Source organism: Paenibacillus chibensis (assembly GCF_004001045.1).
GTDB lineage: Bacteria > Bacillota > Bacilli > Paenibacillales > Paenibacillaceae > Paenibacillus_AQ > Paenibacillus_AQ chibensis.
In genome coordinates, this window is record NZ_BIMK01000003.1 from 57,672 (window position 1) to 115,342 (window position 57,671).

Annotated in this window: 45 protein-coding genes (2 of these 45 cut by a window edge); 9 read left to right on the forward strand and 36 right to left on the reverse strand. The window is 51.3% G+C overall.

All coding sequences use genetic code 11. The features are described 5' to 3' along the window. From PCH05_RS02700 to PCH05_RS02715, 4 genes are all read right to left on the reverse strand, one after another. A protein-coding gene (locus PCH05_RS02700) for an ABC transporter permease (protein ID WP_127600414.1) crosses the window boundary here: on the reverse strand, positions 1–181 show its beginning. It extends 755 nt beyond the left edge of the window; 181 of the gene's 936 nt are visible here — the first part of the coding sequence; its start codon is at positions 179–181; its stop codon lies off the left edge, out of view. 106 nt (positions 182–287) lie between these two features. Then, complete coding sequence (locus PCH05_RS02705) at positions 288–1,937, reverse strand: peptide ABC transporter substrate-binding protein (protein ID WP_127600416.1); 1,650 nt, start codon at positions 1,935–1,937, stop codon at positions 288–290. Between the two features lie 112 nt (positions 1,938–2,049). Continuing rightward, a complete protein-coding gene (locus PCH05_RS02710; RefSeq protein ID WP_127600418.1) occupies positions 2,050–3,048 on the reverse strand; it encodes an asparaginase in 999 nt (332 codons plus the stop codon). A 41-nt stretch (positions 3,049–3,089) separates the two neighbouring features. Then, positions 3,090–4,274: an ROK family transcriptional regulator gene (locus tag PCH05_RS02715; protein ID WP_127600420.1), complete on the reverse strand. Its 1,185-nt coding sequence runs from the start codon at positions 4,272–4,274 to the stop codon at positions 3,090–3,092. A 287-nt stretch (positions 4,275–4,561) separates the two neighbouring features. Here PCH05_RS02715 and PCH05_RS02720 point away from each other — a divergent pair, with 287 nt between their 5' ends. Continuing rightward, the gene (locus PCH05_RS02720; protein WP_127600422.1) at positions 4,562–5,803 is read left to right on the forward strand and encodes an MFS transporter; all 1,242 of its coding nucleotides are present in this window, start codon (positions 4,562–4,564) and stop codon (positions 5,801–5,803) included. 98 nt (positions 5,804–5,901) lie between these two features. Here PCH05_RS02720 and PCH05_RS02725 read toward each other — a convergent pair whose 3' ends face one another. The 7 genes from PCH05_RS02725 to PCH05_RS02755 all read right to left on the reverse strand — a co-directional run bounded on the left by PCH05_RS02725 (position 5,902) and on the right by PCH05_RS02755 (position 15,780). After that, on the reverse strand, positions 5,902–6,912 hold the full coding sequence (locus PCH05_RS02725) for an endo-1,4-beta-xylanase (protein ID WP_127600424.1): 1,011 nt from the start codon (positions 6,910–6,912) through the stop codon (positions 5,902–5,904). A 71-nt stretch (positions 6,913–6,983) separates the two neighbouring features. Then, complete coding sequence (locus PCH05_RS02730; RefSeq protein WP_164766530.1) at positions 6,984–7,898, reverse strand: carbohydrate ABC transporter permease; 915 nt, start codon at positions 7,896–7,898, stop codon at positions 6,984–6,986. A gap of 47 nt (positions 7,899–7,945) precedes the next feature. Beyond that, the gene (locus PCH05_RS02735) at positions 7,946–8,911 is read right to left on the reverse strand and encodes an ABC transporter permease (protein WP_127600428.1); all 966 of its coding nucleotides are present in this window, start codon (positions 8,909–8,911) and stop codon (positions 7,946–7,948) included. 109 nt (positions 8,912–9,020) lie between these two features. Next, positions 9,021–10,736, reverse strand: a complete 1,716-nt coding sequence (locus PCH05_RS02740; RefSeq protein WP_127600430.1) for an ABC transporter substrate-binding protein — start codon at positions 10,734–10,736, stop codon at positions 9,021–9,023. A gap of 121 nt (positions 10,737–10,857) precedes the next feature. After that, positions 10,858–12,393, reverse strand: a complete 1,536-nt coding sequence (locus PCH05_RS02745; protein WP_127600432.1) for a response regulator transcription factor — start codon at positions 12,391–12,393, stop codon at positions 10,858–10,860. 19 nt (positions 12,394–12,412) lie between these two features. After that, the gene (locus PCH05_RS02750; protein WP_174806216.1) at positions 12,413–14,215 is read right to left on the reverse strand and encodes a sensor histidine kinase; all 1,803 of its coding nucleotides are present in this window, start codon (positions 14,213–14,215) and stop codon (positions 12,413–12,415) included. Next, complete coding sequence (locus PCH05_RS02755; protein ID WP_127600434.1) at positions 14,209–15,780, reverse strand: response regulator transcription factor; 1,572 nt, start codon at positions 15,778–15,780, stop codon at positions 14,209–14,211. Before PCH05_RS02755 ends, PCH05_RS02750 begins: the two co-directional genes overlap by 7 nt. Positions 15,781–16,058: 278 nt before the next feature. Between PCH05_RS02755 and PCH05_RS02760 the strand changes: the two genes are divergently transcribed. The 3 genes from PCH05_RS02760 to PCH05_RS02770 all read left to right on the forward strand — a co-directional run bounded on the left by PCH05_RS02760 (position 16,059) and on the right by PCH05_RS02770 (position 20,061). Continuing rightward, complete coding sequence (locus tag PCH05_RS02760) at positions 16,059–17,819, forward strand: sensor histidine kinase (protein WP_127600436.1); 1,761 nt, start codon at positions 16,059–16,061, stop codon at positions 17,817–17,819. 2 nt (positions 17,820–17,821) lie between these two features. Then, on the forward strand, positions 17,822–18,613 hold the full coding sequence (locus tag PCH05_RS02765) for a response regulator transcription factor (protein WP_127600439.1): 792 nt from the start codon (positions 17,822–17,824) through the stop codon (positions 18,611–18,613). Between the two features lie 125 nt (positions 18,614–18,738). Continuing rightward, the gene (locus tag PCH05_RS02770) at positions 18,739–20,061 is read left to right on the forward strand and encodes an extracellular solute-binding protein (RefSeq protein WP_127600441.1); all 1,323 of its coding nucleotides are present in this window, start codon (positions 18,739–18,741) and stop codon (positions 20,059–20,061) included. Between the two features lie 170 nt (positions 20,062–20,231). Here PCH05_RS02770 and PCH05_RS02775 read toward each other — a convergent pair whose 3' ends face one another. From PCH05_RS02775 to PCH05_RS02785, 3 genes are all read right to left on the reverse strand, one after another. Further along, on the reverse strand, positions 20,232–20,765 hold the full coding sequence (locus tag PCH05_RS02775) for a YcxB family protein (RefSeq protein WP_127600443.1): 534 nt from the start codon (positions 20,763–20,765) through the stop codon (positions 20,232–20,234). A gap of 310 nt (positions 20,766–21,075) precedes the next feature. After that, positions 21,076–23,772 (reverse strand): DUF5704 domain-containing protein, encoded by a 2,697-nt coding sequence (locus tag PCH05_RS02780; protein WP_246049334.1) that lies wholly within the window; start codon positions 23,770–23,772, stop codon positions 21,076–21,078. A gap of 729 nt (positions 23,773–24,501) precedes the next feature. Then, positions 24,502–25,734 carry an S-layer homology domain-containing protein gene (locus tag PCH05_RS02785; protein WP_127600447.1) on the reverse strand — a complete coding sequence of 411 codons (1,233 nt, stop codon included), beginning with the start codon at positions 25,732–25,734 and terminating at the stop codon, positions 24,502–24,504. A 484-nt stretch (positions 25,735–26,218) separates the two neighbouring features. Here PCH05_RS02785 and yhbH point away from each other — a divergent pair, with 484 nt between their 5' ends. Both yhbH and PCH05_RS02795 read left to right on the forward strand, forming a co-directional pair. Continuing rightward, complete coding sequence (gene yhbH, locus PCH05_RS02790; protein WP_127600448.1) at positions 26,219–27,376, forward strand: sporulation protein YhbH; 1,158 nt, start codon at positions 26,219–26,221, stop codon at positions 27,374–27,376. 187 nt (positions 27,377–27,563) lie between these two features. After that, complete coding sequence (locus tag PCH05_RS02795; protein ID WP_127600450.1) at positions 27,564–29,003, forward strand: SpoVR family protein; 1,440 nt, start codon at positions 27,564–27,566, stop codon at positions 29,001–29,003. A 229-nt stretch (positions 29,004–29,232) separates the two neighbouring features. On the opposite strand, the gene PCH05_RS02800 is transcribed toward PCH05_RS02795, so the two are convergent. From PCH05_RS02800 to PCH05_RS02815, 4 genes are all read right to left on the reverse strand, one after another. Further along, complete coding sequence (locus PCH05_RS02800) at positions 29,233–29,928, reverse strand: response regulator transcription factor (RefSeq protein ID WP_127600452.1); 696 nt, start codon at positions 29,926–29,928, stop codon at positions 29,233–29,235. 131 nt (positions 29,929–30,059) lie between these two features. Further along, on the reverse strand, positions 30,060–31,085 hold the full coding sequence (locus PCH05_RS02805) for a LacI family DNA-binding transcriptional regulator (protein ID WP_127600453.1): 1,026 nt from the start codon (positions 31,083–31,085) through the stop codon (positions 30,060–30,062). A 167-nt stretch (positions 31,086–31,252) separates the two neighbouring features. Further along, positions 31,253–32,260, reverse strand: a complete 1,008-nt coding sequence (locus PCH05_RS02810; protein ID WP_127600455.1) for a globin-coupled sensor protein — start codon at positions 32,258–32,260, stop codon at positions 31,253–31,255. 151 nt (positions 32,261–32,411) lie between these two features. Continuing rightward, on the reverse strand, positions 32,412–34,307 hold the full coding sequence (locus PCH05_RS02815; RefSeq protein WP_127600457.1) for a PrkA family serine protein kinase: 1,896 nt from the start codon (positions 34,305–34,307) through the stop codon (positions 32,412–32,414). Positions 34,308–34,556: 249 nt separating this feature from the next. On the opposite strand from PCH05_RS02815, the gene PCH05_RS02820 reads away from it, so the two are divergent. Beyond that, entirely contained in the window at positions 34,557–35,306 is a 750-nt protein-coding gene (locus PCH05_RS02820) for a DUF2161 domain-containing phosphodiesterase (protein ID WP_127600459.1), read from the forward strand. Here the strand turns inward: PCH05_RS02820 and PCH05_RS02825 are convergent. Together PCH05_RS02825 and PCH05_RS02830 are read right to left on the reverse strand one after the other, a co-directional pair. After that, positions 35,303–36,526: an aminotransferase-like domain-containing protein gene (locus PCH05_RS02825; RefSeq protein WP_127600461.1), complete on the reverse strand. Its 1,224-nt coding sequence runs from the start codon at positions 36,524–36,526 to the stop codon at positions 35,303–35,305. The genes PCH05_RS02820 and PCH05_RS02825 overlap by 4 nt on opposite strands. A gap of 103 nt (positions 36,527–36,629) precedes the next feature. Beyond that, positions 36,630–37,286: a response regulator transcription factor gene (locus PCH05_RS02830; RefSeq protein ID WP_127600463.1), complete on the reverse strand. Its 657-nt coding sequence runs from the start codon at positions 37,284–37,286 to the stop codon at positions 36,630–36,632. A gap of 384 nt (positions 37,287–37,670) precedes the next feature. On the opposite strand from PCH05_RS02830, the gene PCH05_RS02835 reads away from it, so the two are divergent. Continuing rightward, on the forward strand, positions 37,671–38,072 hold the full coding sequence (locus tag PCH05_RS02835) for a hypothetical protein (protein ID WP_127600465.1): 402 nt from the start codon (positions 37,671–37,673) through the stop codon (positions 38,070–38,072). 83 nt (positions 38,073–38,155) lie between these two features. After that, positions 38,156–39,136, forward strand: a complete 981-nt coding sequence (locus tag PCH05_RS02840; RefSeq protein ID WP_371860505.1) for a phosphodiester glycosidase family protein — start codon at positions 38,156–38,158, stop codon at positions 39,134–39,136. Positions 39,137–39,535: 399 nt separating this feature from the next. On the opposite strand, the gene PCH05_RS02845 is transcribed toward PCH05_RS02840, so the two are convergent. The 16 genes from PCH05_RS02845 to thrS form a co-directional block, all read right to left on the reverse strand. Then, on the reverse strand, positions 39,536–39,790 hold the full coding sequence (locus PCH05_RS02845) for an AbrB/MazE/SpoVT family DNA-binding domain-containing protein (protein WP_127600470.1): 255 nt from the start codon (positions 39,788–39,790) through the stop codon (positions 39,536–39,538). Between the two features lie 166 nt (positions 39,791–39,956). Then, on the reverse strand, positions 39,957–40,421 hold the full coding sequence (trmL, locus tag PCH05_RS02850) for a tRNA (uridine(34)/cytosine(34)/5-carboxymethylaminomethyluridine(34)-2'-O)-methyltransferase TrmL (RefSeq protein WP_127600472.1): 465 nt from the start codon (positions 40,419–40,421) through the stop codon (positions 39,957–39,959). Positions 40,422–40,551: 130 nt separating this feature from the next. Beyond that, positions 40,552–41,640: a 3-phosphoserine/phosphohydroxythreonine transaminase gene (serC, locus tag PCH05_RS02855; protein WP_127600474.1), complete on the reverse strand. Its 1,089-nt coding sequence runs from the start codon at positions 41,638–41,640 to the stop codon at positions 40,552–40,554. A gap of 291 nt (positions 41,641–41,931) precedes the next feature. Continuing rightward, a complete protein-coding gene (locus PCH05_RS02860; protein ID WP_127600844.1) occupies positions 41,932–43,503 on the reverse strand; it encodes a catalase in 1,572 nt (523 codons plus the stop codon). A gap of 419 nt (positions 43,504–43,922) precedes the next feature. After that, positions 43,923–45,347: a type I glutamate--ammonia ligase gene (gene glnA, locus PCH05_RS02865; protein WP_127600476.1), complete on the reverse strand. Its 1,425-nt coding sequence runs from the start codon at positions 45,345–45,347 to the stop codon at positions 43,923–43,925. Between the two features lie 251 nt (positions 45,348–45,598). Then, positions 45,599–46,651, reverse strand: a complete 1,053-nt coding sequence (gene aroF / locus PCH05_RS02870) for a 3-deoxy-7-phosphoheptulonate synthase (protein WP_127600478.1) — start codon at positions 46,649–46,651, stop codon at positions 45,599–45,601. Between the two features lie 244 nt (positions 46,652–46,895). Beyond that, the gene (locus PCH05_RS02875; RefSeq protein ID WP_127600480.1) at positions 46,896–47,840 is read right to left on the reverse strand and encodes a 4-hydroxy-3-methylbut-2-enyl diphosphate reductase; all 945 of its coding nucleotides are present in this window, start codon (positions 47,838–47,840) and stop codon (positions 46,896–46,898) included. Positions 47,841–47,894: 54 nt separating this feature from the next. After that, positions 47,895–49,358 (reverse strand): sensor histidine kinase, encoded by a 1,464-nt coding sequence (locus PCH05_RS02880; RefSeq protein WP_127600482.1) that lies wholly within the window; start codon positions 49,356–49,358, stop codon positions 47,895–47,897. Between the two features lie 2 nt (positions 49,359–49,360). Beyond that, on the reverse strand, positions 49,361–50,050 hold the full coding sequence (locus PCH05_RS02885) for a response regulator transcription factor (RefSeq protein ID WP_127600484.1): 690 nt from the start codon (positions 50,048–50,050) through the stop codon (positions 49,361–49,363). A gap of 154 nt (positions 50,051–50,204) precedes the next feature. Further along, entirely contained in the window at positions 50,205–51,860 is a 1,656-nt protein-coding gene (locus PCH05_RS02890) for a S1C family serine protease (protein WP_127600486.1), read from the reverse strand. Between the two features lie 606 nt (positions 51,861–52,466). Continuing rightward, positions 52,467–53,126 (reverse strand): response regulator, encoded by a 660-nt coding sequence (locus PCH05_RS02895; RefSeq protein ID WP_127600488.1) that lies wholly within the window; start codon positions 53,124–53,126, stop codon positions 52,467–52,469. Next, positions 53,126–54,184 (reverse strand): sensor histidine kinase, encoded by a 1,059-nt coding sequence (locus tag PCH05_RS02900; protein ID WP_127600490.1) that lies wholly within the window; start codon positions 54,182–54,184, stop codon positions 53,126–53,128. Before PCH05_RS02900 ends, PCH05_RS02895 begins: the two co-directional genes overlap by 1 nt. Positions 54,185–54,188: 4 nt before the next feature. Further along, on the reverse strand, positions 54,189–55,274 hold the full coding sequence (liaF, locus tag PCH05_RS02905) for a cell wall-active antibiotics response protein LiaF (protein WP_127600492.1): 1,086 nt from the start codon (positions 55,272–55,274) through the stop codon (positions 54,189–54,191). Positions 55,275–55,493: 219 nt separating this feature from the next. After that, positions 55,494–55,658 (reverse strand): hypothetical protein, encoded by a 165-nt coding sequence (locus tag PCH05_RS27135; protein WP_164766516.1) that lies wholly within the window; start codon positions 55,656–55,658, stop codon positions 55,494–55,496. Positions 55,659–55,863: 205 nt separating this feature from the next. Beyond that, positions 55,864–56,388, reverse strand: a complete 525-nt coding sequence (locus PCH05_RS27865; protein WP_127600846.1) for a 3D domain-containing protein — start codon at positions 56,386–56,388, stop codon at positions 55,864–55,866. 413 nt (positions 56,389–56,801) lie between these two features. Continuing rightward, positions 56,802–57,671, reverse strand: the final stretch of a protein-coding gene (gene thrS, locus PCH05_RS02915) for a threonine--tRNA ligase (protein WP_127600494.1). 1,071 nt of this gene lie beyond the right edge of the window; 870 of the gene's 1,941 nt are visible here — the last part of the coding sequence; the start codon falls outside the window, past its right edge; it ends in the stop codon at positions 56,802–56,804.

Sequence of the window (57,671 nt, forward strand, 5' to 3'; positions counted from 1 at the left end):
CCGGTTTATCGAGGCCGTAGCTCGCATAAATCATCTGCTTTTGTTCATCGGGAAGCTGCGCCAGCTTTTCTTCGTCGAAGGGCGTGCCGGGCAGTGCTTTCATCAGGAAGAAGGTTACGGTTGAAATAATGAATAAGGTAATGATCATGTAAATGATTCGGATACCGATATAGCGTTTCAATGCTGCACCTCCCGGAAGCATGGGGATCTATCAACCAATTTGTATGGTGGGAAAGGAAAGAGAGAAGCAGCGCTTCTCTCCTCTCCCGGAACGCCAGAAATCTGCGTTATTTTACATCCGCGTATTTGAAATCGACAGGGTTGCCGTACGGATGGTACTCCAGATTTTGCACCTTGCTGTTCAGCAGGAAGGAATATCCTCCAAAATAGATCGGAACGACGACCACATCATCGCTGAGCAGCGTCTTCTCTGCAGCCAGCATCATGTCCAAACGTTTCTTCTCGTCAGTTTCCTTTTTCGCTTCAGCAATCAGCTTGTCATAGTTGGCATTCTCATAGTTACCGCGGTAAGGCGTATGATTGGCCCACAGATCGAGGTATGTCATGGCGTCGTCGTAATCGGCTCCCCAAGCGGTAATCGCCATCTGATAATTGCTGTTATCCATCAATTGGCTGCGCGCTTTGCTTGTTTTGGTATCGATCACCATGTCAATGCCGAGGTTCTTCTTGTATTCGCTTTGCATAAAAGTCGAAACGTCTTTCACTTCGGACGTATCCGCGACCAGCATCGTGATTTTCGGAGCTTTTCCAAGCTCTTTCACGCCCTGATCCCAATATTCCTTGGCTTTGGCCGCATCGACGCCGACCAGATCCCCTTGCGTTTCACGGAAGGACTTGCCGTCAACCCCGCTCATTTCGTCAGGAATCAAGCCTGTAGCGGCTTTGGAGCCATTGTTCAGGACTTGATCGGCAAGCAGCTTGGAGTCGAAACCGTATTCAAGCGCCTTGCGGATGTTCACGTTGCTTACGCCGTCTGCCTTCAGATTGAACTGCAGGTACGTCGTTCTAAAATTGATACCTGTTCCAAAACCGGGATCCGATTTCGAAGCATTCACATCCGAGGAAGCCAAGAGCACGCGATCCAGCTGGCCTGCCTTGTAAGCATTCAGCGCCGTGCTTTTCTCTTTGATGACTTTCAAGTCGACTTTCTCCACCTTGACGTTGGCCGCGTCCCAGTAGCCCTGGTTCTTGACCAGAACCGCGCCGCTGGCCGCATCGACTGAGCTCAGGGTATAAGGGCCGTTATACAGCATGCTGTCGGCGCCAAGCGCATAGCCTTCACCTTTGGACTTCACGAACTCTTCCTTCATCGGGAAGTACGGAGCAAGCGAAGTCAGACGCAGGAAATAAGGCGTAGGCTGCTTCAGCTTCACGACAAGCGTCTTGTCATCCTTCGCCTCGATGCCCACCTGATCCGCCGGGCCTCCGGCTGCATACTCGGCTGCGCCGACGATGTAATCAGTCATAATAAAGGAATATCCGTTCGTTCCGGTTTTCGGATCGATTTCGCGAAGCCAGGCGTATTTGAAGTCCTGAGCCGTGACGGGCGTGCCGTCACTCCATTTGGCATTGCCCCGAAGCGTGAACGTGTACGTCAGCTTGTCTTCGGATACATCCGTTTTTTCAGCCATGGCAGGCTGCGGTTCATTTTTCAGATCCAGTCGGTACAGGCCTTCGTTAACATTGTTCAGAACGGTGAACGACACGTCATCCGATGCTTTCCACTGGTCCAGATCCTTAATCTCGTTCTCTACGTACAGCTTCAATTCTTTGGCAGATCCTGCCGCGGAAGATCCCGTCTGGCCGGAAGCGCCGCTCGAAGCGTTGCCGCCGTCACTCCCCGAAAACGAACACCCCGTAAACATGGCGGATACGACGAGCAGCGATGCCAACAGGCCCACCTTTTTCTTTTTCATCACATGTCCCACTCCTTTTGTTCCCCTTTGATGTATGATTGCACCGTCACTTCCCTATGGAAACAACGAACGAACCCATGTACAAGAAAGCAAAATCAGAACTTAAATCATGTTAAAAAGTAAAAGCAGCCTTCCGCTCGCCGACAATGATGTGATTGTCATTCTTGATTTCCTTCGGCACGACGGAATACATTCTTTCAATCGTTTCCTTGTTGCTGTAACCGATCTGTTCCAGAATCGAAGCCACGATAATCGGCCACGGCGTTTCCGAACCGTCGATCACTTTAAGCGCAAAGGCAACGCGTTCCCGGATTAAAGAGAAACAATACACGCCTTTGGCCCCGCCCTTCGCGACGATGTTGTCGTCACGCAGCAGCTCGGAACAAATGAAGTTGTGGCTTGCGATGCTGTCAGGTCCGGCGTGCATATATGCTGTCATTCTTTTGACCGCTTCGCGGGTTTCCGCGTCCCGGATCAAATCCGGGCAGGCCAGCTTGAGGTAAGCCTTGGCGATGTGTTGCAGTGGAAGCGCGAAGATCGGAAATCCGCAGCCGTCGACACCGATTTGAATTTGCTCTACCGGAATTTCAGCCATGTTGGCCAGCGTATGCAGGATATCCTGCTGGATCGGATGGGACAGCTGCCAGTAGGTTTCGGTATCGTAGCCCATCTCTCTCGCCGTGGCGATAATCCCCAGATGCTTGCCTGAGCAGTTATGATACAGCCTTCTTGGCGGCTTGCCTTCCCGCATGCAGGCGAACTTCGGCTCGTCGTTCAGCGGATATGTAGGGCAGCAAAGCAGCTGATCCTCCGTCAGGCCGATTTTGGCCATGATCGATTCCAGCGCTTCGATATGATAGGTCTCCCCACGATGCGATGCGGCAAACATGGCTGCCTCCGTATCGGTCAATCCGTATTTTCCGGCAATATTTTGCTTCATCACCGGAATCGCCTGAAAAGGCTTGGCTGCGGACCGCAGGAACGTCACATGCTGCGCGTTTCCGACTTCATGAATCAGTTCGCCTTGATCATTTACGCCGCACAGCACGCCCAGATGAACATTCTCCAGCACGCCTGCGCGGAATTCTTCCACTAATGGTTTGTAATACATCTCTATCCCCCGCTTTACTTGTTGTTCAAGATGCTACTTCCTTAAACTTGCTCCACCTGTTCCATCTGGCTTCCGATATCCAGAAACCGGCTTTGCGCCAGCAGGCCTGATCCGATCACAACGCCGTCGTTCTCGAAAGCCGAGTAAACGATTTGGAAGGTACCGCGCAGCGGCTCCCAAACGAACTGCTGCATGCATTTCTCCGCGATGAATTCCCTCACTTCAGGAAATCTCTCGACCAGCTTGCCGGTCAAAATCACGGTATCCGGATTGTACATGCAGGCAATATTGCTGATCGTCACCGCCACGAAGGTCATCGCCCGGTCAAGAATGCTTGAGGCCCAGAATTCACCGTCGCGTCTTGCCTGAAACAATTCGTCCAGACTGGCGATCGGTTTGATTTTCTGGGATTGTTCGATTAAAGAGGCTTCCGCGATGTAGGTTTGCAAGCATCCGACTTTGCCGCATTCGCATAATATACCGTTCGGATCCACGACGGTATGTCCGATCTCCCCCGCGCTGTTCGACTCGCCCCGATAAATCTCACCGTCGATGATGAGCGATGATCCGACGCCGCTGCCGAAGCCGATCAGCACCGAGCGGCTCGATCCTTTGGCGGAACCATACATGTGCTCGGCCAGGGATTTCACCTTTAGTTCGTTATCGACCGCTACCTCAAGTCCGGTATGCTCCTTCAGCACGCCAGCAATCTCCGTCTGCTTCCAGCCAAGCTGAGCTGATAGCACCGCAGTGCCGCTGGCATAGTCGATAATCCCCGGCAGCCCGACGCCGATACCGACGATTCTGCGGCGGTCAAAGCCTTCCTCGTCAATCAGACCATTGATTCCGCTTGCAATATGTTCAAGTGTTGCTTCTGAAGCTTCGTTCGCCTGCCGGTCCAGGATTCTGCTGCCGATCACCCTGCCATCCAGGTCAATGACGCCGATCCGGATACTCGCTTTATCGATTTCCACGCCGACGGACAAGACGGATTTTGGATTCACCTGGAGAAAAACCGCTTTGCGTCCTACGCTGGTCGTCTCCTGCTCAATTTCATGCATGTAATCCAGATGGTAGAGCTCGGAAACGATTCTGCTAACCGTGGTAGGGCTCATTCCGGTTAATCTCGCAATCTCAGCACGTGACAGGGGAGAATTGTTTTTGATGATTTCAAAAACAGTCGTTCTATTTTTTCGTTTGATAAAATCCTGATCGTGCTTTTGCATTTCGCGGATTGCTCCTCCACTATCATTTAATTATTTTCACCTATGGAGAAATACACCTTACATTTAATGATATATTTGCTTTTTACTCATCTATATATGCCTTTTATGTTGGTTATAGCTCTGTTATTCATTTAATTTCTCCAGTGATGTTATTAAAGAACTTTAATTGTTTTTCATAGGCCTGTCAATAACTTTGAAGAAATATTGGTTCTTGAAAATTTTCATGAAAAATACAATAATTACAGAAAGAAAAGAAGCGTATTCAGAGAAAGGTTGAAACATACATCATGAGTCATCCATCCCAAGCTTCACGAGTATCATCCGGAAAGAAGGATCCTTTCCCTGTCTCCATCCTTTCGCTGACGGTAGGCGCCTTTGCCATTGGCATGACGGAATTTGTGATCATGGGCATTTTGCCGAATGTCGCCGAAGACCTCCATGTAAAGATCTCCACGGCCGGGCAGCTCATCACCAGCTATGCATTGGGGGTTGCCATTGGTGCCCCGGTGATGACGATCCTGACGCATCGGCTGCCGCAAAAGCTGCTGCTCTGCCTGCTCATGGCTTTGTTTATTCTCGGAAACGGCATCGCGGTCATCGCGCCGAATTATAACGTCCTGATGGGTGCGCGTCTTCTTACGGCTCTCTGCCACGGTACCTTTTTCGGTGTGGGTGCGGTCATCGCATCCAATCTCGTCAAGCCCCATAAGCGGGCCGGAGCGGTCTCCATCATGATGGCGGGACTCACGATCGCCAATATAATCGGGGTTCCCATCGGAACCTTTATCGGACAGCATCTCGGCTGGAGGGCTTCCTTCGCGGTTATTATGGTCATGGGCATCGTCGCCCTGATCGGTATTATGATCTTTATCCCACGGATTCGGCAGGACGAGCATGCCAGCCTTATCAACCAGTTCAGGGCCCTTGCCCAGCCCAAGCTGCTCGTCATCCTGCTGGCCAGCGCCATCGGTAATTCCAGCCTGTTCGCGGTTTTTACGTACATCGCCTCTCTGCTGGAGAAGGTTACAGGCTTTCAGGAGCATAGCGTCACATGGATTCTTGTTCTGTTCGGCATCGGCGTTACGCTCGGCAATATTGCCGGCGGGAAGCTGGCCGACTGGAAGCTCATGCCGGCGGTTTTGGGCATCTTCGCTACCGTGTGCATCGTGCTGACGATATTTACGTTTACCGTTCATCATCCGGCGGCCGCGGTCATCACCATTTTCTTCTGGGGAGCCGCTTCGTTTGCCGTCATGCCGGGCATCCAGGTCAAAATCATGAATATGGCCCAGGAAGCGCCTGCGCTTGCCTCCACCTCCAATCACTCCGCAGGCAATTTAGGCAATGCTTTCGGTGCTTTCTTCGGCGGTTGGGTCATCGATAACATGGGACTCACCTCCCTGCCTTGGGTTGGAGCCGTGCTGGTCGGCATCGCCCTTCTGATCGGCTTCAGCGTGTACGCGATGGAACGCAAGGCGGCCCATGCCCCTTCGGGCCATCACACCGAATCCCAAGGAGCATCGCTATAAACCCATGTCCACACAAAAAGGCAGCGTCCTGCAGAAGCAGGCGCTGCCTTTTACAATTGAAGACCGGTGGTTTGTATTCGCAAGACAATGTCCACCATTTATGATAATGTCTGAATGCGATCAAACGCAGGCTTCGGACGGTGCCGCTCATCAAATAGAAACGGCCAATTTTTACGGCCAGGCACCGGAAAACCATCCAGCCAGGTATAATCGTCTGCCGCCCCCCAGAAGGTGACCGAGCTGATAACATCGCGATATTCCCTCAACAGCTTGAACACCGCTTCATAACGTTCGGCCTGCCGCTCCAGCATGCCCGGTTCTGGCGCCGTCAATCCTTCGCGTCTGTCCTCGAACCGGAACACCGACATGTCAAGCTCCGTCAGCTGAAGCTGCAATCCTAACGATGCATATTTTTCGATCGCCGCCCGGATATCGTCAAGCACCGGGTCATACAAATTCCAGTGCGCCTGCAGGCCGATGCCATGGATCGGCACGCCCCGCTCCAGCAGCGACTTGACCAAAGCATAAATTTTATCCCGCTTCAGCGGATCGGATTCGTTGTAATCATTGTAAAACAGCACCGCTTCCGGATCGGCTTCATGCGCATACTCGAATGCTTTGCCGATAAAATCGGGACCGGCGATATCCAGCCAGCGGGACGGCCGCAGCAGCTCTCCGCCTTCGTCCGCAATGACCTCGTTAACCACGTCCCAGGCGTAAATATCCTGCTTGTAGCGTCCGACGACCGTCTGAATATGGGACCGGAGCCGTTTGAGCAGCTCGGCTTGGTCAACCGGCTGCCCCTGCCGGTCCTCGAACAGCCAGTCGGGCGTCTGGTTATGCCACACCAGCGTATGCCCGCGCATGGCCATCCCGTTGGTCCGGGCGAAGCGGGCAAGCTCATCGGCGGCTTCGAACGTGTATACTTCCTCCTGCGGATGCACGCTGATGAATTTCATCTCGTTTTCCGCCGTAATGCTGTTGAAATGGTGCGTGAGCAGCTCCTGCTGCGTGACGATCGTTAGCGGATTGACGGCCGCGCCGATCTTGAAATCGTCCGCAAACCGCTTTTTAAGTTCCGATTCGGTACGTATATGGATCGGATTCATTGGTCTTTCCTCCTCGCTGTCTTATTCCATTCCGGCAGTAAGTTTTACGGGATGCAAACCGGACATAGCCTTTATTCCTTCACACTGCCCACGTTCAGGCCCACCACAAAGTATTTTTGCATGAAAGGATATACCACCAGGATCGGAACCGCCGCGACGACCGTCACCGCCGCCCGGATTGACAGCGGAGTCACGAGCGAAATCGCCGAATCCTGCGTCATCCCCACGCCTGCCGCTACGTTCGGATTGTTGTTCGAATTCATGCTTGAAGACAACAGCTTCATCAGCTCGTACTGCAGTGTGCTCAGATCCTGCTTCGACGACGTGTACAGGAACGCATCAAACCATGAGTTCCATGCACCCACGGCCACGAACAGGGCGATGGTCGCCAGCACCGGCGTGCAAAGCGGAAAGATGATCCGCATAAAAATCTTGAAATCGCCCGCGCCGTCTATTTTCGCCGACTCCACCAGGCTTTCGGGAATCGTCCCGATATACGTGCGGATGACGATCATGTTGAACGCGCTGATCATCGAAGGGAAAATGTACACCCAGAAGCTGTTCAGCAAATGCAAATCCTTGATGAGGAAATACCCCGGAATCAAGCCGGCGCTGAAATACATCGTCAGCACGAAAATCACCGTGATCGGCTTGCGGAAAATGTATTCCTTGCGGCTGAGCGTGTACGAAAGCATGGTCGTCAAAAAAATATTGAGCACGGTCGACAGCACCGTACGGGCTACCGAGATCCAGAAGGCGTTATAGATCGTGCCCGAGGCGAACACCGCCTTATAATTTTGCAGCGTCCACTGTCTCGGCCACAGGTAGATGCCGCCGCGAATCGTATCGTTGCCCGCGTTAAACGAAACCACGATCGTATTCAAAAATGGATACAGCGTCACAATAACCAGTACGATCATGAAAACGGAATTGAATGTATGAAAAAGAGCCGGTTCCAGTCTCCCCATGCCAGAGCTTGGTTTCATGGCAACACCTGCGGAACGCTGCGGGCTGAGTTTTCGATTATCCATGGTCATAACAGCCTCTCTTCCCCGAGCCGCTTGGCGGTTTGATTCGCCAGCAGCAGCATCGTCACACTGACGACCGTTTTGAAAATGCCTCCGGCCGTTGCCAATGAATAGTTTCCTTGGGCGATCCCGTACTTCAGTACGAAGATATCGACCGTCTCGGCCCAATCCACAACCAGCCCGTTGCCAAGCAGGTATTGGACTTCAAAACCGGCGTCGAGAATATGTCCGATGGACATGATGAGTAGGATCACAATCGTCGCTTTGATACCGGGTAGGGTCACGTACAGCATTTTTTTATACCGGCTTGCTCCGTCGATTTCCGCCGCCTCGTACAAGGCCGGGTCGATCGAGGCCATCGCGGCCAAATAAATAATGGTGTTCCAGCCGACTTCCTTCCACACATGCGAAGCGCCGACGACGCCCCAGAAATACTTGCCTTCGCTGAGCCATAGAATCGGCTCCTTGATCAAGTGCAGCTTCATCAGGACATCGTTGACGATGCCATCCGATGCCAGCGAGGTGGCGACGATGCCGGTTACGATGACCCAGGACAGGAAATGGGGCAAATACGAAATCGTCTGAACGGTTCGTTTCCATACGATCTTTTTGATCTCGTTCAGCAGCAGTGCCAGCACGATGGCCGTCACGAAGCCGAGCACGAGATTGATCAAGCTCATGCCGATCGTATTGCGAAGCACTCTCAAAAAATCATCATCGGTGAACAGAAATTTAAAATGCTTGAAGCCTACCCAGTCCTGCTGGCTGAAGCTTCGCGCCGGTTTGTAATTCTGGAAGGCCATCGTCCAGCCCCAAACCGGGACGTAGGCAAACAAAATAATATAAAGCGTTAACGGAACCGACATCCAGATCAGCTGCTTCTGGCTTTTGATCAGGGACCAGGAGATCCGCTGCCGGGCCGGCTTTTTCGATTTACGGACGGCTTTTTTCTTCCCTAGTGTCTCCTCCATGTCAAGCTGCTCTCCCCACAAACCTTATTTCAGAAGGGCGGAAACGCTCCGCGCATCCTGATTTTAGAAAGTGGAAGGCGCAGGGCGCCTTCCACTTCTCCTATCCGGCTTATTTGCTCCAGTGGTCGATTCTCCACTTGATCTGCTCATTGATGCGATCCTCGTAAGCTTTCACATTGACTTTACCGATCTGGGAGGTGTAATCGCCCCATACGGAATCGAAATCGGCCGGTTTCGCCAGGATGGCTTTCGGCAGGAACTTCGTGGACAAGTCGTTCAGCTTCGTGTTGACGATTTTCGCTTCCGAGCCTTCAATCAGGTCGATGGTCCATGCTGGGTAGTAAACCGGATTTTCCGGCGGTTCGCTGAAGAAATCCACGTAGCTGTTATAGCCGTAAGCCTGCAGGAACTTCTTGTCGTATTCTTTCAAGCCTGCTTGATATTCTTCCGGCTGCGCCGCGGCATCGGTGGCATTCCCGTCGCTGAAGCTTCCTTCGATCTTCGGCAGGTAGGAGAATAAGGCGTCAGCCTTGTTTGCCAGCTTCCAGGTGCCGTCCGTAAATTTGTCGCGCTGCTCCTGCGTTTTCATGAAGCGGCCCTTTTCATTCACGATATAGTCCTCGCCTTCGACGCCCCAAGTCAGCGTCTTCTGCCAGTCTTCCGTAATCAGGCTATCCAGCAGCTTGATGATCTTCACCGGATCCTTCGCATTCACGCTGATCCCGAAGCCGTTGTTCAGGTTCAGAGGCGAGCGGTCGCGGTAATAGTCCTTCGTGGACGAATCATACACGAGCGGGAGCCCGACATAGGTGCGATTGTCTTTCTTCTGGGTGATCAGGGAGTTTTCCGCGTTCTGGAAATTCCAGTGCTGGTCGAACATCCCGAGAACCGTTCCGCTCGACAATTTCGCCAGGTACTGGTCATAGTTTTGCACGAACGTTTCTTTATCGATCAAACCTTTATCATTCATTTCATTCAGCTTTTTGTAATATTGCTTGGCATAATCCTTATCCGCGAAAATTTCCGCAACTCCGTCCTTCACGACGACACCGCCGTCATTCGGATGTCCGATCAGATGCTGCGGCGCATTGAACAGACCCCAGTTTCTCCAGTCATAGTTCAGGATTTCGAAGCCGATGGTCGGACTGCCGTCAATCGTCGAATGCTTTTCTTTATATTTCTCGATCAGGTCGAAATATTCGTCCAGTGTCTTAACTTTCGGATAGCCGGCTTCCTCCAGCACGTCCTTCTGGATCCAGAACGCCGGTCCGGAATACCAGGTGCTGTTCAATTTTCCGTTGTATACGCCATAGTTCGGCAATACGTAAATGTGTCCGTCGCTTGGATCCTTCATCATGTTCCAGTAGTCCGCGTAATGCTTTTTCAGGTTCGGAGCGTATTTCTCGATCAGATCCTCCAGCGGAATGAAGGCCCCTGCCGCCGTCAGCTTCGTATTACCGGTCATCAGGTCCGGGTAGTCAGAGCCTGCGATCATGACGCCCAGCTTCTGATTGATGTCCCCGGCCAAAAACTCAAAATTAAAGGATGCGCCGAGTTCGTCTTTGATCTTTTTGTAGATCTTGTTGTCCGGCGTCGGCTGCTGTCCAGCTTCCCCGATGAAAACACTGACATTAAATGGTTCAACCTTGCCGTCTTTTCCGTCCTTGTTATCATTGCTACCCGTCTCTGCTTGTTCCGTGGAGCCTTTACTGCCATCTGTGCTTGACCCCGCATTCTTGCTTCCGCCGCAACCCGACAGAACCACGCTGAATGCCAGCACCATCAGCAGGCTTAGCCGTAGCAACGCTCCTGACTTACCCCCCATGTAAAGCACCTCCGTCATTTTCTAGCTACATTTTGTAAGCCTTTTCATGTAACCTGTCTTTATTGTAAAAGCGCTGCCAAGGCCAAACTATAGCGCAATTAAAGGAGTAACCCTAAAAACTTTAGGACCTGTTTTTTCGGTATTCGGTGGGGGAAACTTTCATCCTTGCCTCGAACTGTTTCAGAAATTGCCCGTATTGGCCGTACCCGACCCGCTCGGCGATTTCGCTGTTCCTCAGGCTGCTGTTCTCCATCAGCGACGCGGCGGCTTCGATGCGCAGATTATGCAGCATTTCATGAAAGCCGATTCCGTTCTTCTTCCAAAGCAGCTGTCCGAGATATGCGGGATGCAGATAGAAAACCTCGGCCAGCTGCTTTATGGTAAGGCATTCGTGATAGTGCGACCGGATGTAGGCATTAATCTCATGAATGATGCCCTGGGATTGTTTCGCACGCTCGCTTCGCAGCAGAGAGATGCAGTCCAGCCCGCAGGACAGCAGGCTGAACTCGATATCTTCAAGCGTCGGAAGAAAACGCCCCTGAGAGCGGGCATATGTATCGATTAAGAGCTCTGCTTGCTTTCCCGCCGCTTCCTTCACCAGGTCCATCATGCGGAACATCGTATGGATCGCCAGCTTGATCACGGTTTCCGGCTCAACCATCCTGTCGCGAAAATCTTTGACCGCCGTGCTCACGGCCTGGCGAAACGCAGCTTGATCCAACAGGTTGACCGCTGCAACGGATTCTTCCACCAGCCTCATGACATCGGATCGGACGCTAAATGTCCGGTTCCGTATGTTTGCGTACCAAACGATGCCGTCATCGTCTTTTCCGTAAAAACGATGTCGTAATGCTTCCCTCGCCGCAGCGTAGCTCTTGTCGATCGACTGCAGATCCTCCTGCTTCTCCCCTACGGCCAAAATCGTCCGTGAGGAAACCGGCTGCAGTTGCGCATGCAAATACCGCGGCAGTTCCTCTTCCCTGTGCTCTTGCGCGGAACCAAAACCGTATACGACTCCGAAACAGTTCATTTCCAGATCCACCAGGTATGCCGCCTCTCGCTGCTTCAGCAGCTCAAGGGTACGTTCTTGGGCATCGGCATAACATGGCGGCTCTGTCCGGACCAGACAAATATTCCAGCCGGCAGCAGCTGCAGCGATCCCGCTCAGGATAGCCTGATCGCCCCGTTCTTCCGGCTCGCCTAACAGACGCCTTTTCAGGCATTGGGCAATCTCCTCGCGCCTTGCGATCCGCTCGACGCTTTGCTTTTCCGTTGCCTGCGCCAGCTCGTCATAGATCTCCCGAAGCGCCAGCTCCGCCTCCTCGGGAATGACCGGCTTCAAGAGGTAATGGTTTACACCGATCTGAATCGAGGTCCGGGCGTATTCGAAATCGCTATAACCGCTTAGAACAGCGAACTTCACCTGCTTGCCGCCATCCCGCTGCCAAGCCGAGATCATCTCCAGCCCGCTCATCAGCGGCATCCTGACGTCGGTAACGACCAAATCCGGCTGCAGCCGCTCCATCATCGCAAGCCCCTCGATGCCATTGCTTCCCGTGCCGCAAACTTCGAAGCCAAGCATGGGCCAATCCACCCACATCTGCAGCCCCTCAAGCGCCCCCGGCTCATCATCAATCAGCAGCACCTTGAATTTCATACCGTCCCCTCCCTTTACGTTAAACTGCCTGCTCCAATATACGGACCGGAATTTCGAAGAATACCGTCGTGCCTTGGTTCGGCGAGCTGACGATATCGAAACGGACCTGGTCGTTATAGTACAGCTCCAGCCGGCGGTATACGTTGCGAATGCCGATGCTGATTCCGGAAGATGAATCCTCGGTGCGGACAGACAGCAGAATTTCCTTCAATTTGGCCGACTCCATCCCTCGTCCATTATCCGAAATGTTCACGCGAAGGCGTCCGTCGATGACGAATGCGCTGACCTTCACCATACCCACGCCGTCAATGGCTTGAATGCCGTGCTTGCATGCATTTTCCACGAGCGGCTGGATGCTCATTTTCGGAATTTTGTAGCGAAGCACCTCCTCGTCGATGTCAAACCGGTAATCGAACTTATCGCGGAAGCGGAACTTTTCGATCTTCAGATACATTTCGATGAACATCATTTCCTCTTCAAGCGAGACGACGTCTTCTTTCCAGCTCAGCAGCCGGCGGAGCAGCTTGGACAGGCTTTTGATAATATCCGTGACATCGGTGTAATTGTTCTTCGTGCAGACCACCAAGATGGCATTCAGCGTATTGAACAAAAAATGGGGGTTCATCTGACTTTGCAGGAAATTGATTTCGGCGCGCACCCGTTCCATCTCCAGATCCTTCTTCTGGATTTCCAGCTTATAGACGTTGTTGATCAAAAACTTGATCCGGGCGGTCATGCCGTTGAAATTTTGAATCAGGCCGCCGATTTCGTCGCGCCCCTCGGCAATTTGGATCAGGTCAAACTTCTCGTTCGTTACCTTCTGCATATGCCGGGACAATCGTTTTACCCGGTAATTATAGCTTCGGAGCATGATGAAAATAAAAGTCGTCGCGAATAAGGCTACAAATGCGGCCACCGCGCCGATATAGAGCCTCATCTCCGTCATCGCCTTTGATATGCGAACCCCTTGGGTAATGCCGACCAGCCGCCATCCCTTCACATACCTTGCCGTCCCGATCGCCACCGTGTGAACATCCTGTTGCCTGTCGTCTTCCTTCAGCTGAAATACCGGATAGCCTCCCGTCTTGCCGCGCTGGTATCCGCTATCCGCCGACATGATGATCTGATTGTTTTCGTTGACCAGGTACAGATTGAGGTAATCCTTTTCACGTACGATCACGTCGTAAATTTTGTTCAGATCGATATCAATTCGAAGCAGCTTCTCATGTTTGTTGTAGGAGTCATAATAGTCCATCTTTTCGATCACGCTTAAGTACGGGACCGTCGAAGCGGTATTGTTCGCCTCCATAGCACGGTACGCCGCCACGAACACCGGATTTTGCGACGTTTTCCAGAGCCGGTACCAATCGCTTTTCAGCACGTCGTCATTGACGATATGATAGTTCCCCCCATTGACGATGGTCGCGTTATCGGTATAAATCCCGATCCGCTGGATCTGATTGTTTACGGGGATATAGCTCGTTACCCGGTTCCGCAGCTGCTCATCGAAAGTATCATAAAAGTCCAGCTGGTTCTTATACTCCCGGTCCAGCATCTCATACAGGGTCTTGTCGGTGCTTAGGGCATGGCTGACCGCGACGCCCCCGTCGATAAAATCGTGGATGTCCTTCCTTGCCCGCTCCAGCGAAATTTCCAGGTTCTGCTCCTCCCTCGCCTTGATCAGCGTAGACATCCGGTCCATGACCAGTAAATTGATCACGAGGATCGGAAGGAGGACACCAACGAAAAAAATCAGAAAAAACTTGTAGTTCAGCGGAATATCGTTGACAAAGGACCTCAGCTTGAACATTCTTTTCAGCATGAAGGCTCCTCCCCTTCCTTTCCTGCCGAGCTGCCGGCTTCCTTCTGGAACACGGAGGGCAGCGTACCCGTTTTGAGCTTGAATTTGGCAATAAAGTAGTCGGTATTTGGAAATCCGACCTGAACGGCTACCTCGGCGATCTTCATGGAGGAGCGTTTCAACAGCCGCTTGGCTTCCTCAATCCGTTTGTCGTTGATATATTCGTTAAAAGGTTTCCCTGTATTTTTCTTGAACAGCTGTCCCAGATACGTGGAATTCAGATGAAAATGCTTCGCCAAATCCTGCAGCTGCAGTTTATTTCGGTACTCCCGGTCCACATACTGGATCACATGAAAAATGGTATTGCCCTCGTTTTGCCGTTCTAATTCGCGGAGAACCCCGGCAGCTTGCAGGCACATGCTCTCCACATACGACTGCAGCCTTGAAAAATAATGAATTTCTCCCAAGCTGCCATACCCTTCGCTAAAGTTTGCCAAGCATGCATCCGGCTGCCCCCGCATCTCTTGGACGGATCGGCACAGAGACAGCTCCAAGTCCGCCACCTGCGCTTTTATGTTTTCAATATCCAGAGCGTCCGCGGCAAAGCATGAGAAAATTTCTTTCACATTCGCTGAAATCTCCTCCGGGCTTTGAGACCGTACCTTTTCGAGCAGCGGCTTGAACCGGTCGGACTGAAGCTGACGGCGTTTGTCCGCAAAGACATTGCCGCAGTAGAAGAACAGACCGCTTTTCCCCTGCGCCTGCTTGATCTGCGACATTTCTGCCGCCTGCACATACGCCTCCCGAAAGGAACGGATGCCCTCCGATTCCTGACTGACGCATGCGGTTGCCGGTCGGCCGGTCAGCTCCGTTATGCGGCGATATATGACCTGCACCTGCTCCTCGAGATGCCCGTCCATGGGACCGTTATCCGCCTCAATGAGCAGGATGCCGTTTCTCCCGCTACCGTCCTGAAAGCAAACTCCCTCTCTTTTTGCGCAAAGTCCTTCAACAACGCGCAACATTTCATCAAATCCAAAAGCGCTTTCGATGAGCAGGCAGCGTATTCGCTCCCGGCCTTGAATATTCAGCAATCGGCATGCCTGAGCCACCAGATCTTCTCTGTATTCGCCATGAAGCAAACGATTGATCATATGGTTGATCGCAAGCTGCTGCCGTCTTGCATAACGATCCCTGGCAGCCGCCTCGCCCTTGATTTTTTGACTTAAAATCGCAAGCAAAGCATCCATTTCCTCCTCGTCGACGGGTTTGAGCAAATATCCCGCCGCTCGCTGGCGCATCGCCGTTCGGGCATAGTCGAAATCGTCATAGCCGCTTAATACCACGAATTTGGGCGGCTTCTCCAGCATCCGGTTCGATTGCTCCATGAACTCGAGTCCGTTAAGCATCGGCATCCGGATATCTGTGACAACGAGCTCCGGCCGGTAATCCTGGACCATCCGGAGCGCATCGCGGCCGCTGGAAGCCTCACCGCAAACCCGGAAACCGTGTTTTTCCCATGCAATCATCGTTCGTAAGCCTTCCAAAACCCATGGCTCGTCGTCAACCAGCAGCACATTAAACATGTCGGTTCCCCCCTTTACTTGCATCAGCATATCTGTAAGCGCATTCATTAATACGAATGCATACTTCGCATCCAGGTTGAAATTAAGCCTGATTTTAACAGAGGTAGTGTAAAAAGGAAACCACCTTTCTTGAATGCCAAACATAGCCTATCTGACATCACTGTGAAAAAAACAGTAGACATATTAGCAAAAATAAGGACAATGACAAGTAGCGGAAAACGCTTTAGCGTATCCATCCAGATATCGAAAGTAACGGAATAACAGAAAGGTTGGCTCGCATGCCTATCAAACTGAACAGATTCAATACCCTCCGGAATCAGATGCTCCTTGGTTTTCTTTTTGTCATGCTGATTATCCTGTTTGTGGTCGGGACCGTCAATTTCGACTCGGTTTCCAAGCTGCTGAGGAACAATGCGGAAAAGCATATCCAGCAAACGGCCGTTCAGGCCAACGGCAGACTGGAGGCCGTGCTGAACCAGATCGATTCTTTAACGACCCAGGTCGCCACGAATCAATACGTTCAGCAGTTGCTTTTGAATGAACAGGCAGGCAGATTGGCCACGTTTTCTGAACGCCAGGCGCTTTTAGCCAGCATTAAGATCGTGCAGACCTACGCGGAGGGGGTCAATTCCATCGAGCTGTACAGCAGCAGTAACCGCAGGCTTTTTCCATTGGACGAGGGCGACCTGACCAGCAAGATCAGCCAGGAATGGATTGACAAAGCTAAAGATGAAAAGGGGCGTATCGTCTGGGTCGGCATCGATCCCATGGATCCTGAATCCGTTCTGGCCATCCGCAGCGTACGGCTTATGGATCAATGGTTCCAGCCAGGGGGCTACCTGCTGATCCGGATGAACCGGGAAGTGTTCAAAATTACGGAATCGCTCTCCGAAGAAGACGGACGGGAGGCGATGCTCGTGGTGGACCGGAATTTCAACCTGATCGCCGCCAACGACGAACTTTTGATCCCGAGTGAAATCCAGTCCCTCTTGGCAGCTGATCAATCCGTCGTGGCCATCGACAAGAAAAAATACATGCTCGTGACGCAGCAATCCGAGGTTACCGGGTGGACGCTGCTGATTCTAACGCCGATTGAGGCCATCACCAGCGGTATTACAGTCCTTCGAACGGCTATTCTGGTTTCGGCCGGCATCGGGACGATTTTGTTCATCCTGCTGTCCTTTTTGTTGTCAACCATCATCACCCGGCCCGTATTCAGGCTGATCAAAACGATGCGCAGCGCGCGCTTGGGAGGACTGAAGCCGACATCTCAAATATCCTCCACCATCGAAATCAATGAATTGAATCACTCGTACAACCAAATGGTCGAGCATATGAACGATCTGATCAAGCTGGTTTATGAGAAGGAAATTATTCAGAGCCGAACCGAGCTGAAAGCGCTTCAGGCCCAGATCCATCCCCATTTTCTATTCAATACGCTGGAAGCACTGTACTGGTCGCTGCTGGAAAAGCAGGAGGAGGAGCTTGCCGAATACGTGGTGGCCATGTCTGATTTATTCCGGTATACCATAACCGGCCCGAACAAGGAAGAATGGGTGACGCTCGGTGACGAGCTGGAGCATATCGAACGCTATCTGCTGATCATGAAAATGAGATTCGGTGATCGCCTGGCCTGGTCCCTCTCCTCTCACCAGTCCTTCGCTTCCGTTCCGATGCCCAAGCTTCTCATCCAGCCGCTCGTGGAAAACGCGATTCTCCATGGCGTGGAAAGCCGGATCGGGCCCGGAGCGGTATCCGTGGAAGTCGAGATGAGCGAAGATCAACGATTCGTGACCGTCACGGTAGCCGATAACGGCAAGGGAATGGACGATGATACGCTAAGCCGGATCACCTCTGCGCTTCGCACGGGAAAAATGCCTTCCTCCAAGGGCTCCGGCATGGGGATCTTGAACGTCCAGCAGCGGATCAAGCTTTATTACGGGGAGAATGTGGCGGAGCTCACGGGACTCTCCATTCGCAGCGGCAGTGAAGGAACACAGATCAAACTCACGATTCCAATTCAGACGGGAGAGGTTTAACCTTGTACAAATCCAAAACGATCCTGATTGTCGATGATGAGCCCCGTACCAGACAAGGGCTGAAAAACATGCTGGATGCCTGGAGCGGCGGAAGCCTTGAGATCCAGACAGCCGATAACGGCAAGGATGCCCTGCTGATCCTAGAGCATTCGCCGGTTCATCTGCTGATTACCGATATCCGCATGCCGGAAATTACCGGCCTAAACCTGGTGCAGCTGCTTAAATCTTCGTCTTTGTCCTTCAAGCCGGCCGTCATTCTCATTTCCGGTTATGCTGAATTTGACTATGCTCATCAAGGCATTCAATTGGGAGTGGTCGATTACCTGCTCAAGCCGATACGTAAAGAAAGGCTGATTCATGCCGTCGAGCAGGCGCTGGGCGTCCACGAGGAACGGGCCAAAATGTCCAAAATGCAGCGTATCGTCGACAGCAAGCTGATGGAAGCCTCTGAAGATCTGGAGGTTCGCAGCGAACCGATCCAGGTCGCACTCCGTTATGTGCAGGAGCATCTGGACCAAAACTTCGGGCTGCGTGAGGTTGCGGAGTATGTGCATCTGAATCCGAGCTATTTCAGCGCGCTCTTCAAAGAACAGATGCAGGTGACCTTCATCGAGTACGTGACACGTACAAGGGTTCAAAAATCCAAGGAACTCCTGCTTCAAACCCGGCTGTCCGTGGCAGAAATTGCCGAGCGCGTCGGTTATCAGACAACAAAGTATTTCAACAAGGTCTTCAAGGAATACGAAGGCCACAGCCCGGGCTCCTACCGAAAAAGCAGTCTCAGCGATACCTAAATAAAGTGGAAATATACCTAAAATTTGTACCCTTATGCTTCGGCTCAACCGAGTGATACACTTGCTGCATAGATAGAGAAAGCGCATACATTCCTTGCGATGATGAGAAGGGAATACGGATCCTTATGAAAAGTAAATTACTTACGGCAGCCATCCTTCTGCTCGTATTAACGCTGGTGCTGGCCGCTTGCGGCGGGGATAGCAAATCGAGTTCCGTCAGCAAAGGCGGAGGCAAAGCGCATTCTTCCGACAAGGTGACGATCAAAATGATGCATCTATGGCCGGATGGCAGCAATTCTGCCCAGAACAAGCTGATGAAGCAGATTATCGGAGAATACGAATCATCCAATCCGAACGTGAAGATCGAGACCGAGGTGCTCGAGAATGAACAATACAAGAATAAAATCAAAGTGCTTTCGGCGTCCAACAGCCTTCCGGATGTCGGGTTTACCTGGGCTGCCGGATTCCTGGAGCCGTACGTGAAGGGCAATATGTTTGCCCCCCTCGATGATCTGCTGCAGGGCGACCTGAAGGACAAGTTCGTCGCCGGTACAACGGAAGCTTTTGCCGTGGACGGCAAAACGTATGCCCTGCCGGTCGAGCTCAATATTGTGCCGGTCTATTACAACAAGGAAATTTTCGCTAAATACAATCTGCAGCCGCCTCAGACCTACGAAGAATTCAAGGATGTCATCAAGACGCTGAATGATAATCATGTGACTCCAATCGCCCTCGGCTCCAAGGACGCCTGGACCGGTTCCTTCTGGTACATGTATCTCGCCGATCGAATCGGCGGACCGGATGTGCTGGATCAAGCGGTCGCGAATCGCACTTTTAGCGATCCGAGCCTGATCCAAGCGGCTAAGGAAGCGCAGAACCTGGTCAAGAGTAATGCTTTTGTCAAAGGCTTCAACGGGCTTTCGAATGAGGAGGCCAAATCGGAGTTCATGAACGAAAAAGCGGCCATGTACGCCATGGGTACCTGGGAAGTGCCGAACTATACGACAAACTCGGACATCCCTCAGGAATTTAAGGATAAAATCGTTTTTTTCAAATTCCCGACATATGACGGCGGAAAGGGCAGCGTTAATGATTGGGTGGGCGGCGTTGGCGTCGGGTTGTTCATATCCGAAAATTCCAAAGTGATGGATGACGCCAAAAAATTCGTCAGCTTCTTTGTTAAACGATGGGGCGAGTTATCCGTAACCGATGCGGGAATTATCCCGGCGACGAAGGTGGACACGTCCAGCGTCAAATTGCCGCAAATGTTCATCGATGTGCTTAACGAGCTCAATAATGCCAATAAAGTCATCCTTTACCTCGACGTACAGATGAAGCCGGTGGCTTCCGAAGCACATTATAATTTGACCCAAGCGCTGCTCGGTAACGCCGTGACGCCGGAGGAGTTCGCCAAGAAACAGGAAGACGCGCTCAAGGCCGGAAAATAAACCATTGCCATGTAAGCACGTCCTCCAGAAATAGTTCTACTTGAAGAAACGGACTCCGGCCGATCATCGCCGAAGTCCGTTGTTTTGTGTTTGCTGTTCAACGCTGCAGCGGCAAGAGTTGTCTCCAAAGAACGCTGCTTCATTAAATACTGGTAAACCTGAGCCGTTGTTCAAGCCGGAGCTCTTCTGCGCCACTGGATCTGGCTTTGGTCCAGATTCGCAGCCACAATCTGCTTGAAGACGGTCTGATCCTGCATCGATCCGAAGGACTCCTTGGGGATAATCAATGATCTGCTTGTGGACAGAAGGATCAGAAACAGGTTCGCCGTTTCTCGTACTTTATAAATATCGGACCAGCGCATTCTGCCGGTCTCGGATGCCGATTCATAGTGCACACCTTGGCCGCTAACAAGAAAGGTATACCGCTGCCTGATCAATTTATCGCTTAAATAGGCCTTGCCCGATCGTTTCCGGATGCTGCTTTGATTAACAAACCACAACATGATGCTGATGATGACGTCCATGACCAAAATGACCATCAATTCACCTGCATTTCGCTGCCCGTCCACCAGCAGGACAATCCCTATAAACACGATGAAAAATGCAAAAGCCAGCATCATTCTGGATGCTCTCGTATACACCAAGTTCAACTCCTGTACATCTTTCATTTCAAGATCCGTGACAACGGTGACTTGTTGATCCATACGGTTTCCCTCCTTTGGCCGAATGGAAAGCTTAATATAAAGGATGACTTAAACTATACTATAAACATTACGCAAATATTGTCATATTTTGCATGTAGTAGGACTGTGGACCCTGAAGCTTAAACCGATCTTTTTGTAGTCAGAAGCATATCAAGCAAACAAGCCTGCGAAGAAAATCCGCAGGCTTGTTCGCATAATCATTTGGATAAACTCCGTCCGAGAGAGGGCGCGGAAGAACTTCGAGCTTTTTTTGCCCGGCTAATTCCTCATCGATCCCCCAACGTCTACCCAAATACCTTTCATAGACTGCTCAATGTGGAACCTGGGAACTGAAATCATCCCGGCTGGACTGATTTGCGTTATAGAAAACGACGTCGCCGTCGTTTACCCCAAAGCGGTTCCCGTAAGCATCCTGAATATTCCGGCTAAATCCCTCGAGTGCCCACTGATTCATCAGCGGCGCGTTCATGTACTGCAGATGCGGCTGCTTCAAGTCCCCCTCCTGGATCGATTCGATATTGAAGTTGACGACAATGTAGCCATCTTTAAGGAAGATCGGCGATTTGCTGTCCAGTCCGCCATGCGTCCGTCCATATTCCGCAACGTTTGTTCCGGCTGCGACAACAAAAGGCTCCGCAGGCAGGCTGTATTCCCCGTACCATTTTTGAATCGACACATTGGCTCGTTCCCGGTCCACCGAAGCCGGAATATTTTCGGAAAGTCTAAGAAAGGTCCGTAACTGCTCCGGGAGAATCAACAGGCTATAGCTGCCGACCGGCGTTTTTTGTTTCGTGATGATGTTCGCATAATTTTGAATGTACTCACTCAGGCTCGATCGACCCGTTTGTCCATAGTGGTTGTATTTGTAGCCGGCCGTATCGGTCAGTTCAACCGCAGGTACGTTTCGCAAACGATCATTCAGAATGACGTAGCGCTGAACCTGATCGGAGGCGGAGCCGATTTTGACGAATTGATTGGTGCTGGTATTGTAGTACAAATCGACCGGAATTCGCTTATCTCCCCTGGCATTGATGGCTTGGCCATCCTTGCGGACGAAATAAAAGCTAGGCGTAATCCGGATTCCGTCCAGGGGGCCGAACATGTTGCCTTTCGTTTTGAAATCAAACTTGAAGTGGTACCCCGTTTTGACGGACACATTTTTATAGCCCTGCAGCGGATGGCTCCCCGGGCGAATCGGCAGGGTGAATGGCGCCTTATTGCCCCGCGGTGCACCGTCGATCGCATTTTGGCCGACCCAATAGGAAACGCCCGTCGGATTAGCGCTGCCGGATTGCGTCCGGAATACCTTTTCCCAGTTGTAGTCCGCAATATCGGTAATATGAAAATCATACAGTCGCCCGATCACCTCTACTGGAACCTTTAACTCCGCTGCGTGATGCGTTAAATCCGTGTTGGCATTCGTTTGGGAGGAGTAACCGCCTGGCGCATTTTCCGCAATGTTGCGGAAGGTAATCTCGTAATCCCCCTCGTCCACCCACACAGGCAGATAAAAGTCGGTATAGATCTGATTGACGGCAATGTCCACCCATGTCTCTTTCGGTATGAACTGTGTCCTGCTCTCGTTATATACGTCAAAAGGGAACTTCACTTGCTTGATCCGAAAATACTTCGCATAATCGCGATTTCCGTAACCCGGGTAGTTCACATGCTGCCCGCTGGTCGGAATCGTGACTCTGAACGGCCGCTCCAATATGAGCGCTGATCTGCTTAGGTTCGGCTGGGTCTTCTGGTTATGCGCCGCGTCATCGGATACCGTGGAATAGTTCACGACCGGCGTGTGGACCGTCACCGGATTGATGCCTGATATGGAGAACGTCTGGTCTGTCCCGCCGTTAATATTGCCGGGCATGATGGCATAGAATATTTGCCCGGAGCTCTGCTCATTGCTTTTGTTGATTTTGGAGCTGCTAATGATATGGCCTGGGCTGTACAGCACATTCTCGTTAATCATCTGCGGAGCGGGAATCTGGGAGGGAGTTGGGCCATTTTCGGGCGTGCGCTGGCTGTCCATAATTTTGCGGCCGTTGAAATTCAGCGAGTCATTCTCGACCTCCACCTTGCCCACCGCTTTCTCGGCTATTCCCTGAAAAGCCCCCTGCTCATTGGGAACGCTTGGCCTTGACTCGCCCCCGTTTAACGTTTGAGACGGTGCTTCCACATCTTGCGGCGGAGAGGGCGGGACATATTTGCCGTCTTGTCCGGCCTGAAATACAGGCGGATGGTATCCCGCAGGTTGGATCGTGATTTCGTCCCAGGCATAATTTTTCAGGGTGGCATGATCGATATCGTATACCTCGAGCTGATCGATTTTCCAGAATGAATACGGCCGCTGGATCGTATACGTGTACACCTTCTGATCTTGATCATGCTGAGGGTCCGGTTCTTTATGCTCCTTCCCGTCCGGGCCCGTAACCTTTTTGCCTGGGTCCCACTCCAAAAGGTAGGTTTTCTTGACGTTTACCGTATAGGTGCAAACGCCCTTCATCTGGGTGAACTTGTTCTGGTACAAATATTCCTTGGATTTGACATTTCCGTACAAGCTTTCCGAGGTCGGAATTCCCTGCAAAACATCGAAACGTTCGCTGCCGCGGCTGTCCGCTTTTATCACGGCAGATACGCCGGGGTCCATCTCTTTGCCACTGATCGTCTGGGAAGGCTGCGGATCGGTGCAGGATACATCTCCTGGCGGATGGGGCTCCTCCACGGGAGGGACGTCTCCGTCTTCAACCGAAACGACGATGTTATCGTAGAGCGTGTACATGCCGCTTTCCCACTTAACGGTGATCGTGGCTTTCCCTTTCGCCATAGCCTTGAACTGACCGGTATGCGGATCAACGACGTCCACGACGGCCTTATTATCCGAGCTCCACGTCGATTCCGGACGGGTGGTTACATCCACGGGCGTTTTGAAGCCTGTATCGCTCGGCTCAGCGAACGGCTTGGTCTTGATTGCGGCCGTGAAACCTCTGGTTTCACCGATAGCCATCTTGTTGGAGCCGGATAAGCTGATTTCTTTGATTTCTTTGACGGTGCCTTCCCATACAAAATCAATTGGGACGTTGTAATTAAACTGATACTTTACGTATCCGTTTGGCCTCGGTTTAATGTGAGTAAGGGCTACTTTGTCTGAAAATGGTTCGCCTCCGGTTGTGACAGTAAAGATGACGTATCTTTTGTCAGGGGTAATGGTTAATGATCCTTCGGAATAAAATTTATCGCCACCTTTTTGGAATTCAGTAGTCTTTGTCAATGAAGAATTAATCGAGTCAAACGGGAATTTCTCTATATCCTTTGGTACACTATTGTTATCTTCAAACTGTCCTGGTTTATAATTATAGGAATCTACCTTCCCTGTTACAGGCTTTTTTCCAGGTAATGGGTTATCACGGTTATCCCCAATATTTTTAGTCTCTATCTGTGTTCCATCATACTGGTCGGCTTGAAAATCACCGTCATCCATTTGATACCAGTAGACACCAGGCTTACCTGTATTTTTAGCATGCACAGGTTTTGTCACTGCTTGTCTTTTTTGAAAACCCTTTGGGCTAATTTCCGCATCATATGGATACCCTGGTGCTTCATTAGGATTCGTAACTATAGCCGCCTCAGCTATCGCTATATATTTTTGTTCAAACTGTAGCAACATTAGAATGAGAGTAAAAGGTAGAATTATTGATAATATTTTTATTTTCTTCATACTTATTGGCACCATAATCTAAAATTTAGTATAGACAACTCTAATTTCTGTACCGTCAGTAGCTGTTATAGTGGTTGAGTATCTATTTTCGCCTTGATCAAATAATTTCACAAACATCCCTGCCGACCACATTCGGACTCCCTTTCCTTTATCAAAAAAATGTGAACCATCATTAGGAGGTGTTTTATAACCAAATTTTTTAGATACATCTCCTTCCACTCTAAATCCAGCTTTAAAATCATTATCAATTGCTCCCAGGTACTTTTGATATGTGAAGTTATCAACATTAGGTGTTACAGTCTCATCAATCAACACAAGATAATTCTTTGAATTAACCATATATTCTTTATCCACAAACATTCTCCCGTACACACTTCCTAGATCCGCCAACGTCGATCCCGGAATAAAAATAAAGTGATGAATTTGAACCGTAGCGATACCATTTCTCAGATTTACATTCTTTCCATAAATCTTTTGTAGTCCTCCATCGGTTATAGCCAGATTCGGTGCCACCGTCCTTACATTCGTCCCAGTCAGTCCGACCTCTCTCAACTCATTTAGAGCTTTAGAAGACTCTGCTGCCTTCCCCTGCGTCCCCGCATAACGCTGCAAAATCACCGCTACTTCCGCACGCGTCGTCGTTTTACCCGCTCCGAAGCTGTCGTCCGGATATCCGGACATCAGTCCCGTGCCGAGGGCAACCGACACATACGGATAATCGGCTTGGTTCAAGCCGCCTTTGTAATACTCCGTCACCGGCACAATCGTATCCTTCGTATCGGACAAAGCCGTCTTATAATCCGCATCCTTGGCCGCCAGGCCGGTAGCCATCCACTTAGCCATCTCCACCCGCGTCAATGGCGTGTTTGGTTTAAATCCGCCCGGATAATCGCTAGCCTGGAAAAAGCCTTTTCCAGCAGCTTCGCTTACCTCTTTCTCGCTCCAATGCCCTGCCAAATCCGAAAACGTCCCTGTACTTACGCCCGTCTGCACATCATTCGTGGATACCCGGTCCAAAATCGCCGCAAACTCCGCCCGCGTCACCGCTGCATTCGGCCTGAAATTCCCGTTCCCCTCGCCTTTTAAATATCCCTTCGACACCGCATCATCGATCGCATTTTTGGCCCAGTGGCTGGCCGGAACATCCTTAAATGCAGCGGGCGCCGCCGTCGCATGATTCCCCTGCCCCATGCTGAACGCACCCAAAACCAAAGATCCTCCTGCCAGGAGAGCCAGAATTGTTTTTTTCATATGTACACTCCCTATCAATCACATTTTTTGATCAAACTCACAACCGTAGCCGTGCATAATCCTGCTTCTTTGGGTCTTATCCTACGGGACTGCTTGCCCACGTGAATGATTCGGAGCACACCTCCCTCAAACCTATGTATTCATGCTGCTACAAACGCTACAATCTATTATGTTCCTACGCCCTGCATACATGTTTCGCAGCTTCGCATACCCTTCCCTTCTTCACGAGGCGTATCATCCGAAGAAAAGAGGTTCTTTCGTCTTTTTATGCAGGATACTTGCAGTATACACCATCTTTTTTGCAATATTTGTCATAAACAGTCGAATACGACCCTTAATATCCTGAATATGGGTTTATTTACAATCGATTGAACTTCGTTATTTTACGCTGTCCCATCACATATCGTCCCTGCGCGTGAATATACTTGATTCATAAGCATTCAATGCCGTCAAGCCGAGTATGCGCATATGGGAGGTGCTGAATATGCATTCTGACGATCATTCGCTGTTTGTCGTATCCAAAGAGGACTGGTCTCTGCACCGCAAAGGTTATCAGGATCAGGTCCGTCACCAGGAAAAAGTAAAAGAAATGATTAAGCAGAACCTGCCCGATCTCATTACCGAAGAAAGCATTGTGATGTCGGACGGTAAGCAAATCATCAAGGTCCCGATCCGGAGCCTGGACGAATACCGTTTTATTTATAACTTCCAGAAGCAAAAGCATGTGGGCCAGGGAGACGGGGACAGCCAGGTGGGCGATGTTCTCGCGCGCGATCCGGCGCAAAAGCCCGGTCAGGGCGAAAAAGCCGGCGATCAGCCGGGATACGATATTATGGAAGCCGAGGTCAGCATGGAGGATTTGGAGAATATGCTGTTCGACGAGATGGAGCTGCCGTTCATGAAGCCGAAGGAGCAGCAGGACGTCGAGACCGAATCCATTACGTTCAACGACATCCGCAAAAAAGGCATGCAGTCCAACATCGACAAAAAGCGGACGATTCTCGAGAACCTGCGCCGCAACGCCACCACCGGCAACCCCGGTATCCACCACATCAGTCCCGACGATCTGCGCTACAAAACCTGGGAGGAAATTGTCGTTCCCCATTCCAGCGCCGTCATCATTGCCATGATGGATACGTCTGGCTCCATGGGCTCATTCGAAAAATACTGCGCACGCAGCTTCTTTTTCTGGATGACCCGCTTCCTGCGGCGGCAGTATGAAAAGGTCGATATCGTATTTTTGGCGCATCATACCGAGGCGAAGGAAGTAACGGAGGAGGATTTTTTTACGCGGGGAGAAAGCGGGGGCACGATCTGCTCTTCCGCCTACCAAAAAGCGCTTGAGATCATCGACCGCCGCTATCCGCCTTCGAAGTACAATATTTATCCGTTCCACTTCTCGGACGGCGACAACCTGACCTCGGACAATGAACGCTGCGTGCGCCTGATCGGCGAGCTGCTCAAGGTCAGCAACATGTTCGGGTACGGGGAGGTCAACCAGTACAACCGCAGCAGCACGTTAATGTCGGCCTACCGCAATATCAAAATGGACCAGTTTATGTATTATGTCATCAAGGAAAAGGGTGAGGTGTATCATGCACTGCGCACCTTCTTCAAGAAGCAGGAAGGGGCTCTCACCTGATTGCTGAGCTGCCACTTTTGAAACCCGCATGTTCCTAAAAAAGGCGTTGTCTGGTTACCGTTCGCGGTCTCCAAACAACGTCTTTCATGTATAGCATTGTCTCGCGGTTCATACATCCTCTTCCGGCGAATATGTATAAATAAATCCCTGCGCACATGCTTCCGCGAAAGGAAGGAGCCATCCTCACATGAATAATCAAGATGAAATCAAGCAGCTTGAATACGCCATCAGCGAAATTATGGAAATCGCCGACGGATTCGGCCTGGACTATTACCCGATGCGCTATGAGATCTGCCCTGCGGATATCATTTATACCTTCGGCGCCTACGGCATGCCAACCCGCTTCTCGCATTGGAGCTTTGGTAAAACCTTCAATAAAATGAAAATGCAGTACGATTTCGGCCTCAGCAAAATTTACGAGCTGGTCATCAACTCCAACCCCTGCTACGCCTTTTTGCTCGACGGAAATTCGCTCATCCAGAATAAGCTGATCGTGGCGCATGTGCTGGCGCACTGCGATTTTTTCAAAAACAACTTCCGTTTCTCCGCCTCCAACCGCAATATGGTCGAGAGCATGTCGGCGACCGCCGAGCGGATCAGCCAGTATGAGATGGAATTCGGTACCGAAGCGGTCGAAAGCTTCATTGACGCCGTGCTGAGCATCCAGGAGCATGTGGATCCGCAGCTCATCAAGGCGCCCCATCTCGACAAGCAGCGTTACATGGAGCATAAGATCAAGGAGCAAAAGGAATCCGCCAAACATGATCCGCCTGCCGGCGATTATGACGATCTGTGGAGCCTGGATGCGCCAAAATCCAAAGAGAAGGATGCATCCGCTTCGCGGCATTTTCCGCCGGAGCCGGAGAAGGACGTCATGTGGTTCATTCAGGAGTTTTCCGAGGTGCTGGAGGAATGGCAGCGGGATATCATGAGCATGCTGCGCGAGGAGATGCTGTATTTCTGGCCGCAGATGGAAACGAAAATCATGAACGAAGGCTGGGCTTCCTACTGGCATCAGCGCATTATCCGCGAGCTGGATCTGACCAGCGAGGAAACCATCGAATTCGCCAAGCTGAATTCCTCGGTCGTGCAACCGTCCCGCAACAGCCTGAATCCTTATTACTTGGGGCTGAAAATTTTCGAGGACATTGAACGGCGCTGGGATCATCCGACGAAGGAGGAACAAGAGCTCGCCGGCCGAAAGCCCGGCCAGGGACGCGAGAAAATATTCGAGGTGCGCGAGTTCGACTCCGATATCTCATTCATCCGCAATTACCTGACGAAAGAGCTGACCGAGGATCTGGACCTGTATGTTTTCGAAAAGAAAGGTCCGGAATGGAAAATCACAGACAAGGGCTGGGAACGCGTACGGGATCAGTTAGTCGTCTCCAGAGTGAACGGCGGCAATCCGTATCTGGTCGTCTCGGACGGGGATTATTTGCGCAATGGCGAGCTGGTCCTTCGGCATGAATACGAGGGCACCGAGCTGGATCTGAAATATATGGAACGGACGATGCCATACGTATATCAGCTTTGGGGCCGCACCGTCCATTTGGAAACCATTATCGAGGACAAAAAGGTGATGTTCACCCATGACGGCAAAAAGCTGCATCGCAAGTTCGTGTAACAGATTTCAGTCGTCCTAAAAAACGCAAAAGACCCGGAAACCCCCCGGGTCTTTCTGCTGCTCAACCGACTCAATCCAGGGAGTCTGTCAGCGATCCATATCCATGCTAACCTGTTCACTATCTCTAATAATCTCTAAATTACGTTGCAAGCGGTTATTTCCCTTGCGCAGTGTTTATCATACCTTGCAATGATTGCCTGAATGTTTCGAAATGTTTCCGGCTTGTAAACTATTTCTCCATCGCTTTGTAGCCGATGCCATACACCGTCTGGAGAAGATACTGCGCATTCCCGAGCTTCTTGCGCAGCCGCTGGATATGAATATCCACGGTGCGCGTGCCGCCGAAGTATTCCATGCCCCACACCAGCTCCAATAAATCCTCGCGCGTATACACGCGCCCGGCATGCGAGACCAGAAGTGCCAGCAAGTCGAATTCCTTCGGCGTCAAATCCATGGATATGCCATCGATGTCCGCGGTCCGGCGCACGGTATCGACTTTAAGTCCTTCCAGGCGGTATACTTCCGAGTCTGCCGCCGCGGATGGCCCGTCGCTCCCTTTATCCAGCCGGCGCACGATCGATTTGATCCGGGCTACAAGCTCACGGATATCAAACGGCTTGCTCATGAAATCATCCGCGCCCAGTTCCAGCCCCAGTACCTTGTCCACAATGTCGTTTTTGGCGGTCAACAACAGAATGCCCAGTCCCTTGACGTCCTCCAGCCGGCGGCATACCTCATATCCGCCCAGCCTCGGCATCATCACGTCGAGGACAAGCATATCCGGACGGAAGGAAGCCACCATCTGCAGCGCCTCTTCTCCGTCGGCCGCAGTGTCCACTTCAAAACCTTCCCGTTTTAAAGCATATGTGATCGCGCTGCGGATGCTCTCTTCGTCATCGACCACCAGCACTCGTTTCTGATCCATAGGAACCCCTTCCGTTTCCATCTGAAATTTAGTGATTTCATTCATTATAATGAATTATAAGCCGAGATGAAACGTAAGCCCAAATAGAAAGAGCATGCCACCCGCGGCATGCTCTTTCTTCATTGCCTGTTTCAATGGACGTCGCCGGAAACCGGCTCAGAACATCTGGCCGTGGATTCCCGGACGATCAGACTGGACGGCTCCGTCACGACCGGAGGTGGATAATCCGCACTCTTGATCATGGAGATGAGCTCTTCAATCGATTTCACGCCGATCGAATGTATATGCTGGTTGATCGTCGTCAGCGCCGGTTTAAACAGCTCCGCTTCAAAGATGTTGTCAAAACCCACGACCGAAATGTCGCCCGGAACCGTGAGGCCATGCGCCTCAATGGCATGAATCGCCCCAAAGGCCGTCATATCCGAAGTACAGACGATGGCTGTCGGCCTTTGCGCGAGCTCGAGCAGCTTTTTCGTCCCTTGAATGCCGCCGTCGTAAGAATAATCCCCGTTCACCACGTATTCCTCGCGGTACGGAATAGAGGATGCTTTCAGTCCGTCCAGGTAGCCGGCCAAGCGGCTCTCATTCACAGGCTGTCCCGGTATTCCTGCCAGATAGGCGATCCGCTGGTGCCCCAGCTCGATCAGATGCCGGACTGCCTTATGTACGCCATTGCGGTTATCTGTCGTTATATTGCCAGCCCGTTGGCCCGTAGCATCCGTATCGACAAACATCGTCGGGATGCCGGATTCGATCAATTCCTGAATGCTGCGATGATCCTTTTCCACCCCGAACACCACGACCCCATCCAGATTCCGGCTCTGGCAGTGGTCGATAAAGGAGTAATCGGGATCATTCAGCCTTGCCGACAAACGCATCAGATCGTAACCGCTGTTTTCCAGCGCCGTCTTGATACCCTCAAGCAGCATCGAAACATAAGGATTGGTAAAAGGTATATTAATCAGAACCCCTACAGTCCAGGATCTCCCGGTCACGAGACCTCTTGCGATTACATTGGGCCTGTAGCGAAGCAGTTCGATCGCATTTTTCACTTTTCTTCTCGTTTTCTCGCTAACATCCGGATAATGATTAATTACTTTGGACACTGTCGCTACCGAAACTCCAGCTTCCTTCGCCACATCATGAATTGAAGCCATAATCAGATCACCTCGAACTACGGATTGCAAACCTGTTTCAACAGTTCTTCTTTTATCCCTTTATATTCATGATGTTGTACTCTATTATACTTGAAAAGGCACATCAGAGATATAGAAATTTCTGCTTGAAAATGGAAAATAAGCAATCCTTTGGACAACTGTGAATTCTAGCTTCGTTTTTGAATCTCCGCCAAATCCTGCGTCAGCTTCTCGATCATCGTGACGAACGATGCCAGCTCCTGCGAACTGCTCGCCTGTTCTCTGGCGTGCACTGTCGTTTTTTCCGTCTCATTGCGTACGCTGCTGAGCCGCTCCATAATGCCGGACACCTTTTCTTGAATCTGCTCCAGCGCTTCGCGCGAATGTGCCGCAAGCTTGCGGACTTCACCCGCTACCACGGCAAAGCCTCTGCCCATGTCCCCGGCGTGCGCGGCTTCAATCGCGGCGTTCAGTCCAAGCAGATGCGTCTGGTCTGCAATCGCTTTGATCAGCACACCCATGCTTTCGATCTGCTTGACGTCCTCGTGAAGCTCGTCCATCAAGCCATGCGCGGTATCCTGCGAATCCGCTGTTACCTGGGCCGACGTGGCAATCTGTGCCGCGCTCTCGTTCAGCTCCGCAATCATGCCCGTCAGCTGTTGTACGACATCTGTAACCGCTTGCAGCACATGCTCCTTTTCATCCGCGAGATCCTTCAGCTTTTCCTTCTCTTTCAACTCATAGGCTTCAAGTACCAGCTGCGAATCCAGATTGAACATTTTGCTCAGCGAATGGATGATAGAGACCCATTGGTCCGGCACGACCTGGCGCATCAAATCCGTCGCGATATCCAGGTATGTCATATAGCTTCCAAGATAGTATTCCACGCTCAGACCGACACGGGAATGCACGAGTCCGATGGCGATCCTTTTCTCCAAGTAAGCGTCATCGATTTGGCCGTCGGCGAGCGACATCCAGTATTCCCTCTGCGTATTCTTCAATCTCTCAATCGTCGTGGTCCGCCCGATGAGCTCCATGAGCTCGGGCTCCGTGGCGATATGCTTGTAAAAATGGTTCACGACTTCCTCAACTACTTTGGCGAATACGGGCCGGAACTGCAGCAGATTTTCCATGTCCTGTTCGGTCAGACGGATATAATCGATCTGCTTCTTCCGTTTGGGGGATACATTAATCATGTAGAAAGGCGCTCCTTCTTTATACCTAAATTTTCCGTTGATACAGCAACTTTGTATATTATAGACTATATCGACAGCGAAGCCACTAGATTTAAATAATATTTTTACAAATAAAACGAAAACCGCCCTCTCTTGAGGACGGTTTGACCCTTTACCGGTTCAGCAGGCTTCCGACATATTTCAGCAGCTCGTTGGCGCACACCGGGCAGTACCCGTGATCGTCCATCAAACGCTTGCTGACTTCATTGATCCGCTTCAGCTGATTGGCATCCGGCGTTTTGGTGGACGTCGTGATCTTGACGATATCCTTCAAATCCGTGAACAGCTTCTTCTCAATCGCTTCGCGCAGCCGGTCATGATTATGGTATTCGAACTTCTTGCCCTTACGCGAGTATGAGGAAATGCGGATCATGATCTCTTCCCTAAACGCCTTCTTCGCATTCTCCGAAATGCCGATCTGCTCTTCGATCGAGCGCATCAGCCGCTCATCCGGATTCATTTCCTCATCGGTCAGCGGATCGCGGATTTTGGACATGTTGCAGAAGGCTTCGATATTGTCCAGGTAGTTCTCGAATAAGGTTTTGGCCGACTCGTCGAACGAATACACGAAGGCTTTCTGCACTTCCTTCTTGGCCAGCTCGTCGTATTCCTTTCGCGCGACGGCGATGAAGTTCAGATAACGCTCGCGTTCCTCCTTGGTGATGGAGGCATGCTGATCAAGTCCGTCTTTGATGGCTCGTAAAATATCCAGCGCGTTAATGCATTGAAGGTCTTGCTTAATCAAAGCACTGGATATCCGGTTGATGACGTAACGCGGGTCAACGCCGGACATGCCTTCTTCGAGATATTCGGTCTGCATTTCCTTCAGGTCGGCTTCCTTGAAGCCCTCGATTTCCTCTCCGTTGTACATGCGCATTTTTTTGACCAGATCCATGCCGTGCTTCTTCGTTTCCTTCAGCCGGGTCAGGATCGAGAAAATTGCGGCGGAACGCAGCGCATGCGGCGCAATATGCACATGCTTCATATCGCTCTGCAGAATCAGCTTGTTATAAATCTTTTCTTCCTCGGACACCTTTAAGTTGTATGGAATCGGCATGACAATCATCCGCGATTGCAGCGCCTCGTTTTTCTTATTCGATATAAATGCCTTGTACTCCGCTTCGTTCGTATGCGCCACGATAAGCTCATCCGCGGAAATGAGAGCGAATCGGCCCGCTTTGAAATTCCCCTCCTGCGTCAGGGACAGCAGGTTCCACAGGAACTTCTCGTCGCATTTGAGCATCTCCTGGAACTCCATCAATCCGCGGTTCGCCTTGTTCAGCTCTCCATCGAAACGATAAGCGCGCGGATCGGATTCGGAGCCGAATTCCGTAATGGTCGAAAAATCAATGCTGCCGGTCAGATCGGCGATATCCTGCGATTTGGGATCCGACGGACTGAACGTCCCGATCCCCACCCTGGCATCCTCGGAGATGACGACCCGGGTCACAGGTACCTTTTCAATGTCTCCGCCGTACTCGAGCTTCAAGCGCATCTGGCATGACGGGCATAAATTCCCTTCAATGCGCACGCCCAGCTCTTTTTCGATCTCGGGACGCAGCTCCAGCGGGATCAAATGCAGCGGTTCTTCGTGCATCGGGCAGCCGTCAATGGCATACAGCGCTCCTTCCTCCGTACGCGAATACTTCTCAAGCCCCCGCTTCAGGAGCGTAACCAGCGTGGATTTACCACCGCTCACCGGACCCATCAGCAGCAGAATCCGTTTGCGAACGTCCAGTCTGCGTGCCGAAGAGTGGAAATACTCCTCCACCAGCTTCTCCACGGAACGATCCAGTCCGAAGATTTCCTGTTCAAAAAATTTATAGCGCTTATGGCCGCCCACCTCCTCCACGCCATGCGACATGATCATGTTATACACGCGCGCATGAGCCGTAATGGCCGCTGAAGGATTTTGACGGAGCAGTTCAACGTAATCTTTAAAAGTGCCGTTCCATGCGAGTTGATCACTTTCTGCCCGATAGGCCGCTACGCGTTCGAAAATATCCATGCTAGTACCTCCTATGACTACGTTTTAAGTTGTCAAAAATTCCATCAAAGCGTCAAGGGTCAACTTCCCCGGTTAGAACCCGTTTTATCGCATTGCTCTCAATCAAAAAGTGTATTACATACCTATGCTGAAAATGGGGATTAGTTGACCTATTTTTTCGCGAAAGGAGGATTGTCTTTTATCGAATGTTATAATATAGGAAATGAAAGAAGACACGGCCTGGCCGTCGTTCTGCAAAGGGGAATTCGCATGAGCGTACAGCATGAAACCGAGCTCTATGAGCCGCTGAAGGCTTTTTTTGAAGAGCAGGGCTATGCGATTAAGGGAGAGGTCCGAAACTGCGATCTGGTCGGAGTCCATCCGGAGCAATCCGAGCCGTTAATCGTTGAAATGAAAAAAACGTTCAATCTCGCGCTGCTTCTGCAGGGGATGGAACGATTGCAAATGAGTTCACAGGTATATTTGGCGGTGGAACGCAGCAGAACCAAACGCGGAGCCGTGAACCAGCGTTGGGGCGAAATCACGCGACTGTGCCGCAAGCTGGGCTTCGGCCTGATCACGATCACCTTTTTCAAGACGAAAAAGCCTTTTGTCGAGGTTCTCTGCAAACCGGAAACGCAGGAGCCTCCCAAAATCAAAAAAAGACGCACGGAGCGCCTTTTATATGAATTCCATGAACGCAGCGGCGATTACAATATCGGCGGCAGCAGCCGCGCGAAGCTGATGACCGCTTACCGCGAAAAGGCGCTGCGTGTAGCCCTGGCGCTCGCAAGCGCGCCGCCGGAAGGCGCTTCGCCCGCCTCGCTGCGCGATCTGACCGGCATCGGCAACACCGCCGCAATCCTTCGCCACAACTACTACGGCTGGTTCGACCGGATCGGCCGCGGCCGCTACGTTCTTACCCCGGCAGGCCAGGAAGGCCTGAACCTCTATGCGGGCGTACTGGAAACCGCTCCTTCTTCTTCCGCGGCTGATTCCCATCCCGGCGAGGAGGTTTAACTGCGGGCGGTGAATTCCGAGATGGCTTCGCCGATCAAATTCATGCCCAGGAGCAGCTCATCCCGGCCCGGATGGGTAAAGTTCAAACGTATATTTTCGCGGCCTTCGCCATTGGCATAGCAGAGAGTTCCGGGCAAAAAGGCAGCTCCCTTACCCAGGGAACACTTCAGCAGCAGGGCGCTGTCCAGGCCGTCCGGAAGCTTCACCCAGATGAACATGCCGCCTTCCGGGACATTATAACTCGTATTTTTCCATGCCGGACGCTTCAGGAGCTCCGTCATCAGTTTCTGCCGGGTTTGATATTCGCGATTCAGCAACTGGATATGCTCGTGAATATCGAAAGCCGAATATTCCAGCAAATAATGCAGCAGGCATTGGTTAAAATGACTCGACTGCCAATCGGCCAACTGTTTGGCCATAACCATCGCATCGATGATGACCTTGTTCCCTGCGGCCCAGCCCGTGCGGAGCGCCGGGACCACCGTCTTGCTGAACGAGCCGATGTACAGCACCTGCCCGCCTTGCCCCGCTTCGTCGAGCGAGAATAAGGACGGGTATTTGTTGTAGAATTCTTTTTCGGTCATGCCTCCGAAATGCAAATCTCCGTAAGCATTGTCTTCCACAATCAGAATGTTCCGTTCACGGCAGATGTCCAGCACGGCCTTGCGCCGCTCGGGACTCCACAGAACCCCCGTCGGGTTCGTGAAGTTCGGCGAAACAAGCAGCAGCTTGGGACGAAGCTTCTCCGTTTGCTCCAGCAAATGCTCCGTGCTGATTCCTTCCGTATCACCCTCCACCGGAACGATGACCGCACCCTGCATTCTCAGAATTTGCAGAAAGCCCGGCGAGGTCGGATGCTCCACCAGCACCGGATCTCCCTGCTCCACATAAACGCGGGCAAGCAAATCGACAGCCTGCTGGCTGCCCGTGGTCAGCAAAATCTGACTGGAGTCAAGCTCCGTCTGCTTGGTTTGCTTGAAGTTATTGCACAGCCATTCCCGCAAAGGCAAATAGCCCTGGGGCTCGCCGTATTGCAGCGCCGCAGGGCTTTTGGATATAACGGCCGCCGCAGCAGCCTCCAGTGATGACAGCGGGAACAGTTCCTCGGCAGGAAGCTCTTCGGCAAAAGAGATGAACGAATCGCGTGTGGTTAGCGATCTCATGAAGTGAAGCGGCGACGCCAGCATGGATTTCGTACGCTCCGCAAAGGAATACTGCATGCTCTCTCCTCCTTCTCTCGGTCCAATCCACCAATCTCTGGTCTTTATCTTTGTTCCACATCAGGGATTCTCGTGAAATCCCTACATGTATATATATCGCAGCTTAACTCAAAACAGGACTCTTTTGACGGGAGGTAAGAGCAAACTTTTCAATGGCCTGAGCCCGGGTGGATACGCCAAGCTTCACATAGATTTTCCGCAAATAATTATCGATCGACCGCCGGCTGACCGCAATTTCCGTGGCGATTTTGTCGTATGTAATTCCTTGAACGATCCGTTCCATAATGAAAATCTCCGTGTCCGTCAGATGGTACTTGCCGCCGTCGATCACCGGAGTCTGCACCTGCCAGATCCCGTTCTTCAGCCAATCCATCGGAAGCGTGGCGAGCCCTTCCCGCAATCCTTCAATCATCAGCATCAGTTGTTTCGCGGAAGCTTGTTTGGACAAGATGCCGCTGCCGCCGAGATTGACGACCGAATGCAGCAGCTTGATTCCGTCCGTGTCCGTCAAAATAATGATATGGCTGGAAGGTGACGCATCCAACATTTGCTCGAGCAGTGTTTCTGCCGTTCCTTCCGGCATTTGGTAGTCCAAGAGCACCAATTCCGGCTTCTGCTCCGTTACAAGCATCAGTCCTTCTTCCCAATTCGAGGCCATGCCCGTTACTTTCAGCTCTTCCCTTTCTTCCAAAATCAACTTGGTTCCCAGCATACTTGTGGGGTGACTGTCTACAATCACAACCCGCCAAACCTTCGTCATTTCGATTGAAACCCCCTGCTAAATAGAGTGGAATGATGACACGAATGTAAAATTTTGCTATGTCTAAAAACGCGTTAAATGCTTGTTTCAAGACGTATGAAACATGTAGAATTGTGTCGGAGGTATTCCCTAGTAAATTTTGTTAAAGTTTAGCTTGGCCCTGCTCTGGCTGCAGATAATCTAACAAGATTGTATCGCAACGATTCTATCCGGTGCAATCTCTTTTTGGGCGTTTCTGTGACTTTAGATTCATTTTTGCGAAATATACAGGGGAATGTTAGAATGAGGTCTGGAAAGAAAAGCCTCTTCGTGGCGTTCCACGGAAGACGGTTCGCATTTTGCGGAAGTTTCAAATGAAAATACAGTCGCAACCGGGGTGATGAAATGCAAACTTCAACACAGCCTTCCGCACCTTACCAAAACCGGACAAAGAAATCTCCTTCAGTCAAAATCGTCTTGCTCATCTGGATCCTGCTCATCGCTGCAGGCATAACCGCCGCTTATTTATACAGCAATCATCTTAAACATGAAATGCTTCAGCAGCTGCAGGCAGATTCACGACAGCAGATGAATGAACTGAAGCTCAGCTATGAAGCTAAATTCGAAGCGTTGTCCGGTGAAGTGAAGGAGCTGGAAAGCAAGGTACAGTCGTTTAATGAGCTGCTGACGTTCACAAAAGATAATGCCACCAGCAAAACCGATAACAGCAACAAGCTGTACACCCAGCTGAACGAAGTGAAAAAACAGCTTAGCGTGCTGCAGCAGAAAATGGATCTGCTCAAATGAATCTCGAAAAAAAACAGATTAACCGTTTTTTCCTGCTCGCGACTGCGCCCTTTGTAGGCCTTTTTATAGTCTTGTTATTCAGTATGAAACCCTTGCACCTGGAGGTCGATCCCGTTCCCTACGCGCCCGAGGGCACACTAAAGGAGCAAACCGTCATCCTTAAGGAGCACCTGGACAAGGCCGATCAATCGGTAAAAGTGACGCTCGCTTCCATCCGGAAGACCGCAGCGCTGTACAACCAGACGACAGCTGCCATGACCTCGATCGTCACGAATGCGCGGACTCAGGCGCTCCGCCCGGAAATCATTTATAACCGGCGGATTACGGCCAAGCTGGGCGTTCCTTTCGAACGGGTCGAAAGCGACCGAATCCGCATTGAGCTGTACCGGGTAAATCCGGGCGTCTACCAAGGCTATGCGATGAAGGTAAAGCTGAAAGACCCTGCCGCGATGAAGATGAGCCTGGGACGAGACTGTGTCGGCGGTGCGGAAACGACGATGCAGGCGGTGGCCAGGCATGGGGCAGTGGCCGGCATTAACGCAGGCGGATTCGCCGACAATGGTGGCAAGCGTTATCCGCTCAGTACAACGGTCTTAAACGGAAAATACCTGACCGGCTTCGAATCGAGCTTCAAGGATCTGTTCTTCGTTGGACTGGACCCTTCCGGCAAGCTGGTCGGCGGTAAATTTTACAGTCAAAGCGAGCTGGACAGCCTGAAGCCGAGCTTCGGGGCAACCTTCGTTCCCGTGCTTCTCAAAAATGGACAGCCCATGCCGATTCCGGAAAAATGGAAGGTCTCGCCGAAACGCGCTCCGCGTACGGTGATCGGCAATTACAAGGATGATCAGCTCATCATTATCGTGGTTGACGGGTATAATGAGAGCGGAAGCTCCGGCGCTACGCTGCAGGAGCTTCAGAGCAAAATGTACGGCATGGGCGTCGTGGATGCGTATAATCTTGATGGAGGCGGCTCCTCTTCGCTAATCGTAAACGGAAGAGTGGTTAACCATCCGTCGGACGGCAATTTACGCCCGGTTCCAACCCATTTTTTATTTTTCAAATGACCGCCTGGCTTCATAAATTCATAAACTTGGACAATTCTCATTTATTTTTTACGGAAGTGTGGGTATAATATTCTTAATGAGCATGGTAGATTAGCGGGAGGTGGCCTTCATGTCGTTCTCATTAGTGTTTTGGATTACTGCTGTGGTGCTTGTTATGTTCCTGACAGGCATCCTAACCGCAGGTTATAACGAAGATAAAACCAAAGGCCTGTAAATCACGGCCAAGAAGGCTTCCTGAACCGGGAAGCCTTTTTTGTTGCCTTTTGAGCCTAAGATCACCCCACAAAGTGGGGCTTTCTCCGAAGAATATTCAGGTACTTTGTGGGGACCCCGGTAATTTATAAATTGTATCATGTCAAGAAAAAACATCACGAAAGATCGTGATGTCTGAACAAAGGCTTATGCGTGTTTTTGCAGCTGAGCCATATCGGATTGGCACTGTCCACAAATATAACGTTCTTTAAACTCGCTCACATCATCCATGGAGCCGCAGAATACGCATTTCGGGCGATAACGTTCCAGGATGATATGATCTCCCTGCACCAGAATTTCTACAGGGTCCCCCTCATTCATCTGATACCGTTTTCTTAAAGATTTGGGCAAGACGATTCTTCCCAGCTGATCGACCTTGCGAACTACACCAGCAGGTTTCATAGACCAACTACACCTCTCCTATAAACTAGTCAACTTGATTAGAAAGTACTCCCGCGCGAGCAAATCCGCCTTTCCAATCAAAAAAAATGGGTCTTTCTTAATAGTTCGATATGAGGATGTCGAATCCTGCTTACAATTTGAATTTTTATTTCTTTCTTTAAGAAACTTACTTCATGTCGGGAAAATCCAGCTGCCGCAGCGCTTCGAATACAATGATCGCCGCCGAGTTGGATAGGTTCATCGAGCGCACTTTATCCGTCATCGGCATCCGGATGCAGGTGTCCGGGTTAGCCGCCAGAAGCTCTTCCGGCAGGCCTTTGGTTTCTTTGCCGAACACAAAGAAATCCCCGTCGCGGAACTCGACATCGGTGTATCTTTTGCTCGCTTTCGTCGATGTGTAGAAAAAGCGGCCTTCCGGATACTTCTCCTGTACCTCGGCAAAAGAATCATGGTACTCGATCTGAACCGCATACCAGTAATCCAGCCCTGCTCTCTTCAGCTTGGAATCATCGGTACTGAAGCCGAGCGGGCGAACGAGATGCAGATGCGCCCCCGTAGCCGCGCAGGTTCTTGCGATGTTGCCGGTGTTTGCCGGTATTTCGGGTTCTACAAGCACGATATGCAGTGCCATGAATAAATCACTCCATCCTCTAGTTATGCATTAATTTATTTTTTTACGCTGCCTTTTCAGTAACGAAAAAGCCCTTCGCCATATGGCGAAAGGCTATGCGTTCAACAGGCTGAACCCTTGTCAGCTTGCATTATCCATGACGCTTTTGGAAATCGGCCATGAAATCAACCAGAGCTTTGCAGCTGTCGTAAGGGACCGCGTTATAGATCGAGGCGCGCAGACCGCCGACGCTGCGGTGACCCTTCAGACCTACGAAACCTGCCTGCTCCGTTTCCTTGATGAACTGCTTCTCGAGTTCTTCCGATGCCAGGCGGAACGTCACGTTCATGATCGAACGACTGCCGGCAGCGACAGGACCGCGATAGAAGCCTTCGCTGCTATCGATTATATCATAAATCAAGCCCGCTTTCTTGCGGTTGGCCTGCTCGACGCCCGCCAGGCCGCCTTGCTCTTCGATCCATCTCAGTACTTCGTTCACCATATAGACAGAGAAAGAAGGAGGCGTATTGTACAGAGAGTCATTTTTCAAATGCGTGTTATAGCGCAGCATCGTCGGAATATGCTTCGGAGAATCGGCCAGCATGCTTTCGCGCGCGATGACGACCGTCACGCCGGAAGGACCCAGGTTTTTCTGAGCGCCCGCATAGATGAAATCGAATTGGTTCGCGTCGAATTCCCGGCATAGAATGTCGCTGGACATATCGGCGATCAGCGGTACATTGCCCGTTTTCGGGTACTGCTGATACTGCGTGCCTTCAATCGTCTCGTTGGAAGTGACGTGCAGGTACGCTGCATTGTCCGGGATTTCGATGCTGCTCAGATCCGGGATGGACATGAACTTGTCTGCTTCCGAAGAAGCCGCGATATGCGTCTCGCCGATCAGCTTCGCTTCCTTGACCGCTTTATCGGCCCAGCTGCCGGACAAAACATAGCTGGCTGTCTTGCCTTCCGTCAGGAAATTCATCGGAATCATGGCAAACTGCGTGCTGGCTCCGCCCTGCAGGAACAATACCTTGTACCCCTCAGGATTGCCGAGCAGCGATAACAGACGGCTTTCCGCTTCATGATGAACTTCCTCATAGACCTTGCCCCGATGAGACATTTCCATAATGGACATGCCTGTTCCCCGAAAATCCACAAACTCCGCCTGCGCGCGCGTCAAAACCTCAAGCGGCAGCGCCGCCGGTCCCGCATTGAAATTGTAAGCTCTCTTGCTCACGATAACTCCCCATCCTCTCTCTGTAACTGATTTTATAAAATGATAGCAGGTATATCGGAGGGCATCAAGTACCAAAATGCACAAGCAATGATCCTCCGCTTCGTCATCCCTTTCCATTCCACTTTAGCACATTTCTTTTACTCTTATAAAGCTTTACAGAAATAAAATCTAGAGGTTGTCTGCGTACACGAGGGGATGGACCCGCGGGACCAGAGAACCGGTGGCGATAAGCGGCTGATAAACGAAAAAACCCGTCCGCCAGGGGCGGACAGGCATGATTGATGTTCGTTTTTAATATGGATCGGCCTCATGGCCCAAGCGTTCCGCGTCTTGAACCGCCGCCTTGCGCTGGTCTACCTGCGCCGTTTGAGCGGTGTTCTTCAGCCCTTCCGCGACTCTGCGGCCGTAATCCTCGTCCGCCCGGGTAAAAAACTCCACCATCTGGTCCTGAATCGCCCGGTCGCACTGTTTAAGCGCATCCACGAGATTATTAACGAGGTCTTCGCGCTCCCACTCCTCAAAAGCCCGGTAGGTATGCCCGGCCTGCTGAAAATCATTGGCCCGCTCGATTCTCTTGCGCTGGAGCTTCGCATGGTATTCAGGCTCGTAAGGCTTCGCATGCTGCTCTGCTTCCACAAGCCCGTCCGTCATGGATGGCTCATAATCCACATGCGGACTCTGCTCGGGTGCCATGTCCACAAAATACTGCATTTGCCCGGCACGCTGATTGGTAGCTACACGCTTCTTCGGCGCGTTGATCGGCAACTGAAGGTAGTTTGTACCTACGCGGTAACGCTGCGTGTCTGAATACGAGAACGTGCGTCCCTGAAGCAGCTTGTCGTCCGAGAAGTCGAGACCATCGACGAGCACCCCGGTGCCGAAGGCGGCCTGCTCCACTTCGTTATAGTAGTTTTCCGGATTCCGGTCGAGCACCATTTTGCCCACTTTCAAAAAAGGAAACTGTTCTTCCGGCCACAGCTTGGTCGGATCGAGCGGATCAAAATCAAGCTCCGGATGATCATCGTCGCTCATAATCTGTACGCACAGCTCCCATTCCGGGTAATCTCCCCGTTTGATCGCCTCGTACAGATCCTGGGTCGCGTGGCTATCGTTCATGCCCTGGATCGCACTTGCCTCGCCCTGGGTCAGGTTCTTGATCCCCTGCTGCAGCGGCTCCCAGTGGTATTTCACGAGCACCGCTTGCCCTTCCGCATTGACCCATTTGTACGTATTCACGCCCGAGCCCTGCATCTGACGGTAGTTGGCCGGGATTCCCCACGGCGAATAGACGAACGTAATCATATGGACCGCTTCAGGCGATCTGGACACGAAATCGAACATGCCTACCGGACCCGGTACATTGGACACCGGATCGGGTTTGAACGCATGCACCATATCGGGGAATTTCAACGGATCGCGGATAAAAAAGATTTTAAGGTTATTACCCACGAGGTCCCAGTTCCCCTCCTCGGTATAAAATTTCACCGCGAAGCCGCGCGGATCGCGCAGCGTCTCTGGAGAGCCCGTCCCGTGTATAACGGTCGAAAACCGTACGAACACGGGCGTCCGTTTGCCCTTCACCTGAAACAGCTTGGCCCGGGTATACTTGGATACCGGCTCCCCGCCTACGCTGCCGTAGCTCTCAAAATAACCATGCGCTCCCGCTCCTCGGGCGTGAACGACTCGCTCTGGCGGACGCTCCCGGTCGAAGTGGGTGATTTTCTCGAGAAAATGATAATTCTCCAGCGTTACCGGTCCGCGGCTGCCTACCGTCCGCACATTCTGATTATCATGGATCGGATGTCCCTGGCGGTCGGTCAGCGTTTTCTCCTGCTCGATCTCCCCCGCCGTGCTTCCGGCCATTGCGCGTTCTTGCTCCAGCCCATCGCGTCCCTGTTGGTCGTTGTCATGCTCCAGCATTGTTCACACTCCTGTTGTATGTAATATTCATTTGGTTAATGTGTCCAATGGGGGGTGAAGGTATGCGGGAGGCGGGGTTGTGACCCAGGTGAGAACTCCGATGGACGCTCCATGAATGAACGTTGCTGCAATCGCTGTTGTCACCCGGATCATTTTGATTGAATGTTATAGGTATCATCCGGGCGACAAAGGCGAACGCTGTCGCTTTTTTCGCAATCGTTCATTCTCTGCGCTGCTGGGTGCTTATAGTTTCATTGGGATCGACCTTCTTGAATTAATGACCTACACGTCCTTCCGACGAAAAACTTGTCGTACACAAAAAAAGACTGCCCCTTACGGGACAGTCTTCTTATGACGCAGGATTAGCAGTCGAAATACAGGCTGTATTCATGCGGATGAATGCGGATGGAAACGGCTTTCGCTTCGCCGCGTTTCAGGTCGATGAAGTTATCGATGAATTCTTTGGTGAACACGTCGCCTTCCAGCAGGAACTCATAGTCGGCTTTCAAAGCGTCAAGCGCTTCGTCCAGCGTTCCAGGCACGCTGCGGATTTGCGATTTTTGATCGTCGCTCAGCTCATAGATATTTTTGTCCATCGGACCGTATCCGAGCTCAACCGGATTGATTTTACGCTTGATGCCGTCGAGGCCGGCCATCAGCATTGCGGAGAATGCCAGGTAAGGGTTCGCGGTGGAGTCCGGTGTGCGGAACTCGATACGGCAGCCTTTTGGCGTGACGGCAGCGACCGGAATGCGGATTGCCGCTGAACGGTTCCCTTTGGAGAATACCAGGTTTACCGGTGCTTCATAGCCTGGAACCAGGCGTTTGTAAGAGTTCGTCGACGGGTTGGTCAGAGCCAGCAGTGCAGGCGCATGGTACAGGATTCCGCCGATGTAATGCAGCGCCATTTCGCTCAGGTTGGCATAGGCACCTTTTTCGTAGAACAAAGGCGTGTCGCCGTTAAAGATGGATTGGTGAACGTGCATCCCGCTTCCGTTGTCTCCAAAGAGAGGCTTCGGCATAAAGGTTGCCACTTTGCCATACTGACGGGCGGTGTTGTGCACGATATATTTGTATACGAGCAGGTTATCTGCTGTTTTCTTGAGGGTATCGAAACGGAAATTGATCTCAGCCTGACCAGCGGTAGCCACTTCATGGTGATGGCGTTCCACGCGCAGTCCTGCTTCTTCAAGCAAACGGCACATTTCGCTGCGGATGTCCTGCTGCGTATCGACAGGAGCGACCGGAACATATCCGCCTTTCACGCCTACCTTAAAGCCCAGGTTGCCGCCTTCCTCTTTACGGTTCGTGTTCCATGCTGCTTCTTCGGAATCCACATAGAAGGAAGAGCTGTTCATGCCGCTTTCGTAACGGACATCATCGAAAATGAAAAACTCGGACTCCGGCGCGAAAAATGCTGCTGTGCCAACGCCGCAGGCTTGCAGGTACTCTTCGGCTTTCGCTGCAATGCTGCGCGGATCGCGCTCGTAACGTTCCCCGTCCGGCGTATAAATGTTGCACATAATGTTCAATGTCGGATGCGCGGTGAAAGGATCAACGTATGCCGCATCAGGATCAGGCATCATAACCATGTCGGATTCTTCGATTCCACGGAAACCCTGGATGGAAGAGCCGTCAAACGCCACTCCGTTCACAAACGTTTCTTCATCCACTTCTTTAGCAGGCAAAGAAATGTGATGGGCACGGCCAGACAAATCTACAAAGCGAAAATCTACCCACTCAATTGCATTATCCTTGATTGTTTTCAACACGTTTTCAACCGACATGATCTCTTCCTCCCAATATCCGAACATTAACCCACATATTCAGTGCAAACGTTCAGTATCTAATATTTATGTCGTCATTATAAAACGAAAAACCTGACATCGTCAATATCCATGTCAGGTATTTTTTTTAATTTGTGTTAGGTATCCTCACACCTTTAGGCGATTACCCATTTAAAGCGCAACAAACAGCCTGCCTAGCGGTTTGCACCAGCTTGGCAGGCCTATATAGGTGTTAGTTATGAATAAACAATTTAGACGACAAAGGCCTCTGCAGGCGCTTTTTCCGTGTTGAAGGTCCGGCCGACGAGCGGTGCCAGCTTCTCCAGATCCTTCAGCAGTGCCGCGAATTGATCCGGGAACAGAGACTGCACCCCGTCCCCCGTCATCGAGTTATCCGGATCGGTATGCATTTCAATGATAAGGCCGTTCGCCCCCGCAGCCACGGATGCTTTGGACATCGGTTCTACCAGTTCGCGGCGTCCTGTGCCATGGCTCGGGTCAGAAATGACCGGCAAGTGGCTCAGCTGCTGTAATACCGGGATCGCGGACAGGTCGAGCGTATTGCGAGTGTAGCTCTCGAACGTACGGATTCCGCGTTCGCATAGCATGACGTTCGGGTTGCCGCCTGCCAGAATATACTCTGCTGCGTTCAGAAGCTCATCATATGTCGCGCTGAAACCGCGTTTCAGCAGAACCGGCTTACCGCAGGTTCCGAGCTTGCGCAGCAGGTCGAAGTTCTGCATATTCCGGGTGCCGACCTGCAAAATATCGGCGTATTCCGCGCAGATATCGACATACTCCGGTGTCATGACCTCGGTAATCGTCAGCAGGCCATGCTTTTGACCGGCTTCCGCCATCATGATCAAGCCTTCCACGCCCACGCCTTGGAAGCTGTAAGGACCGGTACGGGGCTTAAAGGCTCCGCCGCGGAGCACCTGTCCGCCCGCCGCTTTCACAAGCGCCGCGATCTCATCAATTTGCTTTGGCGATTCAACCGCGCATGGACCGCCCATGATAACCAGTTCTTCGCCGCCGATCTTCACGCCTTTAATATCGATCACCGTGTTTTCCGGATGAAAATCACGGCTGGCCAATTTGTACGATTTGGTAATCTTCACTACATTCTCAACGCCTTTCATCTGCCGCAAATGCTCTGCGATGACTGGATCCACTTGACCGATCAAACCGATCACCGTACGATCCGAACCTCTGGAAATGGAGGCTTGAAGCCCGTTCTTCTTAATGACCCGCACGATATCCTGAATTTGCTCCTCCGGAGTCGTGTTGGAAGTAATAACGATCATGATTACCATTCCTTTCTGTATTCAAGCGCAGAGCTTGCTGCGCAGCCTTGATATTTTTTAAATCGAGCATTCCGCAGAAACAACAACATCGCCCAGTCACTAATTTACTTAGACGCGTTTTAGCTTTTAAGCTTTTAATCACTAAAGCAACTATATCGTATTCATCCTGTTACGTCAAGACCAAGTCTGCATAATACGCAAAAACAGGCCTTCCCCTAAGGGAAAGCCTGTAATTAGACGGAACTTACTTATTAGCCCTCACCGGTGGCAGCAGCTTGCTCATGTTCACGGTCCGCTTGATCTCCCACGTGTCCGGATTACTTGGATCATACTGCTCCAAATAGGTGATGACTTCTTTGGTAATCGGCGTCGGCGTAGATGCCCCGGAGGTGACGGCCACTTTCGTGATGCCTTCCAGCCATTCACGTTTAAGTTCGGTAATATCCGCGATCCGGTGGGCATTGACATGGGCGATCTCTTCGGATACCTGTGCCAAGCGGTTCGAGTTGTTGCTGCGCGGATCCCCGACAACGATGACCAGATCGGCCTGACCGGCCTGCTCTGCCACCGCTTCCTGACGCACTTGGGTCGCCAGGCAGATCTCATTGTGCACTTCAGCTGAAGGGTACAGCTCCAGCAGTCGTTTTACGATATGCTTAATATCCCACTGGCTCATGGTCGTCTGATTCGTAATGATGATGCGTGAAGAGGTTACCTTCAGTTCGGCAATCTCCTCTTCCTTTTCGATCAGATGCACGTGATCAGGCGCAATGCCGATGGCACCTTCCGGCTCCGGATGGCCCTTTTTACCGATATAAATAACCTCGTACCCGTCGGCCACTTTTTCACGGATCAGGTCATGCGTCTTGGTCACGTCCGGACAGGTCGCATCGACCGTCGTCAGGCCTTTATCGCGGGCCATTTTACGAACCTCAGGCGATACGCCGTGAGCCGTGAAAATCACCGTTCCTTTATCCACCTGATTGAGAATGTCCAGCCGGTTCGCTCCGTCGAGCGTAATGATGCCCTCGTCCTCGAACGAGTTCGTGACATGACTATTATGAACAATCATGCCGAGTATATATATAGGGCGCGGGAGATCTAGATTTTGCGCAGCCTGGCGCGCTAGCACCATGGCATCCACGACGCCGTAACAGTAACCCCGCGGTGATATTTTAATGACTTCCATGCGCTGACTTCACCTGCTTTCTCATGCTTACAAGCTATCGACATCCATTATACCCTATTCGAGGGGCGTCGGAAAGACGATGGGCAGCCAAATGACGAAGGTCGTTCCCTCGCCGCGCGTCGTGACCACTTCCACCGAGCCCTCCATTTCGTCGATGATCCATTTGGCGATGGACAGGCCCAGGCCGATGCCTTCGGTCACGCCGCGGGATTGGTCCGCACGGTAAAACCGCTCGAAAATATGAGGCACTTCCTCTTTGTCCATACCGATTCCCGTATCGCTGATCCGGATACCGACTTGGTTCTGGTAAATGAACGCATCAAACGTTACCTGGCCTTCTGGCGTGTACTTGAATGCATTTTCGATAAAAATGAACAGCATCTGCTGCATGTAATCCTTGTTGCCGTTTACATAAATACCGTTCAGCACGGAAAAATCACCCGTAATCCACTCCGCCGTACGCGGAAGCATTTGCGCCCTCCGGGCGACCTCCTCCACGAGAATCTCGAGCGGAACAGGCTCCTTCTCAAAAGTACGCCCCGTGTCCGCACGGGCCAGGGACAGCATGTCGCTGACCAATCGGCTCATCCGCTTGGATTCGTCCGCAATATCGCTGATCGCTTCCATCGACATCGTATGCATCGTCGCTTCGTCCAAATTCGGTCGTTCAGCCGCGTCCTTGCTCCACATTTTTTGCAGCAGATCCACGTTTCCGCGGATGGTGGTCAGCGGCGTCCGCAGCTCATGGGAGGCGTCCGAGACGAACCGACGCTGCGTCGCATAGGATTCCTCAAGATTTTTATAAAAGCCTTCCATCCGGCCCAGCATCTTATTCACCGTATTGATCAATTGCCCAATCTCATCCTGCGGCCCGTCGTAAGCGATCCGCACGCTCAAGTCTGCTCCGTTCTGAATCTGGTCGGCAGCCTCGATGACTTTGCCGATCGGCGCCATCGATTTGCGGGCCAGGAAAAGGCCGAAGGTGGTGGCCATGAGGATCATGATGGTGGCACTTATGACAAGAATACTCCGGAGAAGCCTTAAGAGTTCTTCTTCGTGACCAATGAAAATGCCGAGCTGAAGAAACCCAATGACTTTATCCTGAATGACATATGCTTTTTGATAAACCAGAAAAGGATTCCCATTCAGACGTATTGTCTCAAACTGGTTTACCTTTGCTGCATTTTTCTCACTAGGTACAGGGAATGTACTTTTTAATTTGTTCAAATTATCTGTGATGATGTTTTGATTGTTAATATAATCATGAAGCTGCCCATAAACTTGAGAAGAATAAAACTCGGAGCTAGTGCTAAGCCCCATTGAATCAAATTTGAATCCTCCTCTTGATACATCTAAATAAAGATTTGGCTTGATTTGACTACTTTGTTCCCTAAGCGTATCCTTCACCTTCGAAAACGTATAATAATGCACGACCGCATACAAGGCTGACCCGAACAAAATCAGCGACACTGCCAAAATGCAGGTATACCAGGCCGTAAGCCGGAGTCGTATGGACATGTTTATGAGTCACCTCTCAGAATGTAACCCGCTCCCCGGATGGTTTGGATCAAGCGTTTGCCTCCATGTTCCTCCGTTTTTTGACGCAGCATCGCGATATAAACCTCAAGCACGTTGGATTCGCCGCTGTAATCGTAGCCCCAAATTTTATCCATGATCAGGTCGCGCGACAGCACCCGCTTCGGATTTTGCATGAACAAATGCAGAAGCTCGAATTCCTTGGCGGTCAGCTCGAGCCGTTTGCCGCTGCGCAAGACCTCTCTCGAATCGACGTCCAGCACGATATCCTCGAACGTCAGTCGATGATCTTCCGCGTCCTCTTGTCCCGGCTTTCGGCGAAGAAGCGCACGAACGCGGGCCAGCAGCTCTTCCAGAGCAAACGGTTTGACCAAATAATCGTCGGCACCGATATCCAGCCCTTTGACACGGTGCTCCACCTCGTCTTTGGCCGTCAGCATCAGGACCGGTACGCGAATGCCTCCCTCGCGCAAACGCCGGCATACCTCAAAGCCGTCCACTTGCGGCATCATGACATCCAGGATGACCAGATCCGGTTCGCTCGCCAGTACGCTTTTTAATCCTTCCGCCCCATTGCTCGCCGTAATAATGTCATAGCCTTCAAACGCCAGCCCTCTGCGCAGCATGGAAATTATTTTTTCGTCGTCATCAACAATCAATACTTTAGATCGCATATATGGATGGCCCCTTCATTCCTGTACTCGTTTCCTTCATATCTCTTGCTTCTATTGTAGCAGTGAATATTTGCGTTTGCATCTCTGTACAACAACAGCGGAAGGGACCTTCCCTTCCGCTGTCAAATGATATCCCTCTGGGTATTCCTTATGGTTATTGCTGATCGGTGCCGTCAGAGGTAACGTTGTATTTATTTTTGTCGCCGACCGTTACTTGCAGGTCAATTTTCTTGTTATTGCGGACGACGTTCAGCGTTACGGTAGAACCAACCTTTTGCGTTTGGATGAAGTTAACCAGATCCGTATTGGTTTTATAGCTGGTTCCGTTTACGCCGGTGATAATGTCATACGGACGCAGGTCAGCATCATACGCCGGGGATTTATAGGTCACTTCCACGACAACGTTGCCTTCCTTAATATCTGTTTGCATTTGCTTGGCAACTTCATCGGTCAGGGTCATCAGTTTGGCTCCAATAAAAGGAATCGGGTCTTTCGGAATTTCCTGATTTTTCTCCAGCTTGTCGACCACGTTCTTGATGGTGCTGGTTGGAATCGCGAAGCCGATGCCTTGGGAATCCGCACTGACAGCTACGTTCATGCCGATGACTTCACCGCTCATGTTCAACAGCGGGCCGCCGGAGTTACCAGGGTTAATGGACGCATCGGTCTGCAGCAAGTGTTGGTATTTGCGCGTGCCGCTGCCTGTTTCTTCCTTAATATCGATCGACCGTTCACGTGCGCTCAACACACCGCTGGTTACGGTATGGTCAAACCCTTGCGGGTTACCGATCGCAACGACCGGCTGACCGACTTTCATATTATTGGAATCACCGAGGGGTACAACCGGGAAGTTGCTGCCTTCGATTTTCAAGACGGCCAAATCCAGATCTTTCGATTTGCCAAGCAGCTTGGCTTCATAGATCTTCTTGTCGTTTTCGATAGTAACTTGAATCACGTCGGCATTCTCGATCACGTGCTCATTCGTCAGAATGTAGCCGTCCTTGCTGTAGATGAACCCGGAACCGATACCGTATGGAATCAGCTGGGATTTATTTTGCGACTGGGATTGGGATTGAGACTGAGAGTCGCCGTTCGACTGCGAGTCCCCAAAATAATCGCTGCCGTCTCCGCTTTGGTCACCGAAGAAGTATGAGAACGGATCGTTCAGGAACGGATTCGATTGGGATTGGGAGCTCCGGGCGCTTTGCTTGACGAGCGTCTCGATTTTCACGACTGCCGGTCCTGCTTCCTGCACCACCCCGGAAACATCCGTAGGCTTACTTAAAGGAAGCGAGGTGTTCGATGTACTTCCACCGCTGCCGCTGGTTTCCGGTGCGGCGGAGACGGTTGTGCTTGGCTGCTCTGCCGATGACATCGCCGTGTTTGGCGTAAACAGGTTCATGCGGTCCGAGGTAAACATCAGCGCCCCGACGACAACGACTCCTGCCAAGAAGGAAATCAAAATCGCTTTAACGGATGTTTTCGGCGGCTTCTGATTAAACTGCCAATTTCCGTTGCCGCCACTACCTCCCGCTGCCCCGCCGCTTCTGCCGGCATTGCCGGAATCCGTGGAGGAGTAGTAAGGGTTGACCGATGGAAGCGGCCTTACCGGATTCGGAGGCGTAATTTCGACATCCTCCTGATTGTGGCTTTCCACTCCGCGTTGCTCCGCGTTTTCCTTTCCGATGGATTGGAACGGACCGTAGGAATAGTAGTATGATGAGGAACCCGATTCAGAAGTTTCTTGCCGCTTCATGTTGTCGTTTTGAAAATCGTCTTCAGGTTGACCGGATCTGTTTCTTTCGTCCATGTTTTATGCCTCCTGTACCCTAATTTATATCAATTAAATATGGGGATTTGTTTAACTGTTTATATCATGTACTATAAACCTTAATAGCAGATTAAAAACAATTAAAAAGGAGATAAGAAAACACAATTATCGATGCAATTCTCAGAAGCCAGACCGCTTCTAGATGTTGTTTTTCTTGCGAAATCAGGTCAGCTTCTCAATGGTGCTTCTCAATCTGATTTCTAAAAGAAAACACAATTATCGATGCAATTCTCAGAAGCCAGACCGCCTTTAGAGGTTGTTTTTCTTGCGAAATCAAGCAGCTTTGTCAGAGGTGCGTATCACTCTGATTTCTAAAGAAAAACAATGGAACGATGAAATTTCACAGTTGCCAGACCGCGACTAAAGGAAGGTTTGCTTGCGAAATCAAGCAGCTTTGTCAGAGGTGCGTATCAGTTTGATTTCTAAAAGAAAACAGGATGCGTCCCACAAACTAGACCGCGCGATGATAAACTTTTCGACGAAACGTTACATTATAATGGCTAATATGAAAAATCAGATTGAGCACTTCTGAAAGTGCCAATCTGATTTTTAGAAGAAAGAAGGTGACTTTGCCTTCAGGCATTCTTACTCGGACTGCACCCATCCCTTGCGATGCGCGTAAATGGCCAGCTGCGTCCGGTCCTCCAGCTCGCATTTCATGAGCAGGTTGCTGACATGCGTCTTCACGGTTTTGATGCTGATATGCAGCTCTTCTGCGATATCCTTATTACTCTTGCCCTCGGCAATCAGCAGCAGCACTTCTTTTTCGCGTTCGGTCATCCCCGAAGAGTCTCCCTGCACGGTGCGTTGCCGAATTCCGCGCGTCAGCGCCTGTGACACGTCGCCGGTCATCACCGGCATGCCGCGGTTTGCACCCTGCAGCGCATAAATAAGCTCATCCGCCGATACCGTTTTGAGCACGTAGCTGACCGCGCCCGCCTCCACGGCATCCACGACCAGGTCATCCTCCAGAAAGCTCGTCAAAATGACGATTTTCATGGACGGATACTCTCCCAGCACCGCGCGCGTCGTTTCGACGCCGTTCATCACCGGCATCATCAGGTCCATCAGGATCACATCGGGAAACTGCTCGGGCGAAGCATTTTTAAGCCAATCCAGCACTTTGGTACCGTTGTCCGCCTCACCGACGACTTCGATGGACGGTTCCAGCATCAAATACGTTTTGAGGCCCATCCGCACCATCTCGTGATCGTCCACAATCATCACTTTCATGATATCCGTCATTATTCCTCTTCCTCTCCCATCTTATGTTCCAGGCCAGCCGCTTCTTCCACAAATTTAGGTATATGTACGCGAATCGTCGTTCCGGAACCTTGACGGCTGATGATTTCCACTTTACCGCCCAGTTTTTCCGCGCGCTCCTGCATCGTCGTCAATCCGTAAGATCCCGTCTTATGCGGTACTTCATTAAAGCCCTGTCCGTCATCACTGATGCTGAGCACGACCTGCCGCTGCTCTTCGCGGAGCGACATGCTGACCAGCCGCGCATGGGCATGCTTCACGATGTTCGCCATCGCCTCCTGAATGATCAGGAATAGCTGATGCTCAATCGCTTCGGATAATTCCCCTTGCAGCTCGACCTCTTTCATGCCCTTTAAAGCGTTTTGGCGGCAGTAGTCCGGGAACCACATTTCCAGCGCCTGCGCCAGATTTTTGCCCTCCAGTTCAATCGGGCGCAGCTGGGCGATCAAAGCCCGCATCTGCTTCTGCGCCATTTGCGACATGGAAATCAGCTGCGTCATGACGACTTGCCCATGCTCTGCGTTTCGCTCCAGCACCTTGGGCAGGGAAGAGGCCGACATATGTATGGCGAACAGCTGCTGGCATACCGTATCATGCAAATCCCGGGCCATGCGCCGCCGCTCTTCCAGAACGGCCCGTTCCGCCGCTTTTTCTTTCTCCACGACCTCCTGCTCGCCCATCCGCTGCAGCAGCATCATTTTCTTTTCCATGGCCTCCATCAAATTGTTGAACTCATGATAAAGCCGCGTAAAGGTGGGGTCATCGGATTCCCCGATCCGTACGGACAAATTGCCCTTCGCCACCTGCAGCATATTGTATTCAAGAATATCGAGGCGGCGCTGAATGCGCTGACCGGCCATATATCCGATCACGATCGATAACAGCAGGAAGCCCAGGCTTGTGTACACCCAAACCCAGGTTCCTTTGACGACCAGATATCCGCTGTCCGCCCCGATGTATAGAACCGCACTCATGAGGAATCCGGTCAACAAGAAATAAAACAACAACATCCATTTGGTATTCTTCAATATACTCCGCATGCGCTCAACCTACTTTGTTCACTTTGATATCGCCGATAAATGCGCTGATGTTAATCCGGATTTTTTTTCGCGCATCCTTGTAAAATGGAGTTTTGCTCTGGAAGCTGCTCATGAACCCGCTCCGCGACTCGCTCAGCACGGACATGTCTCCGATAAAAGAGCTGGAGTTGACTGAGATGCCAAGATCCGTGTCCTCAGGAACGTATACCTTGATATCCCCGATAAAAGCTGAAATGTTGATTTTCGTTTCTCCGAACGGTATATGCGCATTGGTCAAATCGAGTACCGTATCCCCGATAAATTGGGAAAGGTTCGTCGGCTTCAGCTCAAAATAATCGCGCCCCAGGTGGATATCCCCGATGAAGGACGATCTATTGATTCGGCTTCTGTCATGTTCCGTTTCGACATGCCCTTCCCAGCCCGAATGGCCATGGCGTCTTTCATGTCTCATCTGCTGCCGCAAATGCTGGTGGTGCTTCTTCTGCTGTTTATATTTCTTTTTGTACTGCTTGTATTGATCCTTTACGTCCCCATCTTCCCTATCATCCAGGTCGAAATCATCATCGTCGTCATCCTCGACCATAGCGCTAAAGCCTTTGCGCTCTGCTTCCTTCCGCTCCGTGAACGGGATGCCGAACTTTTCTTCAAACTGCTGGTCAAGCGTCGATTTGGCCGTCAGGTCTTCGGGCTCCGGCGGTTCGGGCGTAAAGTGCTCATCCTTTCGATGCGGGCGCGGCGGCGGAGGCGCGTGATGGTCATGCGGCTTAAATATAACGTACAGCCCCGCGATAATCAGCAGTGCCGGAATGATGATCTTAAAGAAGCTGCCCGGCGTAATCCAATCCCAGCCTTCGTTTCTCCCCAGAAAATAAGATCCGAACAACAGCAGCACCGCAGCGCCTATAAAAGAGGATCTTCTTCCTTTAAGCAGCTCCTTGATTCCCAGAACGATGAGAATGACAGGCCAGTAATGGCCAATGATGTAGCCCAGACTGACATCAATGACTCCCAGCTGGTTCAGCAGGAACAGCGCGCCGATCCCGATCAGCACAACGCCTCCGAATAGCCGGTCCAACCATCGTGTTTTCATGTTACATATCCCCTTTAAAAGTTAAACTGTTTGCCGAAGTGGAGCATCCACTTGGTGGATTTGATAACAGTGTACAACATGTCGGCACGCTTCGGATAGCGGCGCGGGAATGATGTTGAGCTCGGTCTCGGGACCGAGGCGTCTGGATATCATTTACAAAAGCAAAAGCACCCGCTTCAAGCAGCGGATGCTTTCGGATGAATCGTTATGGCTCGATGGTTAGTTCTTCTCTTTAAACTCTTCGTCGAATTTTTCATCCGGCGTCTTATAGTTGCTGCTCTTTACAGCTTTGGAGCTCTTCTGGGAAGAGTTCTCTTCAGCAAACTCAGCATTGAACTTCTCGTTCGGAGTTTGGTAGTTGTCTTGAATTTTCTGCTTTTTCATTGGCTTAAGTCACCTCCCTGAAAGCTTGTCGTTCATGGCAAGCTCCACTTGCCTGGGGGCTGATGTTCGTTTCCCCAGTCCGTAGTATGTGAAACGGGGAAAAAATTATGCAAGCGCCTGCCTGTCGGCTCACAAAAAAAGCCCTTCAACCCCGCACACTGGCGAGTTTAAAGGGCTTTTGTCCGTATTGAGATTAAATGGCTTCTTACAACAATGAGGCTGGAACCGATTTGTAGGTTTGGATCGCTTTTCCGAGCGCGTTCAGCATCTTTTCGCTGCATTTGCCGTTGCCGCGTTTGATGACTTGAACCTCAACCTCTTTCTTTCCCCATTCCTTGTAAACCTGCTTGGTCGTAGCAAAATAAAGATCGATTTTACGTCCTTTGATCGCAGATCCCACGTCAGCCACAATGGCGTACCCATACTCAGGAATATAGAGCACCGTACCGAGCGGGAACACGCGCGGATCGGCAGCGATGGTCGAAATGGTGTTCTTGTCCCGGCGTACTTTTACACCCGAATAAGTAATGCCGTACTGCGGATGAGACGGAAGCTTCCCAGTCGATTCATAGCCGGCGGTATACCCCGTGGCCATTACTTTCATCGTATGGATGACTTGCTCCTGTTTGGGAGCCGACACGGCCACTGCACCCTGTTTATTCACGCCCTGGGCCGGTTTGGTTACGGTCCCTGCGATTGCCGGCAGCGCCTTCGGCGTGAACTTCGGCATAAACTCGTTTTGGGTCAAGGCCGCTAGCTGGTCAGCCTTCTTCTTATTGACGTCGACGATTTTGAACATATCCGGTTTGGCTGCATATTTTAACGGTTTGAGATAGTAGTCATTGTTAGAAATGATGGATTTGCCGGTTGTGCTGTCAGCCATATAGCCGGGCGTAAGCGAAAAGGCGGCCGCATACAGATTTGGCGTTTCCGCGAACAGCCCAAACAAAAGCATGCATAATAAAATCCTCTGCCATGTTTTACCTTTAATCATTTGAAATCCTCCCCCTTACTAGCGAGGATGTCCAGATGAAATGGCATTTATACATGTCTTTTGAACATGCTTCATGGCAGAGGACTACATTTTACTTAAAAAGAATGACTTAAAACCTCGATGAAGGACCGCTCCGGATGTTAAAAATCCTAGAAAATTACGCGGTTTGTGATTTGTTCCTTCAGCATGGAAACCGCTTCGTCCAGCGGCTGGGCGCCAAGGTCTCCCTCGCCGCGCTTACGGATCGACACGGAGCCTGCGTTCATTTCGTTTTCGCCGACGATGAACATGTACGGGATTTTTTCCAGCTGTCCCTCGCGGATTTTGTAGCCCAGCTTTTCATTGCGCAGGTCGGCATCCACCGTTACCCCGCTAAGCTGCAATTTCTCGGCTACTTGCTTCGCGTAGTCTTCGAAAGCCGTCGATACCGGAATGACCTTCACCTGTACCGGAGAGAGCCATAGCGGAAGCGAGCCGGCAAAATTCTCGAGCAGGAAGGCTGTAAAGCGCTCCATCGTACCGAGGATACCGCGGTGGATGACGACCGGACGGTGCTTCTGACCGTCATCGCCGACATATTCAAGTTCGAAGCGTTCAGGCAGCAGGAAGTCCAGCTGAACAGTCGACAATGTTTCTTCCTTGCCAAGTGCGGTGCGGATCTGCACGTCCAGCTTTGGACCGTAGAATGCCGCTTCGCCTTCCGCCTCGAAGAACGGAATGCCGGTTTCCTCGACAACCTCGCGCAGCATGCGCTGGGACATTTCCCACATTTGATCGTTCGGGAAATATTTCTCGGTATCCTCCGGATCGCGGTAAGACAGACGGAAACGGAAATCATGGATGCCGAAATCCTCGTAGACCTTCGTGATCAGCTGGATAACGCGCAGGAACTCTTCCTTGATCTGATCCGGACGGCAGAAAATATGCGAGTCGTTCAACGTCATGGCGCGTACGCGGTGCAGGCCGGTCAGAGCGCCTGACATTTCGTAGCGGTGCTGCATGCCAAGCTCGGCGATGCG

Coding starts and splice junctions, on each gene's coding strand:
- PCH05_RS02895 (WP_127600488.1), bottom strand. CDS start 53,126: ATGACGGATATCATGAAAGTGATGATTGTGGACGATCACGAGATGGTG.
- PCH05_RS02715 (WP_127600420.1), bottom strand. CDS start 4,274: ATGCAAAAGCACGATCAGGATTTTATCAAACGAAAAAATAGAACGACT.
- PCH05_RS02755 (WP_127600434.1), bottom strand. CDS start 15,780: ATGTTTAATGTGCTGCTGGTTGACGACGAGCCATGGGTTTTGGAAGGC.
- PCH05_RS27865 (WP_127600846.1), bottom strand. CDS start 56,388: ATGCCGAAGTTCACGCCGAAGGCGCTGCCGGCAATCGCAGGGACCGTA.
- PCH05_RS02830 (WP_127600463.1), bottom strand. CDS start 37,286: ATGACGAAGGTTTGGCGGGTTGTGATTGTAGACAGTCACCCCACAAGT.
- PCH05_RS02725 (WP_127600424.1), bottom strand. CDS start 6,912: ATGAATCCGATCCATATACGTACCGAATCGGAACTTAAAAAGCGGTTT.
- PCH05_RS02750 (WP_174806216.1), bottom strand. CDS start 14,215: ATGCTGAAAAGAATGTTCAAGCTGAGGTCCTTTGTCAACGATATTCCG.
- PCH05_RS02780 (WP_246049334.1), bottom strand. CDS start 23,772: ATGGCTATCGGTGAAACCAGAGGTTTCACGGCCGCAATCAAGACCAAG.
- PCH05_RS02785 (WP_127600447.1), bottom strand. CDS start 25,734: ATGAAAAAAACAATTCTGGCTCTCCTGGCAGGAGGATCTTTGGTTTTG.
- PCH05_RS02720 (WP_127600422.1), top strand. CDS start 4,562: ATGAGTCATCCATCCCAAGCTTCACGAGTATCATCCGGAAAGAAGGAT.
- PCH05_RS02800 (WP_127600452.1), bottom strand. CDS start 29,928: ATGGATCAGAAACGAGTGCTGGTGGTCGATGACGAAGAGAGCATCCGC.
- PCH05_RS02890 (WP_127600486.1), bottom strand. CDS start 51,860: ATGGACGAAAGAAACAGATCCGGTCAACCTGAAGACGATTTTCAAAAC.
- PCH05_RS02880 (WP_127600482.1), bottom strand. CDS start 49,358: ATGTCCATACGACTCCGGCTTACGGCCTGGTATACCTGCATTTTGGCA.
- aroF (WP_127600478.1), bottom strand. CDS start 46,651: ATGATCGTTATTACTTCCAACACGACTCCGGAGGAGCAAATTCAGGAT.
- PCH05_RS02825 (WP_127600461.1), bottom strand. CDS start 36,526: ATGCAGTATTCCTTTGCGGAGCGTACGAAATCCATGCTGGCGTCGCCG.
- PCH05_RS02770 (WP_127600441.1), top strand. CDS start 18,739: ATGAAAAGTAAATTACTTACGGCAGCCATCCTTCTGCTCGTATTAACG.
- PCH05_RS02705 (WP_127600416.1), bottom strand. CDS start 1,937: ATGAAAAAGAAAAAGGTGGGCCTGTTGGCATCGCTGCTCGTCGTATCC.
- PCH05_RS02760 (WP_127600436.1), top strand. CDS start 16,059: ATGCCTATCAAACTGAACAGATTCAATACCCTCCGGAATCAGATGCTC.
- PCH05_RS02805 (WP_127600453.1), bottom strand. CDS start 31,085: ATGGCTTCAATTCATGATGTGGCGAAGGAAGCTGGAGTTTCGGTAGCG.
- PCH05_RS02730 (WP_164766530.1), bottom strand. CDS start 7,898: ATGAAACCAAGCTCTGGCATGGGGAGACTGGAACCGGCTCTTTTTCAT.
- PCH05_RS02860 (WP_127600844.1), bottom strand. CDS start 43,503: ATGGCCGGAAGCACGGCGGGGGAGATCGAGCAGGAGAAAACGCTGACC.
- PCH05_RS02845 (WP_127600470.1), bottom strand. CDS start 39,790: ATGAAACCTGCTGGTGTAGTTCGCAAGGTCGATCAGCTGGGAAGAATC.
- PCH05_RS02795 (WP_127600450.1), top strand. CDS start 27,564: ATGAATAATCAAGATGAAATCAAGCAGCTTGAATACGCCATCAGCGAA.
- PCH05_RS02875 (WP_127600480.1), bottom strand. CDS start 47,840: ATGGAAGTCATTAAAATATCACCGCGGGGTTACTGTTACGGCGTCGTG.
- PCH05_RS27135 (WP_164766516.1), bottom strand. CDS start 55,658: ATGAAAAAGCAGAAAATTCAAGACAACTACCAAACTCCGAACGAGAAG.
- PCH05_RS02710 (WP_127600418.1), bottom strand. CDS start 3,048: ATGTATTACAAACCATTAGTGGAAGAATTCCGCGCAGGCGTGCTGGAG.
- PCH05_RS02835 (WP_127600465.1), top strand. CDS start 37,671: ATGCAAACTTCAACACAGCCTTCCGCACCTTACCAAAACCGGACAAAG.
- PCH05_RS02740 (WP_127600430.1), bottom strand. CDS start 10,736: ATGGGGGGTAAGTCAGGAGCGTTGCTACGGCTAAGCCTGCTGATGGTG.
- PCH05_RS02815 (WP_127600457.1), bottom strand. CDS start 34,307: ATGGATATTTTCGAACGCGTAGCGGCCTATCGGGCAGAAAGTGATCAA.
- glnA (WP_127600476.1), bottom strand. CDS start 45,347: ATGTCGGTTGAAAACGTGTTGAAAACAATCAAGGATAATGCAATTGAG.
- PCH05_RS02735 (WP_127600428.1), bottom strand. CDS start 8,911: ATGGAGGAGACACTAGGGAAGAAAAAAGCCGTCCGTAAATCGAAAAAG.
- PCH05_RS02840 (WP_371860505.1), top strand. CDS start 38,156: ATGAAACCCTTGCACCTGGAGGTCGATCCCGTTCCCTACGCGCCCGAG.
- PCH05_RS02885 (WP_127600484.1), bottom strand. CDS start 50,050: ATGCGATCTAAAGTATTGATTGTTGATGACGACGAAAAAATAATTTCC.
- liaF (WP_127600492.1), bottom strand. CDS start 55,274: ATGAAAACACGATGGTTGGACCGGCTATTCGGAGGCGTTGTGCTGATC.
- PCH05_RS02810 (WP_127600455.1), bottom strand. CDS start 32,260: ATGATTAATGTATCCCCCAAACGGAAGAAGCAGATCGATTATATCCGT.
- PCH05_RS02900 (WP_127600490.1), bottom strand. CDS start 54,184: ATGCGGAGTATATTGAAGAATACCAAATGGATGTTGTTGTTTTATTTC.
- PCH05_RS02820 (WP_127600459.1), top strand. CDS start 34,557: ATGAGCGTACAGCATGAAACCGAGCTCTATGAGCCGCTGAAGGCTTTT.
- PCH05_RS02745 (WP_127600432.1), bottom strand. CDS start 12,393: ATGAAATTCAAGGTGCTGCTGATTGATGATGAGCCGGGGGCGCTTGAG.
- PCH05_RS02775 (WP_127600443.1), bottom strand. CDS start 20,765: ATGGATCAACAAGTCACCGTTGTCACGGATCTTGAAATGAAAGATGTA.
- trmL (WP_127600472.1), bottom strand. CDS start 40,421: ATGGCACTGCATATCGTGCTTGTAGAACCCGAAATACCGGCAAACACC.
- yhbH (WP_127600448.1), top strand. CDS start 26,219: ATGCATTCTGACGATCATTCGCTGTTTGTCGTATCCAAAGAGGACTGG.